The following is a 57,671-nucleotide window of genomic DNA, read 5'->3' as shown; positions in this document are numbered from 1 at the left end:
AGCTCCAATCTTACCCTGAACAATTGCTGCAGTCGCCGGTGTTAGATAATCCGGCGACATGGTAGCCACAATAATAAAATCAATTTTTTCAGCTGGGCAATTAGCCTTCTCAAGCAATTGCTGCGCTACTTTTATAGCCAAAGTTGAGGTTTGTTCATCTTGGGCAATATGACGCTGTTTAATTCCAGTTCGCGAAGAAATCCACTCATCTGAAGTGTCCATCATCGTTGTTAGATCATCATTAGTTACCACTTTAGGAGGAACATAATGCGCGGTCTGTTTTATTGTTAGACCCATTTAGTCTTACTCCTTTTTATCATCAATCTGAGATGGAAATTCAAGAAAGGCACGCAAGTTAAGCAACGCCCGTTCAATAATTGCAATTTGAGCAGCATTAAAACCGCTCAAGAATTTTTTAACCATATAGCGATGAAATGAATCATGAGCCCGATAAACTAGTCGCCCCCGATGAGTTAACCCTAGCCGAACAATCCGCCGATCATCATCGCCATGTATTCTCACAACATACCCTTTACGTACCAAGTTATTAACCATGGTAGTAACTGTACCAGCTGTAATCATCAATTCTTTTGCCAGCTGCGAACTCGTCTTGTGATCGTACATTGTCATTGCATCAATTGCATGAACTTCTTTAATCGAAATATCTTTAAACTCACTTTTGTGTAATTCCCGCTCTTCAACATGCATGATATCGGTATAAACAACCATCAGTAAATCATTGATTTCTTTTAAATTTGCTTCCACTTGTAGCACCCCCCTTCTAGCAAATATTAAATTACATATTTTACTAACTAAACTTAATTATTTTCAGTTAATAAAGCTTTTCAAAAATACTTTAGACATCAAAGTATTTTATGGCAGTATGATATTGCAATCTGATAAAATTGTCAAATTTATCCCCAAAAATGTCGTAGTTTTGCTAAAATGATTTTAAGGACTTAATAATTTACTTTGATTATCAAATCTTTTTTAGCTTTAAAATATCTGTGTACATATCATGAATAACAAAATTAACATTATCAAAGAGCAAAAAATTAAGCATTTATTAGTAGATTTACCAATAAAAATTTATTGGTATCAGCAAGTTGGTTCCACCAATATGGTTGCTCAAAAACTTTACCAACAAACTAAACTTTCCCAGTCCCTGTTAGTCGGCAGTGATTGTCAAACCGCCGGTTATGGTAAACGGCAGCGCCACTTTATTTCTAATACCGGTGGCGTTTATTTGTCACTGGTTACACATGTGCCGCAGCTAACCTCGCAAAATCAAGGCTTGCTTACAACCGGTATTGCTTGGTGTTTACACAAAACTATTCGGCAGCAATTCGGTATTAGCACTGATATCAAGTGGGTCAACGATTTGCTTTTGTACGGCCGTAAAATTGCTGGCATTCTAACTGAACAAGTGGCTGCGCAAACAGTCATTATCGGTATCGGTTGTAATCTATTCCAGCCTAACCTCGAACAGCAATTAGCCAGCAGTACCAACTTACTATCTTCTACGCCAACTAATGAGCAATTCTGCCATTTTGTCGCTGGACTAATTAAGCAGATTTGGACATTTTTACCCAATTTTGCTCAAGGCCAATTCTTACCCGAATATCAAAAATATCTACCAATGCTCGGCCAACAAGTAACTGTCCAACTAGGTAAGAAAGTCATTACAGGAACCGCATTAAAGCTCGACTCTCAAGCCAATCTTATCCTTAACTGTAACGGTCACGCACTAACTATCAACAGTGGTGAGGTTATCAAAATTAGATCAAACTAAAAAGACTGCAAAAATATTTGCAGTCTTTTAATTTTATAATTCTTTTGTCAATACAATTCGTTCATACAATTTAACGGTCAACCAGTAATACAAAAGGTACAACACAATAAAGATAGTAAACGGCAGCCAAATATTAGCATAGGGATTAGGCAATAATGCCTTGAAGAACTTTAAGCCAAACAAAACATCAATTATACCCAAAAGTCCTGGTAATAAGAACAACACACCAATTTCACTGCTAATTGAATGGCGTAGTACTTTTTGCCGAACGCCAATCTTAAAGAGCATCTTGTAGCGTAATTTATCACTAGCTGCTCCACTTAAAACTTTAAACATTAAGGTTGAAGCCAGCATTGTCAAAAAGGCAATACCCAAGAAGAAGCCCATGAATTCAAAGCCACTTGCCATATTCAACATCAGTTGGTAACTATACGGCTTACTAATACTATAAACATCTGCAAAACTTTTATCTTCTTTAACTTGTTGTTGTTCAATTTTTAGTAGCAGCGGATAATCTTGGTCAAAATTCTGAACATTAATAAAGTTTACAAATTTTTTCTTACCAGCTAATGTCTGCCATTTTGCAGGAGAAACTAAATGAATAATCTTCGGCATCCCGTTAGGAACCATCCCCCCAAAAGTATTATTAGCATCCGTTCCTGCCTTAGCCAATTGTGTTGTTGGTAAATTAACTTGATGGTATGTTTGCTGACCCTTGTTGAGCTTAAATTTCATTGTTTTAATCGGATTATTCTTAAATTCAGCCTGGTTAAAATAAAGGTCCTTAGATGTTTCTTTATAATGATAGATTTGCTCATATTTTATATTTAGTTTAGCCTTTTCACGCGCAACTTGCGGCGAATCGCTGACAATTATCGCATCGTAATAATTACTAATCTTAGCTTGGTCCTTCAGTGTATTAAAGTTTAAACCAACAGTAATGGCTCCTAAGGCTAAAGCAAATAAAAGTGAAACAACTGTCAAAATTCTTGTATAGTCATGAAGTCTAAACTTAAGTTGACCTAAGGTAAACAACCGTATACCGCGATAAGAAAAGCCCTTCTTCTTAAGTAATAAATTGATAATTCCCGTACACAACGCACTAAAGACAAAGTAAGAACCAACAACAATTGTGACTAACGCAAGTGGCAGTGTCATGAAGATTTGAGTTGCAGGTAAGCCCATTACGTAGTAGCCCAGACCCAGCAATATTAACCCTAACACAGCCTCAATTACACGCCACAGTGGATGATGTCCTAATTTAGCTGGCTCTTGTTCTTCATGCAATAGCTCAATAATCTTGCTATGTGTTAGTTTATGAACATTATGTAAAGCACCAATAAAGAAGGCAGCAATAAAGAAAATCAGCGTCCAAATAATCGCAGCAGGCAAAATAACGGCAAAATGAGTAATATGCAATCCTAAATTGCCAATAATTAGTTGCGAAACGAGTGCTGTTAAGCCAAAACCAATCACAATTCCTAAAATAGCAGCCAATAACCCTGTAATCAGAGTTTCACAAAAAATCAGCAGCCCAATTCGTGAACTTTTTGCTCCGAGCATCATAAACATTCCATAGTCATGTTTACGCATTTTTAACAAAAAAGAATTCGCATACAACAAATAAACTAACGTAATGATTGCCAAGAGCACTATTCCCAAACCAAAAATAAAGGTCAAATAATTGCTGGGAGCATTAACATTATGACTCAAAAAAGCGGGATTTATTGCAATTGTCAAAAACATGTAAAAGATCATGCTGGCAACAACTAAACCCGAGAACAACACCATATAATCTTTTAGCCGGCTCTTAATCCCCGTTAAAGATAATTTCCAGATCATGCTTAACTCCTTAATCTTCAGTTCCTAAATGATCAATCAGCACATGATAAAAGTCCTGACGTGACATTTCACCTTTAAGTAATTGCTCACCGATTTTACCGTCTTTAATGAACAAAATTCGGTTGGCAAAACTAGCTGAAAACGGATCATGCGTTACCATCAAGGTTGTTACACCATCTTTTTGATTTAAGTCTTCCATTGTTGCAAGCAATTCACGGGCGCTTTTAGAATCAAGGGCACCTGTGGGTTCATCGGCCAGTAAAATTGCTGGTTCGTGAACCAATGCGCGCGCTGAAGCGACCCGTTGTTTTTGTCCTCCAGATAACTGCGCCGGATATTTATCTAAAACCTGATCAATCTCTAAACGCTGCGCAATTTTATCAATTAGCGGGTTAATCTTACGTGGTGCTTGCCCCCGCAAGGTTAACGGCAAAGCAATATTTTCCCGATTAGTCAAATTCTCCAACAAATTAAAATCTTGAAAAATAAAACCAATTTGCTTACTTCTAAAATCTGCCATCTGGTTAGCATTCAAGGTGCTAATATCTTCATGATTAATAAAAACATGTCCTGTTGTCGGCTTATCTAAAGTTGATAAAATGTTAAGCAATGTCGTTTTACCAGATCCAGAAGCACCCATAATTGCCACAAATTCTCCAGCATCAACTGCAAAATTAACTCCCTTAAGAGCCTGATATTGCTTTTCACCATGTTTACCATAAGTCTTGGTAGCTTGGTCTACCCGTAAAATTTCAGTCATCATTCATCCTCTTTAAAAATTATCTGTACTGTTTACCTAATACACTAATATGTCTTATATTAATTTGTCAAACAATTTAATAAAAAAAGATAAATCCTTCCTGCTTCTTTAGAAAGACTTATCTTTTTTAGTTATTATTTAATCATCGTCATCTTCGCCGGACTTATCAGTCTTATCACTGGTTATTGTACCGCCACCGATAGACTTAATCTTTTGCCTATCGCCATCATCTTGCAAAATTGCTCCCTTATACAGCATTACTTGCGTATGTTCATCACCATTATCCTTTTCAAAGGTATAGGTAATCTTATAAACAACACTACTTGAATCATTTGGTGCTGGATTAATTGCCACAATGTCACAAGCCATATCATAAGAAACCGTTGAATCATTACGATCAAATTCTTTAATCATTTTGTGCAATTCTTGATAACTGCTGTTATCACTGCCGCCAATAAAATCATCACTGTCAGGATCATTAAATGCTTCTTTTAGTAAGTCCTGGGCCTCAGTATCGCTGATCAAACCTTTCCATTGCGGCTTTAAGACAACGTTATTATCATCATCAAAGTCAACATCATCGCTGATATTATCATCGCTGGCACCGTTATCAACCGCTTCCGGTAAATCAGTCAATAGCTCAGACTTAAGCACCTGACCATTAAAGGTTGTTGTTACATATACTTCCATATTATTAGTAATCGGATAATTCTTAAAGATCTTCGTCCCATTTTGGTCTAAGATGCCGGCCTTTTGGTCATTAATATAAATCACACCACCTGCAATGCTTTTAACAGAAAAAGTCGCCGTCTTAATATTCATATTAATCGTCTTATTGGACCAAACATTAACTGTTGAATTGGCTTTAAGCTCACGACCCGATACAATTGAATCAACCTCAATATGATACTTGCCAGGGAAAAGTGGCTGCAGTTTCTCATGATAATTGCCTGCTGCGCCCTTGACTTTACCTGCTGACTGGCCATTAATCACTACCTTAGTGTTCGCATGATTAGCCTCAATCTTGGGCGTATAAGTGTTCAAATGTAAGGTGTACTTCGGAAATAGCAATAAGTAACGTCCTGACTGCGTTAAGCTAACCTGACTACTGCCACCGCCATTTTTTAAATTAACTCCCAAATTATTGGCAGCTGTCTGGTGAGCCTGATAATACTTCTGCAATGGTTTAAGTGCCGCATCATTAACAATCATATTATGATCATCAGTTGTCACAAGTTGTGCCATTTTCATTTGTGGATTCTTCAAGCAAACTATTATTTGGTCAACTTGGTTATTTCGACTGTAATAATTGGCTCCCCAAGCATAAAAAACGCCTAAACAAACAACAGCAAATGCAGCTATTATCAGAATGAGTTTAGTTTTCTTCTTCATTGGCTGTGGCTTAGGACCAACTGGCTGTTGCCGTGTTTGCTTAGCCTGCATCCGACTGTTATTTGATGTGGGTTCCTTAGAAGCAAGATTAGCACTAATTTTAGTTAAATTAGCACCACAATGAGGACAAAACTTAACATTTGCATTTACCTGATTGCCGCATTGCGGACAAAATATTTTCTCGTTCATTTTTTACCTCATAATCTTCCAAAGTATGATAGCACTTGCAAAACAATTGTATTGTAAACAATTGTTCCCCAAATTGCACTGACAATAAAACTGGCGACGACTGCAATCATAAAGCCATACATTTTATCACGCACCGGATTAGGATCTCCAAGCAACACAACTACGAACGCACCAACAAAAATATTAAAGCACACGGCACAAAGCATTATCGCAAAAACTTTGCCCCCAATTCCCAACATCATAAAAATAAAAGCTGCCAACATTAAAATAATATTCAGATTAGATGCCTGAAGTGCGTGATTAAAAACCGAAATAAAACTTCTTCTCTGCCCATAAATAAATAAGTAGACGAGATATATTGTTCCAGCAAAAGCCGCTTCAAACAATAGAACAAAGAAGAAAATTTCAAATGTTGTCCCCAAAGAAATTCCTGTAAACACTGGTAATTGTTGCCCATTAATATATTGATTGGAAATATTACTCGTGCCAATATATAAACCCAATGCCAGCAAAAAATCTTCAATTAACAGTGTAACCAGACCATACCAACTAACACTGACCTGTTCTTTAAAAGGATGCTGCCACGAGATAACTAGCCACTGCCAATATTGCTGCAACTGATCTGAAGAATCTTGGTTATCAGCATTCTCTTGTATCCGTTTAATTTCAGTTTGAATATCTGAGCGATTAACTTCTACTTGCAAAACTTGTCTAACATCTGCACCACAATTAGTACAAAAGTTAACGTCGACATTGAGCATCGCTCCACATTCGGGACATTTCTTCATTATTTACTCCTATTTATCCACTTATTTTTTAATAATTGTCATGAATCTACTTAATTTTAATATAATCTTGCCCATAAAAAAAGAGCAGCTTCCTGCTCTAAAAATTAATTCATATTAAATAACTTTAACGTAATTTTTTCATTGCCTTCTGCAATGGTGTTTCAATTAGCGGCGTTACAACCGCCGTAAAAACAGTTTCAATTACACCATTCAGTCCCAAGGCCACAATTAAAATCATAATTAATGGCGTACTTGGCGCAAAATTCCCTAAATGTGCGACCAATTTAGCATTACCCGCAAAAATAACACTAGTCAATAAAATCACCATGACGGTATTAGTTAACGAAGTAACTGCCCCAGCTAAGAAATAACCAAACTCGCGTGTCTTGCCTGACTTATTCTGAAACGCACGACCAAGAAGACCAGAAAATAATCCAGCTAAGATACTTGGCACAAGCGAAATAAACACATTCTGAAACAGCATCAAACTAACAATGTCACCCGGCTGAGTATATGCTTGAAATAAGCGTAGCAATCCCCAAAAGAGGCCAAATAATGTCCCCGCCTTTGGTCCCATTAACAAGGAATAAACAGCAACCGTCAATGGAACTGTTGTAATTGCAGGTAATGTCGGTAGAATTCGAATGTAGCCAATATTGGGTACAAATGTTTGCAGTAAAAAGATGGCTACGAATAAAGCCGTAATCGCCATCTTTTGCGTTTGTTTTCTGTGCATAATTTTCTCCTTAAGTAGATTATTGAATAATTGTATTGCTAAACAGCGATACTTACAAATATTAATTTTGCTAATAATTAAGCAGTAACAATTTCAACAACTTGATTCAAGACTAATCGTGCTTCCGGAATTGGATACAAAACAAAATCATGCGCCATTTTGGGATAAGTAAAAACTTGCAGCGGCAACTTTTGAATTAATGCTCGGTGCTGCAGCCTTTGAGCATCAACATGGAGAATGTCATGTGTCCCACTAAAAACGTAAAGCGGTGCTAAGCCGGTTAAATTACCATAGAGTGGGCTAACTAACGGATTATCTGTTTTTAACTTGCCAGCATACAGACGGCCGCGCAACTGCAAATCCGCCGCTGTTAGCAAATGATCATAGCGCTGAATCATCGTCATCTTCGGATTGTTAGTTTGAACATCAAGCCACGGTGAAAACAGAATTGCCTGCCGTGGTTGTTGATAGTGCAGTTTTTGCAGCTGCTCAAGTAAAACTAGACTTAACCCGCCGCCAGCAGAATCACCCATTAATACAATTTGATTAGGTTTAACTCCCGTTTCTAGCAGCTGTTGGTAAGTATGCAATACCATAGGTTCAGTTTCAAAAACATTATATGTCGGAATTTTAGGATAAATCGGCATAATAATTTGTGCTTGCAAATGGCGAGCTAGCTTAACCAAAAAAGCATAATGAAAGTAAGTCGGTTGCTGCCAAAAACCACCACCATGTAAATAAAAGACAACTCGTCCCCGCGCTGTTGCATACTTATTCAAGCAATAAGTATCGCTATACTTTGACCACAACCGAAAGCCCATCTTGGCAGCAAAATCTGGCAGTTTAAATGGTGCTTTGTTTTCTATTAATGCTTGCTGATACTTAGCTGCAGTTACCTCTGGGAAAGGCTTAATTACTCGTAACGCTTGTTCAATCACTGCACTCGAAAGACTGTAACCCCACTTATGCTGCAGCCACTCGCCACCAATTAATCCTATGCCCAATTGGAGTAAGTTTTTTCTTTTCATTATTCTAATTTTGATCCTTTCGCAAAAAAATGGCGCAAGCGTGTTGCTTCATCCTGCAGTGTTTTTTCATCATTAACTTGCGATAGCTTATATCCCACAAAATATGCAGGTGCCGCAATTCGAGCAATCAACTTGGCACAAATTCCACCATCTTGTCGCGGATAAAAAAACAAATTATAGGAATCACAGTGACCATTAAACATCACATTAAGCAGATACCTAACACCACTCCGAATCCAATCAGCCCACAAATCAATTGCCGTTAATTCTAACAGATTAATATTTATTTCTTCATAACCCTGTACGGGAAAAGTTGCAATATTAACCTCGACAACCTTTTGATTAAAGACAGTAATTCCTGTAAAATTTTGTGCAGTAATATTTTGATAACCGTCTATCTGATTTAAACCAACAATCTGCATGTGCGGATGCATCAACGAACCACCAGAATTTGGACCGTAATTTTTATACCATAATACTGAGCGAAAATCGCCACTAGTCTGCATTCGCCTAAAGCAGGCCAAAGCAAAACGTAATAACGTTCGGTTATAACTGACAGTGTAATTAGCAAGGTCGCCATAGTGGTTGTCTGACTCAATTAAGACCGTCTGCTTTGTATCGCGCAATGTTGGAAATTTATTGCGTAGCCAAATCATAGCCCCGCGTTTCTGATAAATGTTGGTTAATTTATCAGGCGCACAAAAAGGGCAGCTAGGTTTCAAATCTGTTTTTCGATATGAGTGCGGCTTGCCTTTAGCTACACTTAATTCAAAAACAAGCGGCTCATTTTCCATCTAAAATCTCCCTCAAGCATTTCTACCTATTAATGGTATTTATTATAAATTATTATTTTCCAAACAACAAAATTATTTTTATACTAATAGTAAAAAAGCAAATTAGTCGCCGCAGTTTTTTACCAGCAGCGATCTTTTATTTCGAAAATTTTACTAACCTTACAATAGATGATAAACTAGAGCAGCTAATGTTTGTGTAATAATTTTATTTAATAGTAGGTAAAACTATGCAATCAAGAAAAAATTTTAAAAAACACAATAATCGAAATACCATCTACTTGGTTATTATCGGTATTATTTTAATTTTGGCAATTATTTTCGGTGTGGTACTATACAATAACCATGTCGAATCAGAGCGCCGAGCACAAGAATTCGCAACCACTCACTTTAATCCAAATGTCAGTATTTATGGCGTTAAAGTTGGCAGCTTAACTGTTTCCAAAGCTACGAATAAAATTAACGCGCACGCCAATAATATTGTATCTTTAGAAAATGGCAAAGTTGCAGTTGAACGTGATCCTAGTCTTAATACAATTAATCAAGCAACTGTTGCAACTTATTTTAAAAAGCAGCACACAACAATGCCCAACAAGCATAACTACAATTACAATTTTCAAAAATTGGATGCTGCAAACAAAAAATTGGAAAGCATCAGTACGGCTGTAATTAATTACCGACTCAGCGGCAAAACTTATCGCTTATCTGCACGTAAGTTAATTAATGAACTGACCTACAAGCAAGGCAAATATTCGTTTACTAACGTTGAAAATTTGGTTACTAAATTAAATCAAATTAATACTTCAGCTGCTACCTTACACAAGAGTTACCAGTTCAAAGTGCCTGGCAGTAAAAAGAGTAACGGCAACAAAATTACAGTTAAAAACCAAAGTTATGGCTGGGGTGTCTATATCAAAAAAGCTCAAAATGCCGTAGAACAAGCTTTCTTAAATGGAACCAAAACACTTAATGGTAAAAATCATCTCTACGGTCTTGGCTACAGTACCTATGGCTTAGGTTACGGTAAGAGTAATCACGGAATTGGCAGTAATTACGTTGTTGTTTCGCTCAAAAATCAGGAATTATGGATTATTCGAAAAAACAAACTAGCCGTTCATTTAACTGATGTAGTTACTGGAACTAAAGATGGCGGTAAAGGCAATCGGACACCACAAGGCGTATGGTATATTCAGTATAAGCAATCACCTGCTACCTTGCGGGGCCGTAACGACGATGGTTCCAAATATGCATCTAAAGTTAAGTATTGGATGCCATTTACTTTAAGCGGGTGTGGGCTACACGATGCCAGCTGGCGAACTGACTGGAGCAAACATGCATACCTGCGCGGCGGTTCACACGGCTGCGTTAATATCAAGCCAAGTGAAATCAGCTTGGTTTGGCACAATGTTATTAAGAATGAACCTGTCATTGTTTATAATTAATTATCAAAAACTAATCGTTGCTTAACTCTATTAACCCTAGAAATTAGGATAAACTAATTTCTAGGGCTTTTATTATGCTCCAAATAATTGTAAAGCTAAATCTCGCATTATATATTCAATATTTACTACATCTAATCTCCTATTATTACTAGCAGCACTGCTACAATATCTTAATCAATTTAATAATTTAACCATAGTAAAACCCGAAATCAGATTATTCTAACTTCGGGTTTTATTATATATTTTAATTATTTGTAAACTAATGAACGCCAGCCATTAAGTCGTCAATTTTCTTAACTAAGAAGAACATCAAGAAGCCCAAGATAATACTTACACCACCAATAATTAAGAAATATTGAATTTCCGTTGCTGGTGAAAAGTACTTAACAATCTGTGAATTAACCGCCTGACCAGCAGCATCAGCTAAGAACCACATACTCATCATTTGTGAACTATAAGCAGCCGGAGCCAATTTAGTCGTTACTGATAAACCAATTGGTGAAATCAACATTTCCCCAATTTCAACGATAAACCATGAACCAACAAGCCAAAATGGACTAACGCGACCAGCTGTACCATAAAGCAGCCCTGGAATTGCCATTAAGACATAAGATAATCCCGCAAAAATTAATCCCCAAGAGAACTTACCAGCAGCACTTGGCTGCTTCTTCCAATGACTCCACAACCAAACAAAGAATGGCGTTAAAATCATAATAAACAATGGATTCAGTGTTTGAAAATTAGCTGCCGCAAAGTGCCAACTGCCAATATGCAATACAGTCCGTTCTTGAGCAAATAAGGCCAGAACAACTGATCCTGATTCTTCAATTCCCCAGAAAACTGCTGCTGCAATAAAGAGTGGTATATAAGCAAGTACCCGCGAATGTTCAATTTTTGTAACTTTTTTACTGCGCAACATTACTGCAAATAGATAAATTGGCAGCAAGATCGCTACAATTGTAATCAGCAAAATAATATTAGCCAAATTCAATTGCCCACAAGCTGCCATAATCACAAGCAAAACTGCTAAGACAATAATTGCTACAACTGACTTTTGCATAACTTTAATTAAGCTATCATGATCAATTGGATCAGTTGGCAGCAGACTATCATTTGACAGATATTTTTTCCCGCCAAAATAATACTGCATTAAGCCAAAGAACATCCCAATTGCGGCAAGTGAAAAGCCAGCATGGAAGTTCATTTCATTGCCAAATAAATTCATGCCAAAGCCATTAGCTGCCCATGGAACCAAAATTGGTGAAATTGCTGAACCTAAATTGATCCCAAAGACAAACATACTAAAGCCAGCATCACGCCGCCGATCTTTTTCTGAATAAAGGCCACCAACCATGTCAGATACATTTGGTTTCAACAAGCCAGTCCCAACAACAATTAAGGCGATTGACAAATACAAAGCCGCTAAACCCATTGGCAGCGACAAGACAATATGACCAAACATGATTAGAACGCCGCCGATAAAGACTGTCTTGCGTGGTCCCCACACACGGTCTGACAACCAACCGCCGACAATATTTGATAAATAAACAAGTGAACCATAAATTGACATTACCGAAGCTGCCAAAGTTTGGTTCATCCCGAGACCACCCTTAGTTACTGCATAATACATGTAGAACAATAAAATTGCCCGCATACCGTAATAACTAAATCGTTCCCACATTTCAGTAAAAAACAGAGTTGACAACCCTTTAGGTTGCCCAAAAAATGCTGTATCGTAATTTTTATTTTTCATTAATTAAAATTAAGCTCCTTTAATTAAATAACACATTACAATTATACTACTAATATTAATAATAATTAAATCTTATACTCAGGCAAAAATAAAAGAGCACTTTTTTAGCAAAATAATGCTCTTTTAATTTGGAGTTGATTTTTAAGCTTGTGCGATTGCTTGGTTAACAGCAGCCTTTTCAGCTGCAACTAAGTCAGCCTTAGTTGCAATCACCTTAGTATCCATCTTAATTTCACGACCCATTCCGGGTTGATTAACTTTCGGTGTGAAGAAAGTCTTAAATTCAGCTAAACGTTCTGGCGTATGGAAAACTCTAGCAGTTACCGTAATATAACTAGTAAATTCCATATCGCCACCAACCGTCTTTTCTAACCATGACCAATCAGTGCGTAACCAATCCCAAGCTGCCTGCTCACCTTGATGATTTGCCAAAATATTGTAATACCATGAACGTAAGTCCTGCGGCTTAATAACATCTGCATTCTCAAAGTCAGCAATAATTTGTTTAATCTCAGCCTCATCTTGGGTGCTCGTAACAGCAGACAGTAAATCATTTTTGTAATAGGGATCAACAACATTCTGATATTCTTTGATCAGACGTGCAACTAAACCAGGTTGATGATAATTTTTCACTTCATTACTCAAAATGTAAGGTCGAATTGATGCTTCAATTGCTGCTAAATTATTTTGGTGTTCTGCAAAAATCTGATGTCCAGCTTTGATTACAGCAGAATTTTCCGCATACAGTGCAGCAGATAATTCCATTGGCCGCATCTGCAAATCTTCAGCTGTATCATCTTTTTTAACTTTCCAGCCTAAACGCGCGATTTGCTTTTCTGACAGTCTATTAAAGAAGGACTTTAATTTCTTTTCTTCCACTGAATCGGGGGTAACAAATTTCCGTAATTGTCTTGCTGAATTATATAAAGCGTTAATTACAATATTTGACCGTGATGCAGCAAATTTTGGCAACAGTGGCACAATTTCAGCATAAGAAATCTGCTTGCCTTCTGCTAGTAAGCCCAAATCTTGCAATAGCTGTAATTCATCAACTGGCTGCAAGTCAGCTATTTCCTTCATAATATCAGCCATTAAAGTTTCATCATAATTAACAATGAAGTGTGAACTATTGCCGACATTCAAGCGTAAAGCATGACCAGCTGCAGTACGCAGTTTCTTATATTCGCCCAAATCAATTTCTTGTTCAGTCATAATTTGTGGTGCAGTAAAATTGGCATTCAACGGAATTGCCCATGTGCGACCGACATCTTTACCTGTACCAACGAAGAACTGCTTTTGACTTACCAATAAGTGACCATTGTTAGCAACGCGAGCATTAACAACTGGGTACCCTGGTTGATCAAGCCAAGTGTGCATAATCTTACCAATATCTAAATCAGTTACCGTTGATAGAGCAGCCCACAGGTCATCACCTGTCGCATTGCCAAATTGATGCTGGTCAAAGTAATACTTAAGGCCTTTACGCAAAGCATCGTCTCCCAACAATTTACGTACCATGACCAGCATTCTTGAACCCTTAGCATAAACAATCGCACTATCAAAAATAGCATCGATATCAGCCGGATGTTCCACATTAACGTGAACTGACTGAACACCATCAGTCGCATCACGATTCAAGGCTAGCGGAACTTCACCTACTTGATACATATTATCCCAAACATGCCAGCTAGGCTCCATGGCATCAACTGATAAATACATCATCATATTGGCAAAACTTTCATTGAGCCACAGATCATCCCACCATTTCATGGTAACTAAATCGCCAAACCATTGGTGAGCTAACTCATGAGTAATAACACTAGCAACGTAACCCTTTTGTTCAACAGTCGCATTATCTGGATCAAGCAAAATAGCAGCTTCACGGTAAGTAACTAAACCCCAGTTTTCCATTGCACCAGCAGAGAAGTCTGGCAAGGCTAATTGCCATGAATGTGGTAACGGATATTTAGTTTGATAAAATTCTTCATAAAATTCAATTGCACGCTTAGCAATATCCAAAGCAAAATCTAACTCTTTAGCCTTATGCGCCTTAGTAGCAAACACACCAACTTTAACGCCATCTTTAGTTTCAGTTAACTTAGATTGCAATTCACCAAAAGCAAAAGCAACTAGGTAACTAGACATTCTCACTGATTTTTCAAAGTAGTGGATACCATTTTCAACCTTAACTTCTGGCATATTAGCAATCGTAGTTTCGCCTTCATGCTCATCGTATTTAAGCGCCAAGGTAAATGTTGCTTTAGCCTCTGGCTCATCAACACACGGAAAGGCTTGTCTAGCAGCAGTTGTTTCAAATTGCGTCCCGATAATTTGCTTCTTCACGCCATCAAGCATGTAATATGATGGATAAATTCCCATCATAGTATCAGTTAGCGGTGCACTATATTTAATCGCAACCGTTATCGTGCCTACCTTACCTAAGTCAATTTCAATTGCTTCTTTTTCATCATCAACTGAAAACGGAACATCCTTTCCATTTTCTGTAACTGCTGCAATTGTCATATATTTTTGATTAACAAAAATTGTTTTTTCAAGTGCTTCACCAGTAATTGTTGCTATACCAGTAATTACTTTCTTTTCACGGTCAATATCAATGAATAAGTCATAATGTTCTGGGTGAAAAGTTTCATAAAAATGTTTTACTGACATAATTACCTCCTAAATTAATTATCATTATAAATTTTACCAAAAAATATATGGAAATAACATTAAAACTTTATTGTAAGGGCCATGTGTCATTTTTGTAACAACAATGAAATATTGCTAGTGTACTATGATTTATAGTACTTTAAAACTAGATTATAGGGAATGAATACATTGAAAGAAATTAAATCTTTTATATTAAAATTAATCGCAGCACTTACCCTTGCTTGTAGCTTCGCTACGATTATTCAAGTAACTACCACAAATACTTCAACTACAACAACCGTTCAAGCAGCTTATAAATTATCTAAGAAAGAACGCGCAGCTAGACATTGGATCGTAATGCATGAATCTGGCGGTAATTATTATGCACGTAATGGCGCTTGTTACGGCAAATACCAATTAAATCTTGGCTACCTACATGGTGACTACTCTAAAAAGAATCAAGATCAAACAGCTAACAATTATGTTTACGGGCGCTATGGTTCATGGGTTAACGCTAAGATCTTTTGGCAAGCTCATCATTGGTATTAAAAAAAGTATTTATTATTCCCATTAAAAAAACAGCTTAGTTAATTAACTAAGCTGTTTTTTAGATTTAATTATTTCTTGTTTAAATTTAATATTATTCTAAATTATGCAAATTGATAAACCTGCTCAACTGGATATCTAACAGACTTTACTTCCGGTTTGGCACCAGCTTCTCTTTTACCAATAGCAATTGCCATTACTGGAATAAACCTTTTAGAATCTAAGCCCCAGATTTCTGCGGCCTTTTTAGTATTATAGCCACCAATTGGATTTGTTTCATAACCATGACTGCGAGCAATTAGCATAAACTGCATTGCAGCTAGAGTTGTATCAACAGTTGCGTCCATTACTAGAGTTTCATAATTGGCACTTTCATATAACGGTAAAAATGTATTAAATACTTCATCTAATTTAGCTTTATCAATTTGTCCATTATGATATGCCTTAGTCCATAAATCACGATATGATTTATAGGCTTCTGTATCACCAAACAATAATACCATCGCTGAACAAGTCTCAACTTGCGGTAAATTAAACTTCATAAAATAGCTTTTTAGCTTTTCTTTACCTTCAGGCGTATCAACAATTACAAAATGCCATGCTTGCAAATTACATGCCGAAGGAGCACTGGTTGTTTCTTCAATCATTTTTGTGAATTCTTCATGGGTTATTTTAACTGTTGGATCAAATTTTCTAACTGATTGTCGATTAAAAACAACATCTTTAAAATCATTATTTACAACATTATCTTTCATCTTTATTATCTCCTTCAACTTCATGTGTTTCTGCCATAAATGGTGCTAAAGCTGCTAAGTCTGGCCCTTTACCACTAGGAATATTATTTGCTCTTGCAACAATAGCTGGATTCATTCCTGGATGAGTTAAAATATAGAATTTATCATCCTCAAGCGCTTTAAAAATAATTTTTGGTATATTATCGATTGGCATTCCAGTTGTAATATCAATCTTAGCCTGTTTTTGCCCTTCTTTAAAAGTCTCACTAGAATAATATGGATCACTATTATCAGTATACTTTTCAGGACGATGCTTTTCAGTATGATACAAATCTGTTTGAACAAATGCTGGACAAAAGACATGCAGACCAACATTTGCATGAGCGGCTTGTAAATCATATTCAACAGCTTCGGTCATTCCAACAACTGCAAATTTAGTTGCATAATATGCTGGCATTAGTGGACTTGTAATTAGTCCTGCCATTGAAGCGACATTCAAAATATCACCATGACCTTTTTGCTTGCGCATAATCGGAATTACTCGTTTTAAAGACCAAACTTGACTCATTAAGTCAGCATGCAAAATCCATTCCCAATCGCGAGTTGGTAATTCCCAAATTGGCCCTGGAATTGCTATACCTGCAGAATTAATTAGTAAATTAATCTCGTTGTATTTAGACATCGTTTGTTTAACCATCTTATCAACTGCAGCTTCATCAGTAACATCAGTTGGTATACTAATCGCTTCTGCACCAAGATTTTTAACATCATAAAATGTCTTTTCTAACCCTGATTCGTCTACATCTGCTAAAGCTAACTTCATTCCTCTATTAGCAGCCTCAATAGCTAATGAACGGCCAAATCCATGTGCCGCACCAGTAATTAAAGCTACTTTATCTTTAAAGCTTTTCATTTATAAGATCACCTTTCTAATACAAGTTCATAACTGAACTATCTTTATGTTCACTTATATATTAAGCGCTATCATAAAATTTAAAATAGATAATCTATCATTTTTATTAGATGTCTAACAATTATTTTTATTTGATATAAAAATATCTTTATTCTTAGCAGCCACTCTTAAAGAATGAACGATAACATTTTCTTGTGTCCGCCACAATTCTTCTCTAATTTTCTCAGGTGATTCTTTTTGACCATTTCCTAGCCAATCAAGAACAATTTCTGTAAAGCCCCCAGTAAAAATCTGTGCAATAAACTTGCGATCATCTTGTCTAACAGATAAATTTTCCTGCTTTATTATTTCATCAATATAGCCTAAAAGAATTTTAATTTGTGGTTCACGAAACACCCAATTAAACTGTTTAATATCTAAACAATTATAAAACGCTTGACCTAAACTTCGATTGGCACAAAAATATTGTAAAATCTTATAAAGATCTTGATCCCAGTGAGAATAACCTTTTGATTCGTTCAATAAAGCAATAATCTCGTCTTGAACTGTCCATTTAATTAAATCAGCAATATCCTTAAAATGATAATAAAACGTCGGTCTAGTTTTATTGGTTGCTATTAACAAACGTTTAACAGTTATTTTGTTTAATGATCGTCTTTGTAATTCCTGCTTTAATGCTTTTGAAAAAGCTCTTTTTGTTTCCAATGTAATTTCTGCATTTTTCATAATCTATTCCACTTTTCTTTAACTTGAATATAGCTTACAAAATATTAATATGACCTAAAATATTAATTAAGGTTAAACACTTTCATTTTTTATTATACTTTGTTTTTTAATGAGCATGCCTTAATTGTTGAACTGAATTTTAATATTATTTCTATTGATTACTACCCTTTTAAAAAATCAACACAAAAAATCCCTACAACTAATCAATTAGCTGCAGGGATAACATTAAAATATAACTATTTTAATCATTACGCTCTATGCGTTCTATGACGTAACAAATGAGCTTCAACTTTTCTTGTCTTAATCCAACTAGCAAAGAAAGCAAAGCCAAAAATCATCATGGCAATTACCGCCATACAAATGACTAAATCAGCGTTCTGGATAATTATTTCTTTACCAGCTAAAAAGCTGCCGGACTCATCAACTTGATTGCATAACCCAAAGAACAACATGATTAAACTGCTCACTGTCAGTAAGCCATTAATTGCTGTCAATAGTTTTATCTTTAATAACTTCAAAAAATCATGTCCTTTCTTTCGATATAAATATTTGCATTATATACCCTCTAGCAAAAATTGCAAGTCCTTTGCGTTAAATAATTACTAAAAATTTACTAAAATAATTTTATTTATCACCACTAACCAAATAAGAGCAGCTGATCAGCTGCTCTTATTCTAATTACCATTCACTTGTCAACCACTCTTGAGCGAGATCGAACCAATGACTTGCATGTGGATTTTCTTGCCATTCACGGCCATTAGTTACCATATCACCACGCGCAAGTGAAAAGCCATGACCACCGCGATTAAAGATATGAACTTCACACGGTACCTCCTTGTCATGTAACGCGGCGACGTATTCTAAAGTATTAGTCACTAACACAACCGGATCATCCCACGCATGAAAAATAAAAGTAGCTGGTGTTTCACGTGTAACACTTAAGGCGCTATCTTGAAGTTTTTTATCTTCAGGAACCATCTCCTCTTCATCCTCAGGAACAGTAAAGCCAATCTTATTTACATCAATTAACGGATAACCCAAAATTGTCTTATTTGGTACAACATCTTGCAAATTAAAATGATATTCTTTTTGGTACTCAGACGAGGTCGCAAAATCATTGGCAATACTAGCAACATGCCCGCCGGCAGAAAAGCCAATCGTCACAATTTTATCCGGATCAATCTGATATTCCGCAGCATGCTCGCGATAATACTTAACCGTTGTCAAAACATCAAGTCCAGCATCGGGATAGATATCGCCCTCATCTTGCACCAGATTATAATCCATTACAACACTATTAAAGCCGCGATTATTAAATGCCAAAGCAACCGGTTCACTTTCACGTTTAGATAAATGATCAAAACTACCACCCGGAATCACAATTGCCAATGGATGCTTAGGTGTTCGTAAGTCACCAATCTCGTCTAAAGTATAGGTATGAATTTTAAATTCACGACCATTAAAATTAGTAAGTGTTTTATTTTCTAACTTCATTTTTTCACCTCATGCTTAACCATTCCTCTTGCTAAAAAGGCCGTTGTCAACGGAACGGTTAACAATACACCAATCAATGAATACATAATGATTAAAGCTTCATTGACAAATAATTTTTCATTTACCACTTCGCCCAATGTGTAATGCAAACGAAAATACCATAGGAATAATGATAGAAAACTACCAAACATCCCAAACAAGATTGTATTCATTGCTGTTCCTAAAACATCATCACCAATTTTGCCACCACTTGCCAGCAGCTCTTCATGACTGATATCAGGATTGTGCTTTTTTATTTCTAACAAGCCTGAACTCATGGCCACCGCTGCCTCTGCAATTGCTCCTAATGTTGAAAAAATCGCTACTGCCACAGCAATCAGTGGGTAACTTAACCCCGGCATCTGCGATAAGCCAACCAGTACCTCACCAGCTTCAGGACCTAATCCCGCAGCTTGTGCCAACCATTCACAGCCTAAAATTAAGCAACTAACCAGCAGACAGACAAGCAAGGCTGAATAAAAAGAATTTTTTGCAACCTGATGGTCGTGTGTTCCCAAAAAAATAATGGTCACGAGCTTCAGTGGAATAAAAATCAAAATCAGTAGTGGGATACTAATTCCCCACGAAATAAAAATTGCTACCAAAATCAGCAGCAGTGTGTTAATTAGCACACTAAAGAAACTGCGAATGCCACTTTCACCACCAATTAAAGTCATCAAAATTGCCAGAACAATAATCAATGTCAGTAACGTACTCATTCTTTCTGCCCCGCTTTCCATCTTTTATCTTTCAAAAATAACAGACTACAGCCAGTTGCAAAGACAACTGTCAGCACAATTCCAATCGCCGAAATTACACTTTGTGTAACTCCTAGCGACAAGGTAAAGCCAAAAGCAGAGCTTAAACTATTATTATCACGCAAATAAATAATTGTCATGGGTAATGCCTCGGACATAAAAATTAATACCAAAACATTAATTAATGGTCCCATGATCTCTTGCCCCATTGTTCTGCCGCTATTAACTAGCTGCTTAACGGTTAAATCTCGCCTAGTCTGCACTAATTCGTATAAACTAGAAATAATGTCCGTAGCTTCATCCATCACTGCACCTAAAATTCCTAGCAAGGTTTGTGCTAAAAACAACCCCCGTGGATCTTGCGTGGCATAGTCACCTGTTTCATACTTAATTTCCGATTCACCGGTCAAATGCATAATTAGGTAACACAATGCAAAAGAAACAAAAACCCCAAGCAACGTCGCTAGCCATGTAGCCAGCATTTTACGATTAAAGCCCTGCACAATTAACAAACTGAAAAAGGAAAAGACGATATCCGCAGCCCCAAATAATAGGATAATACCTGAACCATTTAATTTTACGTCACAGATAATTACTAGGTAGAAAAGCAACCAGCTTAATGCCATTGACCCTATCAAGCCTAGGGACTTTTTGCCCGCAACAATAATCATTAAGACAATTGTCACTGTTAAAACTAATACCAGCACCCAATCACGCTTAGGATTTTGAATTGCTGGATCTCCGTTTTTAATATTTACAAAAATCCGTTGCCCTGCACGATATTTTTGCGTCACCATTTGTGACGGATAGTAAATATTCGGTGTCGTAAAAGTCTGCCCCTGATACTTACCAGATAAAACCCGTAAATGAAGCACTTGCTTACGTGTTTCATCATGATTATTATAAACATCGCGATTTTTCTGAACTAAAGTATCTTTAATCGAATGATCGGTAATTACAGCCACATCGTCCTTACTATAAATTCCGGTTGCAAAATAAGTGCAAATTGTTAATATTAGCCCTATAATTGCTGCAACTAACGCTACCCAATAGCGTCGTCTAATTCTTTTCAACTTAATCATCCTATCTTTTTGTCTACTGTAACGCAAAAATCATTCGACTAACACTATTTAATATGATAAAAAACGACTTTCCGCTAAAAAGTCGTTTTTTTGTATTACATATTAATAAATCGCTGCCACCAATGCTTTTTTTGCGGCTCTAGCTGCATGTCTTCCAAAGTTCGATGAATATTATCATTAACATGCTTTTCCGCATTTTCTTTGGCTTTAGTAAGAATTTCTTCATGAAGCTGCTCTGAAGGTTTAGCTTCATCCTGCCTAACCTGCGCCCGTTTTTCTTCTAACGTCAATTTGTCAGTAGACTGCTGGTCAGACTGACTAACAGCTTCCTCCGTAACAATTCCTGAAATATCAGGCAACGCACTAAAATCAGCTTCATCATCCTGCTTTTGGTGCAACTGATCTTGCTTAGCCAATAATTCCGAATTCTGCTTTTCAATCCGATCTAATTGCTCTTGCAAATTCTTAATCGCCGTATTTTGCTCACTAATGGTCTGCTGCAAAGCATTAAGTAACTTAACTGCTTGCGACGCTGTCATCATTTCTTGCTTTTTTGGTATCGGACTTTTTCTTTTTTTATCACTAACAGCAAAAACCTGCATTGCAGCTTCTTGCAAAGTCAAACCATTATTTTGTGCTAATTTATGAAAATCATTTAAATCTTGCACATCTTGTTTACTATAAAGTCGTGCTCGCTGCTTAGTTCTAGCATAATAATCAGGCTTACCCGTCACGTGCTCAACAATTAGCGAATATTTACGCAAAGTTGCGACACTAAGATGGAGCTGCTTAGCTGTGGCTGCTGGAGCTGTTAATTCCTCAAAGTTATGTTGATCTCCCATTGTTGTACGTTCTCCCATGCTGCTAATTAACCGATTTTGTGCAACAAGGTCTTCTTATGATTGTAACGTTCAATTCCTTTTTCAATTAAACGCGTAATTAATTCAGTATAAGGAATGCCTGCTTCTTCGAATAATTTTGGATACATACTAATATTAGTAAATCCCGGCAAAGCATTAACTTCTGTCAAAATCACCTTATTATCACCAGTCCGCAAGGTTGAATCAACTCGTGCCATACCACTACATTCAGTTACTTGGTAGACTTTCAGTGCATTTTCTCTAACCTTAGTAACAATGTCTTCTGGCAGGTCAGCCGGAATTTGCAGCTTAGAAGTTGAATTATCATCATACTTATTATCATAACTGTAAAAAGTACCAGCAGCATTGATAATCTGGCCAACGCCAGAAGCAATTGGGTGATCATTACCTAAAACAGCTGTTTCTACTTCAGTACCATGAATAGTTTCTTCAATTAAAACCTTGTCGTCATACTTGAAGGCATCAGCTAAAGCAGCTGCAAATTCAGCAGCATTAGTTACATGATGCACGCCAACAGATGAACCTTGATTAGATGGCTTAACAAATAAGTCATTGCCCAACTTAGCACTAACCTTAGCATAATCACGCTTAGGATTAGTTGCATCATCATATTCAAACCGTTTAATTGCAATCCAGTCAGCAACTGGTACCCCAGCACGCTGCGCTAAAATTTTGGTAAACTCCTTATCCATTGTTACTGCAGCAGCTAACACATCATCGCCGACAAATGGTTTATCCATAATCCGGAATAGCCCTTGCAAACTACCATCTTCACCTAAATTACCGTGAACAATGGGGAAGAAAACATCAATTTCTGGCAGATTAGCTAACTCACTCAAGTTAGAAAGATTAGCTACCTTGTGCGGATTAGCTACCGTATATTTAGGATCATCAAGCACCTTGAACGAATCCTCTTCGCTGGCAAGATAGCCATCATTAGTAATCCAGATTGGGTGAACATCAAACTTGTCCTTGTCAATGGCTTTATAAATATTATGCCCTGACATAATCGAAACTTCATATTCGGATGAATTACCACCAAAAATCAAACCAACTTGTGTTTTCTTAGTCATTATCATTACCTCTTAATTATCATTATTACTTGTTAATTATACGGCATTAGCTATAGAAATAACTTAAATTAAAGCAATTTTAGAAATATTTTTAGGGGATTTAAAAAGCAAACTAGATTTCACCTAATTTGCATTTAAAATACCATATTGATAACAAACAATTATCTTTGTATAATTACTTCAAAGATGAGTAAAGCTAAAGGGCGGTGGCTGTTCTATTCCCAAGGAGATGATGCTTATGGAAACATGGAGCACATTATTGAAAGGACTAACAGCTAATGAGTGTTCACAATGCATTAATGCTAATGTTTACATTCGGTATGTTTATTTTGGCGCTACTGTCGTATATCGACCAGCACCACAAAAAATAATCGTACTAAAAAAGCCGTCCGATACTTTAGCCAGTTATGTGACGACTTTTTTAGTTTAACGTAATTACGCCACCGCCTTTTACGCGGGACATCTTTTAAGAACCAAGTTAAAACTTGGCTCTTTTTCTTTATACAGATATTGTAACATATTCATAATTAAAATATCAATGAGCTTTGAGCTAACTAAAATACTTTTCTACCTTTATCAGCTTATATGCCATTTTTGCGCAAAGTAGCTTAATTAAATAACATAAGCACAAATAATCAAGTATACTATCGCTCCAATTACAGTATTAGTCAGTGCCACACCAGCTTTTAATTTGTTTTGTGCAATGCTTACTGCGGCGTTATTAACCAAATATTCATGCAAAAAAGAAATCAACATCACAAAAATAACAAAGCCAGCTCCTACTAGTCTTGTTCGCTTAGAAGCTAAAAAGATGGGATTAAGGCTAGTAATCAAAGCAATTAAAGCAAAGGTTACAGTCACTTGATAATTTGAAATGACTTTTTTCATACTAAAACATCTCCTTATAGAAATTATTACTACATATTTTAAAAACCACTCAAAAACCAAAGCATTTTCTTGTAGTCCAAATAATTATTAAGCAAATTAATGCACTTACCAGTGCAGTTAGGGGTTTTTTATTAGTGAACTGTAAATTAAACCCAAATTTATTAACAGCTGTTTCACATACAATAAAATAGTACTACAGACAGTTTATAAATACTATACTCCTCCTCAATTTCTTCTAGCAACGCAGTAATTATTTGAAAAGTAAAATAATCAAAAGTTACACCGTAATCTTCAAATATATTTTTTTAATTTTATCTAGTATACATAATTAGCAACTTCTTTTTAAGATTTATAAATAGTGTATCAATAAAATGATCCCCAAAAATAAAACTGGTAAATTTGCATAAGATGGAGAGTTCAGCCATTCTTGCAGCTGTCTAATTGATAAACTCAACATATGTAAAATTTTAATTAGAATACTTTTTAGTTAAAAAATGGGTAAGATCAGTACGTGTACGATCCATAATTACAATTTTTTTGTTATTTTTAATTTTCATTAGTGTAGGCACACCTGTTACTTTGAACTTTTTACGTGCCTTTTTTAAAGCGGAATTGCTGTCAGTCTTTGCTGTATCAATATAATAAATTTTAATATGCCGTTGATGACTGATTTTAGCCAATTTAGGTACAAAAGCTCGACAGAATGGACAACTTTTCTTACCCCAGAAAACAGTAATTTTCTTTTTACCAACTAGTTTATTTAATTTTTGAACAGAGATTTTCTTAAAATGCTTAACTGCATTGATATAAATTTGCTCTTGGTATTTCAGCAGATTATTATTAGTAGTTTGTGAGGTCGGATTATCATTAGTCGTACTTGCAGATACATTATTCATTGGCAAGACAAACAATGATAACATAAGTTGAATTGCGGCAATAAGTTTAATTAATTTATGCTTCATATCTAGTCTCTCCTTTAACATTCCTCTTGTATAACAGCATAAAGTAATTTTATAATAAAAGATGATAAATGACATATATGCTAGTTTGAGTAGAGGAAAACACAATGAAAATAGGAGAGTTATTGAAAGAATTTCGTGTTAGCCAATCAAAGACTAAAAAAGAATGGGCAGGTAATGTAATTAGCCCATCCTTTTATGCTCGCGTAGAAAAAGATGCAAACAGGATCTCTGCAGAAGACCTAATTAAGTTGCTGCAATATAACAAGATTTCACTAACTAAATTTTTTAATAGATTTGATCGTAGTATGCAATTACAAAGTAAAGCAACTAGAGAAATAGAATATAAAATAAAGCAAGCTTATTATATAGATTCTAAAGATAAATTATATCAAGTACGAAAATTGATTGAAACTAGTGAATTATCTAATAAAAAAGAAGAGCTATTATTAGTAGATATTGGAATAGCTTTAGTAGATAATGACTATAACAGTTTGGATTCAAAGACTAAAAAAATTTTGAAGGAAAAAATTTTTGAAGTTGAAAACTTTTCAAAGGAGAATATTAATCTTTACTGTAATTGTATGGCATGGTTTGACTTGACTACTAATTTGATGATTTCTAAAAAAATTGTTAATAATTTTATAGATGATGATCCTAAAGTACAAAATAAAATTTTAGCAGTAATTATTAATATTTTGCTTCTTTGTATTAAGCAACAACAATTTGATGAAGTAGCCTTTTTTATTAAAAAAGCTAATGAAGTTGATATTCTTCCCGAAAATTATTTTTACAAAAATATTTTAAATTTTTTAATTCATTTAATTAATTATTGTATTAATTCTAAAACTGAAGAGTTAAGTATCTGTAACGCAATAATTTCAAATTTTGCAACAAATGGTATGCAAAAATATAGTACCGAACTCAAAAACCTTTTGAAAGAAAACACATAAAGAAATGACGTATTTGTAACAAATTAGCAAATACGTCATTTTTAATTTTTGAAATTACTTTCTTGATATAGTAACTGTAGAAATTGAGAAGAAATAAGAAAGGAGGATATGAAATGATTAATTTTTTAAGAGGACTTTTTATGTTTTTAGTTGATTAATTATGTGTAACCAATATAAAAGTGTTATTTAGGAGGTATATTATTATGAAAAAGTTAGTAACATTAGTATCATCAGCTGCAATGGCAGTATCTATGTTTGCAGTACCAGTTAGTCAAGTATCAGCAGCAACTACAACTCAACAACCTGTTAAAGTTACACAAACAAGTAACCAACCTTCAAAAGCTGAGGTTAATAAAGTTGCAGCAGCAATGCAAGGTTCACTTATTGTTGTTAAGAATGCCAAAGGATTACCACAAGTAAAGATTGTTGACGAAGGGTATTTAGCAAGCTCTTTAAAGAAAACAAATGTTAGTGTAAGCATTAATGACGTAAAAAGCGCTTTAACTCAACTAAATAGTTATATCACTTCACATCCTTCTGAATTTACTAATGACGATACCGAAGACAGCCCATTATTAAGACATGTTACGCATTCAAAAGCATGTAAAAATACATTTAATGCAATTGGAACTATAGGCTCAGCAGCTTTTAAATATGGTTCATCAGTGGCAGGTGCCGGAATAGCTGGCTGGGCAATGGGCGAAGCTCTAGGATTAGGAATGCACGGCATAGCACATTTTGTTTGTTAATAAACTTAGAAACTTATTTGTTGAATATAATTCATCACTTTTTTATTTTGTTCTTACTTTAGGATATGGTTTTATTGATGGCATTTTTAAATTTAAAAGTATTTATAGAATTTTAATAGTCGTTATTCCTATAATTTTAATAGAATTTGTTTTTAATTTTAAGAATATAAATAATAAATTATCTGAATTAATTGTTGATTGCATAGGAGTTATACTTTTGCTATTTTGTAAATTTTATTTATAAAATCAAAGCATAAGGGAACCTGTGCAAAAGCTTTACAATTTATTGGGTATGTTCATTCCGGTATGTATGCAGCAGCTTTGCTAGGGATTTCTGGACCAGCAGCTGTTATTGTGCCACTCGTAATAGGACTGTTATACCAAGCAGGCTCTCTGTTATGCTAATAAGAACTTACTCTTAGACAAAAAGCTGAGATTTTCAACAATCGCAGCTTTTTGCAATCTTAATAAACAAGAGGTGCATTATGAAAAAAATGATTTCAAATTATCAAATAACCATGACCTTTGCTTTAATCGCATTAGTTACAAGCCTAAACCCAATTTTTTTGACCTCTAATAAAACTAAGCTAGTAGGAAGTTTCTTCTTTATCTTTGTAATGCTGATTTCATTTTTACATGAATATTTGGCTAATCATATAACGGTAAGATTCTCTCAAAACAAATTAAAAGCAATTGTAGCTTTAGCAAACACTATAATCGGAGCTGCAATGTATTTGTTTATTTGTTTCTATATTATTTAGGTTATTTTTAAAACAATTATCCAAACAAAATTTAAGATACAATACAATATCAAACATATTTAATTGTTCGCAACATTTGAAGACGATCCTGAAAGGATCGTTTTTTATTATTTTATTTTTAATTAATTAAAAATCAAAAGTCTTTCAAAGTTATGAATCAATCTCAAGTAAGTATTGAACAATTTTTAACCCAAAAATGCTAAATAACTTACTTAACCAAAAGTTAAATAAAACAGACTATCAAAATGGACTATAATAATTGCATAAGCAAAAAAAGGAGGTTCAACTTGTTACGTAAATTGTTAATCGCACTTGCGAGTGTGCCGTTAGTATTTTCAATTAGTAGCCCTGTTGCTGCTGACTTTACACCTGATGAAACTACTAAGGTTGAACACTTCCAACATAAATATGCAGCGCTAAATAAGATGCCCTTCAGTTTAAATAATCTTTATGCAACCAAGCCCTCTTTTAACCGCAAATTTAAGGAAGGTATCCTTGCACCTAACTATTTAAGCGCTCAGCTTAATTACATTAATTATTATCGCAGTCTTTTTAACTTAAAACCCGTTGTCGAAAATCCCGCCGACAATCTTAAATCACAAAAGACCGCGGCTGTCTTATCTACATTAAATGCTAACCCGTTAATTAATCAACATGGTCTGCCTTACGAAAAACGGCCAAAAGATATTACGCGCGCTACTTGGAAAGTGGCCCAAACTACTTCTAAAAACCGTCAACTTAAACTTTAACACGGGCAATCAATCAGCCGGCGATGTCATTACCGATCTCTTAACTGACCGCTATAACTTGTCAGGCCTCGACACGGGACACCACGCTTGGCTGTTATCTACCCGCTTATCTTCAGTTGGTACTGGTGCAGCCTACGACAGTAACGGCTATCGTTATTCTGTCCAAAAAATTCTCAATACTGACGATATTTTTCGGCCTGCTAGTCAAAAGTTAGTTACTTATCCTAGCAAAAATCTTTTCCCATTTGAATTAGTTAATAACCCGCAAATTGCTTGGTCACTTTACTTTTCCAATCGCGCAATCACAACTACACCGCAAATCACCATCACGGATGAAACCACCAAGCAGACTTATCAGGCAACTAGAGTAACTAATTATCAAGATGCCGGGTATGGTAATTTTCAAACAATTATTAGTTATCTGCCGGGAGCAACGCCGATAATTGCTGGTCATGAGTACAAAATTAACGTTCACGGCCTTTACCAGTATCAATTTAAATTATTTAAGCAAGAATAACCGCTGCTGTTTAATATGAATGTAAATAAAAAAGGAATTCCTAAACTAATAGAACTCCTTTGGGGCATGTATCGTTGCCTTTTTAAGCACTGAGTCAAAACAAAAATAGCTCAGACTGCAATATCACATTTTCATTAACTGATAACATACATTAGGCAAACTTTTTACCTAAAATATCTAAGTCAATTAGCTGACCAGCCATATCTGCAACTTGTGGTAAATGACCATAAACTTGATAACCCGCTGCTTTAAAGAGTGCCTGACTTGCCTTGTTACTACTAAAGACGTAAGCCAGAATAGTGTGGATATTCAGCCGTTGCGTTTGCACAGCCACGTATCGCAAAGCCTTAGTACCTAACCCACGGTGTTGAAATTTACGATCAAGATAAATACTAATTTCAACTGTTGCATGATATGCAGCTCGTCCATAAAAAGACTCAAGGCTTACCCAACCAGCAAGTTGTTCATTGACCATTATTACCCATAAGGGTCGCTGATTATTATGCTCATTAAACCAATTCTGCCTTTGAGCAACAGTCACTGACTTTAAATCCGCAGTCACGGTTTTACTAGCAATATTTTGATTATAAATAGCAACAATTAATGGTAAATCTGTTTTAGTTGCCTGTACAAAATTAACTGTCATTTAATTCTCCAATCAAAAAGGCTTTGTCAAATAGACAAAACCCTAATTATTAATTATTCGGTGATGTAATTTCCCACGGAATTGCACTTAAAATATATACTACTACTCCAACAATGACAAAATCTAAAAAGACACTACTGCCAATTTCAAATAAATAACCCAAAACAGCAAAACCGTCAACATTAAACACAACCGGAATTAAGGCAAGCAAACCAGCAAGTAAAATCAGCCAAAATCCTGCCCACATCCCTGCAGCTGTCACATCATGCACGAGTAGCTTAGTACCCATTACCGTTTTCATATCACTAATTAGCGATTGTAAGCTCATAACCGTCACAATAACCAAAATAATATTAACAATTAACAACATCAGTGCCAAATTAGCTCCAACCGTAATTGAATTTAAGTTAAATGCTGTGATTACATCATAAGGAGCATTTTGCTTCTGTTTTTTTAATTTTTCTTGTACCAATTGAGCATCACTCGATGCTCCCTGATCGATATTCAGTTCAATATCATGCAGGATTTGTTCAGCTAAATTAAAGTTACTAAATTTAAACCAATGAATTCCCAATGTGTAATCAATGACATGATCAGCAATTGGCTGCGTTTGCTTACTTGTCAGTAAATTTGCATTATCACTTTTATTAGCACCAATTGCTTCAGCCAAAGCATCAAAGTGACGATTAATCTGTCTAACAACAACAGCTTCATTATTGCTAGTTCTAATTTGTCCTTTCATAAAAAAAGGATTCAAAAAAGTTACGGTTACCATGCCTAACATCACAATTAAGAAGATAACAAAAGTTAACACCTTTTTATACTCAGTGTTTTGTTCCTGATTTACTTTACGCAAACCGCTTTGAGCGCCATTTGCCATATTTTCCCTCTCTAACACACAATATCTTTGCCTTCATCAAACATAGTATCGATTGCGTGGTGAATCTCTTTAATATCAGCCCCAGCAATAATCTTATGTCCATCAGCAAGCGCCTGGTCAATTTGTTTAGGTGTACAATGCAAAAAGCTATACATTAATGAGCCAGTAGCATAATCAGCCATCTGTTTTGCAGTTAAATTATGTCGTTCACGATCATGATAAAGCCGACCAACTCCAGTAACAACAAAGGCTAAGCCAGTTCGAACATCTTCAAGATTAAAATTATCGGTCGTAAACAACTGATTATTTTTAATCCAGCCATTAAGCATCCTGCTCCAATTATCTAAGGTCTTATTACTACTAAAAACTTCAGAAATAATCCGATCAAGTCCTTTATCATAGATTCCTAACATCGCAATTGTGTAAATAAAAGCTTCAGTTCTAGCGCAGATGCCACCTTTATTTTGATCATTAAGTTTCCCAACTTGCTCATCCAAAGTATTAAGAATATTACTAACGACATCATCTGTCAGTTTTGCTTTATGTGAATAATACGATTGCAGCAAAGACTTAGAAATGCCTGATTTTTCCGCAATCATCTGAAAAGAAACATTTTCCATTCCATTTTCTCGAATCAAATGAAACGTATTACTTAAAATTACTCTTCTTCTTTTCAAATTTTTCCGTCGTGCCATAAATTGCTTCTCCGTTTTCCTATACAGTTTGATTTCATTATATCAATGATACGGAATAAATAAACAAAAATGCACTGAAATTAATTATTAAAAAATAAAAATAACCTTCAATTGAGCATGTAATTTATTTTTTTACAAGGTTAAAATCGAAGATTATCGCTAGATATTATTTTAAATCGCTTTCACTAAGCATATGCATTGAACGGTCATTATAAACATAGTTTATTCCCCGCGCTAAAAGCAAATCAACTGAAATTCGCACCATCCGATCTGGATAATGCTTGTGTCTAATTGTGTCAGTTACCACGATTTGTTCAATCGGCAATTCATTTAACACTTCAGTCGCATCTTGCGATAACAATGCATGTGTAGCTGCAACGTAAACTTTTTTAGCACCTGCTGCTAATACTGATTTAGTTGAAGAAGAAATCCGTGAGCCTGTATCAATTAGGTCATCGACGATAATACACTTCTTATTTTTGACATCACCAATCATATCATGCACATCTGCATCATAACGAGCCCGACGCTGATCAACAATTGCAATTGGAGCATTGAAAATCTGCCCAAAGTTCCGCGCCAGCTTGGCTCCAGAATGATCAGGTGAAACAATTACTAAATCGTCATCATCCTTAGTAGCAATGCCATTGTCAAGGAAATATTGTCCCAAAAGCGGCATTGCATGCAAATGATCAACTGGTACATTATAGAAACCTTGGATTTGTGAAGCATGCAAATCCAAAGCAATCACGTGATCCATTCCCGTAATTTGCAACAGGTTAGCAACTAACTTAGCAGTAATCGGTTCACGTGAACGTGTCTTAGTATCTGAACGCGAGTAAGCTAAATAAGGCACAACCACATTAATTCGATGAGCTGATGCTCGGTGCAGTGCATCAAGCGTAATTTCCAACTCCATAAAATTTTCGTTAACTGGATCTTGAATTGACTGAATAACAAAGACATCGCAGCCTCTGACACTTTCACCAATGTTAACTTGAATTTCGCCATCACTAAAATGTTGCACAGCAGTTTCAATTAACGGCTTCTTTAAAATCGCAGCAATCTTTTCGTTTAAAGCAGGATTTCCACCCAAACCAATTAATTTCATTGGGTGCATTAACTGCAAGATCTCTTCCTTATTCATAGCTACCTCTTCATTAAAAATACTATCTTTTTCATCTATTATAACCAAAAAACCAGCCACTTGACTAGAAAAGAAAAAACAATGACCAAACTACTTTTTATTTAAAAAAATCTTCCATCAAACTGAGTAACTTAAAACTTTTGACTGCATAACTATCATGGGTCTGCCGCGGCATAACCATTAACTGTCCCTGTGGAATAAGCTGACTGTACCAACGAACATGCTCAACTTTAACCCAATCTTTTTCACCAACTACACAATATGTTGGAATTGTAATCGCCTTTAAACTATCAACCGTCATAAAACTTTCGGTTAATTCAACTTGACTATCGCGATCAAAGTGTAAGAAGCCCAAAATTCCTTCAGTCAGATAATGATATGAGCGGATACCATTGCCATTAACAAAAACGCCAGCAATCATCAACTTTTTAAAAATTTGACGCTGCTGACTAGCTAGCATCATTGCCACAAGACCACCAGCATCAAAGCCAAAACAATAGCAGCCTTCAATTCCAACTTGCTTAACAAAGGCCGCAACATCTTCAACTTCCGTCTGATAATGCTCCGCAATTTCACCCTGACTAAGTCCATGACCACGCATATCAAGAACATAAACAGTATAATACAACGATAGCGGTGCTAACACCTGATCAAACATCCCACCATCCAAATGGTGTCCATGTAATAGTAAAAGTGGTGTACCTTGCCCTAACTTATTATAGTAGAGCTCATTACCGTTAACTTTTTCTTTCATCGCTGTTCCCTTTCACTGGCCTCAACCAAATTTTGCTTATTACTATTGATTTTTTTGTGTTCATGAACCAAACTCCGCACAACAACCCGTGCAACCATATAGTTAGCTTTAAAATCATCAGGAATCATTTTTAAGTTAAAATTATGCACCATACTATCCTTGCGCTGCCAATAATGATATAGTGGCTGGTTAGCACAATAAAAGCCCGTGGTTAAGGCCACATATTGCACATTAAAAATCTGGTCTTCCATAAAGGTAAGATTCCGAACAAACCGTAAATGATATCGGCGCACAACAGAAATCTTATAACCCTTATTCCAAGTATAGCCTTTAACTGGCGTCGCGAAAATTCGATTACAAAATAGTGATCCTAATGGATTGGTAATCAATTGATAAGTTCTAAATTTGTTCTTCATTCCTTGAAGCTGTTTTTTCGTTGCTGAAATAGAACCCGGCCTACTTTCATAATCCAGCCAAAAGCCACAAGAAACCATTGCTGCATCTGGATGTGCGTGAAAAGCCCGCACAAAAAAGGCGGTATAATCAGGATCAACCCAATCATCACCATCATGAAAAGTAAAATATGGCGTATCAACATTCTCAAGCCCGACATTACGAGCATCAGATAAACCGCCATTAACTTTATTAATTATTCTAAAATAACGAAATTGATTACGATAACTTTCTGCTATTTTTCTTGTATTATCAGTTGAACCATCATTGACAATTAATAACTTAAAATTAGTATCATTTTGGTTAGCCAAATGATCTAAAGCCCGTCCAATATACCCTTCAACATTGTACACAGGCATAATAATAGTTAATTCAGGTTGCTCAATCATAAAGAATCCACTCCTTAGTACTGTACCTATTATAACATTAAAAATAATAAATATACGTGCAAATAAATAACACGATTTTTAAACTTGACCTTTTCTCATAAGCGTTTAGTATAATTAAGTCAGTAAAAAGGAGTTAATTATTTTGATAAAAAAGACAATTTCTATTTTAACTATTATAACGGTATCACTGATTACAGTTTGCGGACTTACTAGTCTTCGTCAAGTACAAGCCGATGAATTACCGATAGTTTGCTTAGGCACATCACTAACTGATCCACAACAAAACGGTACTCTGAAAACCTTAACTGCACCCTTAAATGGTGCAAGTTATCAAACAATCACGATTACTGGTGCTGATTTAGTTAAATATCTCAATCCGTCCGGTGATAACTTCACCACTGGATCTGGTGTTTGGTCTAGCGCCATGATTCAAAAAACAGCAGCGGGCAGTGGGATCAACATCCAAATTTTAGATTATAAGGGCCACGATAATATCACTAAGATCACCACTAATCAATACAAAAATGCTGCCTTAACTGCAGGAATTGCTGATGCCAACATTTATGTTACTAGTGCTACACCAATTGACGGTTCCGGTGCCTTAGCTGGCGTTTATGCTGCTTACGCTAAGACCGGCGCAAGTTTAAACCAAAATCAGGTCAACGCTGCACAAGACGAAATGGGCACTTTAAGCAATATCACTAAAGAAAATGAACATAAAGCTGGTTACACTGATGCCCAACTAAACAACGCAGTAGCTGGTGCTAAACAGGAAATGGGCAAAGTAGGTAACAACATTTCTAACAGTCAAATACACGATATTGTTGAACATCAAATTAACATTAATCACCTTGGCGACACTATTAATAACAACCAAAAACAGCAGATTGTCAATGTCTTAATCGAAGTACGTGATTCTGGTGCTTTAAAGCACCAGAATTTTAAAGAACAGGCTGCTGATTTATCAAAGGGTATCAAGAAGCATGCTAAAAGTGTTTTTGACAAGTTAGATACCCCAGAAAACCGAAATTGGTTTGAACAAATTTGGCAAAAAATCACTAATTTTTTTGGTCATTTATTCGGCGGTACAATTATCTTAACTAAATAATTACATCTGATCCATAAACTTATTTAAAGTGTGGTCGACAAATTCATTACCACGGTTATTTGCGTGACCTTTCGTCCAAGCAAACTGCGGCTGTGTAAATTGACCAAGCAGATTATCCAATTCCTGCCAGCCAGCTAAATTAGCAATTTCTCCCTTAGAACTTTTATGCCAACCTCGCTTTTTCCAATTTTCAAGCCAACCCTCAGTAATTGGCTTTAGAACATATTGCGAATCAAGTACGAATAATAATTTTTGCTTATTAAAACCTAATTTGAGCAATTTTTTCAGGGCTTCAATTAAGGCTGTTAATTCCATCTTGTTATTAGTTGCCCCGAACTCACCATTGGTACCGTAAGTTGACTGCAGCTGGCCTTCTTCTTGCCACTCAATTAAATAAGCCCAAGCAGCCTTATCTGTCGGCCTAACATGACCGCCCCTATAATTACCAGTATTCCGGGTACCGCCATCCGTATAAATGGTCGCAAATTGTGAACCAGTTTTAGACACGGGCTTACTCTGAGAAGGCTTATGCACCAGTTGTTTATGAGGTTGGGGGCTAGGCTTAATTTGCTCAGGTTTAATATTGCGACTAGCTCGCTGAATTTTAGCAATTGTCCGCTGCAGCGTGTCTTCCCCTGGCTGTAAAATTTCTTGCACCGTTTCCTGATTCCAATTTAAATATTCTGTTGCATCGGTTATCTTAGTAAAAGATTTATATTCCGCACCAGAAAACCCAGTTATTTGCTTTTCAGCCGCAGCCCACGTACGATAAATACCGGGAGTGCGGCCTTTTTTTACTGCATAAAATTTCATATGTACCTCAATCACTAAAAAGTCGCTAGCAATGTTAAAATATAATTAATTATCATTTTAAAGGTGAGTGCCATGTTCTTCAATACTAAAAAATATAAGGAAGAAGCGGAAAAAAACCGTAAACATAATTTATCTGAAGAACCCAGCCGTTTCAATATGCTCGCACTAGCAATTATTGCTAGTATCATACCTCTACGGCCTTTTTTGCGCCTGCATAAGAAGCACATTGATGATCATGCGGTCATTGAAAAAAGCAACAGCACGATTCAACAAATACCAATTCTCTACTTTCATGGTTTTCGCGGTGGTGATTATACTACCAACGTTATGGTTGAGCAGGCATTAAAAGACAAGAGTAATGGTCATTATCTTAAGATAACAGCTGACCTGCTTGGTAATTTCAAGCTTGAAGGCACTTGGACTAATGACAAGCATCCTATAGTCCAAGTTGTCTTTCGCCAAAGATTAATTGGCATCTATGCCATTGACTACTATTTGCAGCTTATCTTGCCATTTTTAAGTCAAAAATACCACTTTAAAAATTACATTGCCGTAGCTCACTCGCTGGCTTGTCCTTGTATTGTGCGGACAGAAATGCGGGCCTCCCGCAAGAAAAACTTCCCGCGGCTGACCAAATGCGTCTTTATTGCTGGGCCATTTGATGGGGTAATCTTCTTGAGTGACATTCCTAATATCAATGCCCTCAAGCAAAACGGTCGCCCCAGGGTTATCTATCCGCACTACCTTTATCTCATACTGCGGCGTAAACGCTTCAATCCGGATATTTCCGTTTTAAACATTTATGGTAACGTCCTCGACAATACCAACAGCGACAAATTCATTTCTGTTACTTCCGCTAAAAGTATTCGCTACATTCTAGCCCCTGGCGCACATTCATACCACGAAGTTGAAATTCGCGGACAAAAATACGCTGAACACAGCTGGATGCACGATAATCCTTTTGTCATTAACATCATTGACAAATTTATCGGCCTAAAAAAGTAACCTACTTTAATATTTTGGAGGATTTCTGTGACCCTGCTTCGTGATATCATACATATTATCATTATTACTAATACTATCTTAGCTTTTTATATTGTCTTTCATCGGCGACGTTCAGTTTCAACTACATGGGCTTGGCTAATTATTTTACTGGTCTTTCCTGTTATTGGGATGATTCTCTACGGCTTTTTTGGCCGCGGAATTTCACAAGAAAACATTTTTGCTATTAATAAGCAGCACCATATTGGTCTGCGCAATGTGCAAAAATCAATCACCAAAGCACCAAAAAAAATCAGCGCTTCCGATACTTCCAATAAGGCCAAGATGATTATTCACTTTTTTGACCGCCAAGGAGAATCACCTCTTAGTAAAAACAATCAGGTTAAGCTCTATACTGATGGCGAAGCAATGTTTGCCGATCTTATTCGTGATATTAAGAACGCACACGAAACAATTAACATCGAATTCTATACTTTTTATAATGATGAAATTGGCAATGAGATTCTCAATTTATTGATTAAAAAGGCGCAAGCAGGAGTGGCTGTCCGCGTTCTCTACGATGCTTGGGGGTCAATGGGAGCAACTAAGTCTTGGTTCAATCAATTATGTCAAGTCGGCGGCCAAGTTCTGCCTTTTGTAACCTCACGCAACATGATCACTCGTTACCGGATTAACTATCATTTACACCGCAAAATTGTTGTTATTGATGGCAAAATTTCATGGACTGGCGGCTTTAATATTGGCGATCAATATTTAAATCGTAAAAAGAAATTCGGTTACTGGCGCGACAGTCAGGTTCGAATTGTTGGTTCTGCATCACTGCTATTACAGGAACGTTTTGTGATGGATTGGAATGCTTCGATTCAAAAAGAAGAGCAAGTAATTACCTTTAATCACCTACTTTTCCCTGATTTAGACGAAAATGAAATTCATCCCGGTGACGTGGCCACACAAATTGTGTCCGACGGTCCTGATCAATACAATGCTAATATGCGCAATGGTGTTATGCGCCTAATGTCACTTGCCAAAAAACGCCTTTGGCTGCAAACACCTTACTTAATTCCCGACGACGCGATGTTCGCCACCTTACAAACAATCGCCATGTCAGGTGTTGACTTACGAATTATGATTCCATGTAAACCAGATCATCCCTTTATCTACCGGGCAACCCAATGGTATGCTAACGAATTATCGCGTTATGGTGTTAAGATTTACATTTACAATCATGGTTTTATTCACGCTAAAACAATCGTCGTTGACGATGACTTCGCAACTGTTGGTTCAATGAATCAAGACTATCGTTCTTATGACCTTAATTTCGAAGATATCGCAATTTTTTATGATAAGAACTTTACCCGTGAAGTTGCCCAAACTTTTGAACAAGACATGCAAAATTCCACTTTACTCACACCAAAGATGATTGCTCAAGAAGGACGTTGGCTGCGGACTTTACAAGCTTTTTCACGAATGTTATCGCCGATTTTATAACAAATAAAAGGCTGCTAGAATTTAATTCTTAGCAGCCTTTATTTATTCACTTTACAAAATATCTTGTACTTCAATCCGCACATTATGGTGTATTCGTTCTTTCAACGTCTCAACTATTTGAGTCACACTTTTGGAAAAGCGCAGATAATACTGCCGGTGCTTATTCGTAGTTAAAATACAAATAACCGTCTTTTTCTTCGGATTGGGAACTTTAATTAAAGTAACCATTGCAACATCAGAATAAGCTATCGTGCGCCTAAAGTAGCCTGAAACAACTGCTCTTTTCGGCGCTAATCCTGTAGCACCATCAATGATGCCAATAATTAAAAAGATTGCGAGAAACAAGCTCAAACCCGTGTCTCCTTTTTCAATTAGTTCCCAACTAAAACCAATCCAAATAATAACGATTGACCAAATAATTGAAGAGATCCGGTAATGTCCTTTCAAATCAATGCTTGCCTGCCAATACCAACTATAACAAGTATAACTAAGCAAAACAGCATCCAAAATAAGATATGAAAATAATGAATCTGCCATAAAAATTCTCCTCGCTAGCTATTCTTTATTATTATAACAGAGTAGCCCTTTTTCGTGAGCTAAATAGAATATAATTAATTTTTACTTGCAATTTTATGAAAATTGTTGTTAAATATCATTAATTTAAATGCAATGATAAAGACGAGTAAATAATTTAACTCTTACAAGTGAGCCGCAGCTAGTGGAAATGCGGTAAAACCCTGAATTATTGAAAAACACTTTTAGCACCGCACTGAAATTTTAAAAGTAGGTCGCGGCGTCCCCAGTACGTTACCACGCTGGTGAAGCATGTTAGTGTTTCATGAGTTGGCTCAATTTTGAGCAATTTAGGTGGTACCGCGGAAAAAGCCTTTCGTCCTATAAATAATAGTAGGACAAAGGGCTTTTTCTTTGCCAGAAATTTTAGAGGTTACAATTATGACTTTGATTTTACCAGAAAAATATCACCCAACTTTAACAATTCGCGATACCGAAGCTGCAATTGTTTTTATTCGCGAACGTTTCCAAGAAATTTTGGCGCAAAAGCTCAACCTGCAACGGATGTCTGCACCAATGTTTGTCGAAAAAGACACTGGTCTTAATGACAACCTGAATGGTGTTGAACGTCCTGTTGCCTTTGACGCTAAAGACATGCCGAAGGATGACACCATTGAAATCGTTCATTCCCTTGCCAAGTGGAAACGACTGGCCTTGAAGAGATATGGTTTTGGCATGCACGAAGGGCTTTATACCAATATGAATGCTATTCGCCGCGACGAAGACATGGATAACTTCCATTCAATCTACGTTGACCAATGGGATTGGGAAAAGGTTATTAGTAAAGAAGATCGCACCATTGATACGTTGGAAATTACTGTTAACAAGATTTATGCCGCCATCAAACAAATTGAAGCTGAATGTGCTGCACGTTACCCAGCCTCTACTTATCGCTTGCCCGACGAAGTACATTTTATTACTACCCAAGAATTAGAAGATCGTTGGCCCGACATTAGTCCTGAAGAGCGGGAAAATAAGATTGCTCAAGAAGAAAAAGCCGTCTTTATTATGAAAATCGGCGACAAATTAAATCGCAGTGGTAAGCCACACGATGGTCGTGCCCCTGACTACGATGATTGGCAATTAAACGGTGACCTGATTTTCTGGTATGAACCGCTTAAACAAAAAATCGAAATTTCTTCAATGGGGATCCGGGTTAGCCCTGAAAGTCTGCACGAGCAACTAACAAAGGCTGATTGCCGCGACCGTGAACAATTACCATTCCACCAAATGCTGCTCAAGGGTGAACTACCTTATTCAATCGGCGGCGGCATTGGTCAATCCCGGCTCTGCATGTTGCTGCTAGGTAAGGCACATATTGGTGAAGTCCAAGCCAGCATCTGGCCTAAAGATATGGTCACTGAATGTGCCAAACACGATATTCCGTTATTATAAAAACTGCTAATACATGATCCCGATAGTTTACCGGGGTCGTGTATTTTAATTTGCTTAATTCTACTAATAAAAACAAACTTGAATATATATCGCCTCTTTTATATACTATTAAAATATAAAAAATGTATGCAGTATATACATGACTGGAGTTAGCGATGGTAAAAGACAAATACAAGGGCACTATGCGTGAAGCAATTTTAAATCCCAAAGGATATAAATTCGCGTGGTTAATCACGATAATTGTATTACTTGGAATTTTAGTTATTCCATGGTTCAAATTGTTTGATTTTAGCGTATCTTTGATTGGAACTTATTTGATACTTTTAGTAGACCCACTGGCTACTTTCTTTCAAAAGCATCGAATTATTGGTCCTATTGCTATTTTGCTTGCATTCGCTTTAGGAATGATAACTTCAGCTATCCTATTTTTCTATGCCATGTGGGCCTCAGGTAGAGTTGAATTTGTTAAATAAATTTAGACATCGGAGTTAACAATGATTAAAGATAAAGAAACTAAGTACGAATTATTATCCCCTAAGGTATATAAATGGGTAAAGATTTTTTCAGTAGTAGAGTTACTTCTAATTTTGATTTGCCCGTGGTTTAAACTATTTAATTTTTCTACGGTAGTTTTGGGACTTTATTTATTAGATATAATGGACACATTAACTACGTTCTTTCAAAGAAAGAACATCAACTCCTTCATTGCTATAATTTTAGGACTAGTTATTTCAGCAATAATTTGTATAATCCTGTTTTTCTACACCATGTGGGCCTCAGGTAGAGTTGAATTTGTTAAATAATATTTGTCTGGTTTAAAAACTCAAAAGCTTTAATCTACCTTACTAAACTCGTTCATTGGAACCACATTGTAGTAAACTACAGATAGTAAATTATTTTTAAGAAAGCTGTGAAAACATGATTGACCCAAAACAAATAACTGAATTAAAAAACGACATTGACCAAGCCCAGCACATTACCTTTTTAACAGGTGCCGGCGTTTCTACTCATTCTGGCATCCCTGACTATCGTTCAAAAAACGGAATCTATGACGGCGTGTCTGAAAGCCCTGAAACGATCTTAAGTGACACTACCCTTTATAATCGGCCCGACTTTTTCTACAAATTCGTTATGGACAACATGTACTTTCCTGATGCCAAGCCTAACGCCATTCACCAAAAAATCGCTGAGCTTTGCAACGAAAAAGGTGATTTAATTACCCAAAACGTTGACCATCTTGACACCAAAGCCGGCAATCAGCACGTGACGGAATTTCATGGCAGTCTTTATGACATCTACTGCACCAAATGCCACCAACCTGTTTCTTACGCCGAATACGCTAAAAGTTTCCGCCACGAAAACTGCGGCGGCATCATTCGTCCCGGCATCGTACTTTATGGTGAAGCCATCAACGGCGATAATTTATCTAAGTCCGTTAACGCAATGCAAAATTCTGATTTAGTAATTATTTCTGGAACCAGCTTCGTCGTTTATCCGTTCGCTCAGTTATTATCATACCGGCAAAATGGCGCTAAAGTTTGGGCAATTAATAAGACTGAAATTCCAGCTGCTGGTATTTCTGCAATCATTGCGGATGCACTGGACGTTTTTGAACAAATCTAATGCTTTACTATGCCGATTTGACCATTGACCATGTAACTTTTGAGTTAATGGCAAATAAAGACGGCTTAACCTATGTTGGGCAAAAAGGCTGGCCCACTTTACCAATCAGTCATTTTTATCCAACAGAAAAGTTGCTCTATGCTCCAGCAAGACTTGCTCCCTATATTCGAGAATTAGCTGAATTTTTAACTGGAAATCAGCAAGAATTTGATTTACCGTTAAGTATCAGCCCAATAGTTACTCCTTGGCAGCAAAAAGTGCTTAACCAAGTAAGGCAAATTCCTTATGGTCAAACCATTAGTTATCAAGACTTGGCCAAAGCAATTAACCAGCCCAGTGCTATACGGCCAGTTGCTCATGCCGTAGCTTTGAATCCAGTATTATTTTTCATTCCTTGTCATCGAGTAATTCACGCTGATGGCACTTGCGGGCAATATCGTTTGGGTATGGACTACAAAAAGCACCTGATTAATTTAGAAAAGAGTTTTTAGATGTCGATTATTAAAATGTATGCGCCGTTTTTCAGTGCTAGCAATTGGCTGCACGTTCTAACCAGTGGCAAAGATTGGATGATAATTCTCACATTAATCTTAATGGAATGTTTATTATCCGTTGACAATGCTGTGGTTTTAGCGGCTCAAACCAAAATCTTGCCCGATAAAAAGCAACAGGAAAAGTCCCTATTTTACGGTCTGTGGGGCGCATATCTTTTTCGCTTTATTGTCATTGGTATCGGCACTTACTTAATCAACTTTTGGGAAATTAAATTAGCCGGCAGTATCTATCTGTTCTACTTAGCGTTTAAATTTTTTTACGATCAACGGCACCCACAAAAAGCAGCAGCCAAAGAAAAGGCTGAAGAAGCTAAACTCAGTAAACACAAGGCAAAAAAAGGCAAACACGTTTTATCCCTTTTCTGGCGCACTGTGATTTCAATTGAAGCAATGGATATCGTCTTTTCAATTGATTCTGTTCTTGCAGCTTTAGCTGTTTCCAATAATCCAGTTATCGTCCTCATCGGCGGCATGATTGGTATCCTCTGCATGCGGGGCGTAGCCGAAGTTATTATCAAATTAATGGATATTATCCCGGAACTGCAGCCAATGGCCTATGTGTTAATTGGCATTATTGCACTAAAACTGCTGCTATCACTGCCACCACTTAATTATGAACTGCCAAATACTGTGTTTGCATCAATCGTCTTTGGTATTTTAATCTTAACTATTATCTTTCACTTTTGGCGGATTAAAAAGCACGGCCACAAATTATAATTGGCGTTCAAGATATTCCTTGAGTACAACTGCTTGGTTGTGCTCTTTATTTTTAGCACCATATAAAAATAAGACGTCTTGCTTAGATAATTGCGTCTTCACTAATGCTAAAAATTGCGGCATCGCAGGATTTTGTTCTAACTCAGCAAGGTATTTATCTTTAAAAGACGCAAACTTGTTATCATCATGATTAAACCATTTGCGTAAGTTAGTACTTGGACCTATTTCCTTTGCCCATTCATCAAGATTAGCCTTAACTTTACTGATCCCGCGCGGCCACAAACGATCAACTAAAATCCGGTAACCTTCAGGTTGCTCATGAGCATAAATTCGGATTAGTTTAATTTCTGTCATTATTATTTCCTCTTTATTTTTAATATCTTATTCTAGAAAGAAACATGGATTATTCAACTTATTTTACTAACAATTCTACCGCCAAAATCACCGCTGACCTAATCGGTCGTCCGTTAACTTACAATGACGGCAACCACCTAATGGGCGGCTACATCGTTGAAGCTGAAGCCTATTTAGGTGTTCGTGATCGCGCTGCACATTCCTATGGCGGTCGCCGCAGCCCAGCTAACGAAGGTCTATATCGTGCTGGCAGTACTATTTATATTTACAGCCAACGACAATATTTTTTCTTTGACGTTGCCACCCAAGAACTGGACGAGCCACAAGGGATTTTAATCAGAGCCATCGAGCCCAGATGGGGCATTGACCAGATGATTACTAATCGCAATGGCAAAGACGGCATTTTACTAACCAATGGACCTGCCAAAATGATGCAGGCCTTCGGCATTCATGATAAACATTGGAACCTGCACTTTTTAGCTGATTCGCCGTTTAGCATTGACCTCGATAATACTCATAAAAGGCATGCCGCTAAAATTATTGCTGGTCCGCGAATCGGAATTAACCAATCTGACCAAGAGTGGGCACAGAAGCCTTTGCGTTATTACGTCAGCGGCAATCCTTACGTTTCCCGAATGAAAAAGCGCGATCTATCGACAGATAACGGCTGGCAATAAGTAGACTAAAAAATGAAAAAACACCAATTATTAAGAATTAATGTAATTTACATCTTTGCTTAACCCTGTCCCTATTATTAATTAATTTATTAAAAAGCATTTGACAAACATTAAAAATTGTTATAATATTCTCATCAAGTTAATAATTTCCAATGCAATAGAGGTCGCGATAATTACAAACCTAATCAGAGCACGCGTGATGCCATGACGATTAGCTCAAGAATTACCGCCGAAACTGCGAATTTGTCCAACGTAAATTCGCAGTTGGGCTGCAAGAACATATCTTGCAGACTGTCTCGGTTAGTCCCCGGGGAGCGCTATATGATTTGTTTAAGTATGATCAAATATCACCTCATTGTTTTGTACAACAATGAGGTTTTTATTTACGCTTTTATTGTATTGGCTTTATTTAAAACATTTTGGAGGTTTTAAAATGAAGTCAAAAAACAGATGGTTAATTGCAATTTTGGCAGTTTTATTTGTACTAGTTGGTAGTATTAGCCTGACTAATACCACAACTAGTGCTGCCAAAAAAGACAGTAGTGTCTTAAAAGTGGCAATGGAGGCGAACTACTCGCCGAATAATTGGACGCAAACTACTAATGCAAATGGGGCGGTACCAATTGATGGTTCTCACACCTACGCCAATGGTTATGACGTTAAAATTGCTAAGATTATTGGGCAAAAATTACACAAAAAAGTAGTAGTTATGAAGACCGAATGGGACGGACTTTTACCAGCTTTGACCAGTGGCAAGGCCGACTTGATTATTGCCGGGATGAGCCCAACACCTGAAAGGGCACGTGCCATCAATTTTACTAATCCTTATTGGAGCGGCGTTTTTGTTGTCGTCACCAAGGCTGGCAGCAAGTATCTTAATGCTAAAAAACTAACTGACTTTAAGGGTGCACGCCTTACTGCCCAACAAGGAACTTTCCATTACCAATTAATTAACCAGTTGCCCGGAGCTAAAAAAGAGCCTAATATGAAGGACTTTTCAGCTATGCGGCAAAGTTTAATTTCCGGCACGATTGATGGTTATATTGCCGACTCAACCGAAGCGATTTCCTTCAAGATGGTTGACCCCGACATTAGAGCTGTACCGCTTAACCCAATGAAAGGTTTCCACGTCACTAAGGCACAGATGGTTTCCTCAATTGGTGTTGCCAAGACTAACCCGAAGCTTCTCAAAGAAGTCAATCAAGTCCTAGCTACAATTCCGAAATCTAAGAGAACTAAGCTAATGACTGAAGCCATCAAGGAGCAGCCAAAAACTGATTCTAAGAAAGGCAAAAATGGTAAAAAGCAAAGCTGGCTCGTTTCCATGCTTAAGCAATATGGCGGCATGATTATGAGCGGGATCGGCATGACCCTACTGCTTGCAGCTGTCGGTACCATTGCCGGCTTCTTTATCGGCTTGTTTGTCGGCATTATTCGCACCATCCCAACCCCAACTACTCGCGGCAAGAGATGGGGATTAAAATTTATTGATTGGTTGCTGGCCGTTTATATTGAAATCTTCCGCGGCACGCCAATGATGGTTCAAGCTGCCGTTATCTATTACGGTATCGCCCAATTCTGGCACCTAAACATTGACCGCACTGTAGCCGCTTTAATCATTGTTTCCATTAATACTGGTGCTTACTTAGCCGAAATTATCCGCGGTGGAATTATTTCAACTCCTGAAGGACAATTTGAAGCCGCTAGTGCGTTGGGAATGACTCATAATCAAAGAATGTGGCACATTATTCTGCCACAAGCTATCAGAAACTGTCTGCCGTCAATTACCAATGAATTTATTGTTAACATTAAGGATACGTCAGTATTGAGCATCATTTCTGTTTCTGAACTGTTCTTTGTCGGGTCAACTATTGCCAGTCAAACATTCAAGTTCTTCCCAACTTATTTGACGATTTCCGCAATTTACCTAATTTTGACGTTCACAATTACCAGAATTTTCAATTTAATTGAAAAGCATCTTGACGGTAGTAAAAACTATAATTTAATGGCCAACCAGGTTCAGGTTGGCACCCAAGACAAATAATTATCTGTAAAGTAAAGGAATAATATGTTAGATAGAGATAGACAAATCAAGTTATTGCAAGATTTAATTCAAATTGAAACCATTGATGACCATGAAAAACAAGTCGTTGATTACGTGACTAAGTTATTTGCACCTTTTGGTGATCGGGTACGGATTACACGTGTGCCCTATCAAGGCGACCGTGAAAGTGCGGTAATCTCAATTGGTCCAACTAATGGCAACTTCAAGCTCGGCTTTTCCGGTCACATGGATGTCGTCAACCTTGGCAACGTTAAAGCTTGGCGTGATGAGCCATTTTCTGGAAAATTATACGACCATGACACTAAAATGTATGGCCGTGGGACAACCGATATGAAGAGTGGCCTTGCGGGAATGATTGGTACCCTATTATCTTTATTAGAAGAAAACATTCCCCTATCTGGTGAGTTACGCTTGTTACTGTCCGTTGGTGAAGAGACTGGTCAATGGGGAGCTGAAGAATTAACCAAAGAAGGTTTTGTTGATGACTTAGATGTTTTAGTCATCGGTGAAGATTCTAACCTCGACATTTCTTATTCTAGTAACGGCGACATTGATTACACAATCACTGCTTACGGCAAAGTTGCCCACTCAGCTCAATTAGGTGTCCTCAATGCTATCGACAACATGGCCGATTTTATTCAATTAGCCAATCAAAAATTGCGCCACTTACCACGGGTTGATCCCAAACTTGGACCTGTACTACATAATATTACGATGATCTCAGGCGGTGATCAGATTAACAGTATGCCTGACAAGGTCGTTGCTCGCGGTAATATTCGCATTAATCCGCTCTATACAGTTGCCGAAATTCAAAAAGTGTTGGAAAGTGCTGTTACTGAAGTTAGTAAATTGCCGCAACACCGGTTTGAATTGCAATATGATTATTTAGGTGAAGCTGTTTCTGGTGATACTTCTAATCAATACGTCCAATCAGCTCAACAAATGTTAACTAATATTTTGCACAGACCAGCAAAATTAGTCACCGAATCTGGAACTACTGATGCTTCCAAATTTGTTAACAGTCCAACACCGCCAACTATCTTTACTTTAGGACCTGGCAATGATAGCTGTCACCAAGTTGACGAATACGTTGACATTCCTGATTATTTACAAGCAACTGAATTTTATGAACAATTTGCTAAAAAATATTTGACTAAATAATGGTAGAAAAGCAGTTGACAAACCCCTGCTTTTAGCCTATCATTCTCACTAAGTTAAATAATTTCCAATGCAATAGAGGTCGCGACAATTACAAACTCAATGGGAGCGCGCAAACGCTAAGAAAGTTGAGCTAAGAATTACCGCCGAAATGAAATCTTGATTTGCGTCATTTTTTCGTTGGGCTGCAAGAACAGATCTTGCAGACTGTCCCGGTTCGTCCCCGGGGAGCGCTATATGATTTGTCTAAATATGATCAATTATAACCTCGTTGTCTTGCAAGATAGCGAGGCTTTTTATTTACGCTTTATTGTATTGGCTTTATTTAAAACAATTTGGAGGTTTTAAAATGAAGTCAAAAAGTAAATGGTTCACCGCATTGATTGCGGTTTTGCTTGGTTTAACAGTAGGATTAAGTTTTCATTCTAATACTGCTTACGCCAAAAACAACAACGTCTTAAAAGTTGCCATGGAGGCCAACTATCAGCCGTATAACTGGACGCAAACCAACAGTGCTAACGGGGCAGTTCCAATCGACGGTTCACACACTTATGCTAATGGTTATGATGTCAAAATTGCCAAGATCATTGGCCAAAAATTACACAAAAAAGTAGTTGTTTTCAAAACTGAATGGGACGGACTGCTTCCGGCCTTAACCAGCGGCAAAGCTGATCTAATCATCGCTGGGATGAGCCCAACAGCAGAACGTGAAAAGGCAATTAACTTCTCACAGCCATATCGGCGCAGTACATTTGTAGTCATTACTAAGATGAACAGTAAATATGCTAATGCTAAAAGCCTAACTGGCTTTAAGGGTGCCAAATTAACTGCTCAACAAGGGACTTTTCATTACCAATTAATCAATCAATTAACTGGCGCTAAAAAGCAACCTGCTATGCGTGACTTTGCGGCGATGCGGCAAAGTTTGATTTCCGGAACTATTGACGGTTATGTTGCTGAAGATACTGAAGCAACTTCATTCAAAATGGTTGATCCTGATATTAAAGCTATTCCCGTTAGCAAAATGCCTGGTTTTCACGCCACTAAAGATGAATCCGTTACTTCCATCGGGATTGCAAAACCTAACAAAAAGCTACTTAAGGAAGTTAACCAAATTTTAGCAACTGTTCCTAATTCAAAACGAACTAAGTTGATGAACGAAGCTGTTAAAGAGCAGCCCAAAACTGATAATTCTAAAAAGGGTAAACAAGAAAACTGGTTTGTTTCTATGTGGAAGCAATATGGTGGCATGATTCTCAGCGGAATTGGCATGACCTTGCTGCTTGCTTCAGTCGGTACTATCGCTGGTTTCTTTATCGGTTTAGCTGTCGGTGTTATCCGGACAATTCCGACGCCAACTACCCGCGGCAAGAGATGGCTGTTAAAATTCATTGATTGGCTGTTATCTGTTTATATTGAAATCTTCCGGGGTACACCAATGATGGTGCAAGCTGCCGTAATCTACTACGGTATCGCCCAGTTCTGGCACCTAAACATCGACCGGACAATTGCCGCTTTAGTAATTGTTTCTATTAATACTGGGGCTTACTTGGCTGAAATTATCCGCGGCGGCATCATTTCAACCCCTGAAGGTCAATTCGAAGCTGCCAGTGCCTTAGGAATGACCCACAATCAACGGATGTGGCATATTATCTTACCGCAAGCAATCAGAAATTGTCTGCCATCAATTACTAATGAATTTATCGTTAATATCAAGGATACTTCTGTATTAAGTATCATTTCTGTTTCCGAATTGTTCTTTGTTGGGACTACAATTGCCAGTCAAACATTTAAGTTCTTCCCAACCTACCTAACAATTTCGGTTATCTACCTAATCCTCACCTTCACGATTACTAGAATTTTCAACTTGATTGAAAAGCACCTTGAAGGCAGTAAAAACTATAATTTAATGGCCAACCAAGTTCAAGTAGTTGGGTCAAAGAAGACGGAGGTTAATAACTAATGACTGAAGTAAATAATACTATTTTAAGTTTAAAGCATATTCAAAAATCCTTTGGTAATCACCAAGTATTAAAGGATATCTCATTTGATATTAAAAAAGGTGAAATCGCCACTATCATTGGTCCTTCTGGTGGTGGTAAATCAACTACTTTGCGCTGCATTAACATGCTTGAAGAACCTAGTGCTGGTGAAATTGATTTTCACGGTGAAAATGTCTTAGCACCCGGATATAACCGCAACATCTACCGCGCTAAAGTTGGCATGGTGTTCCAACAATTCGACTTATTTGAAAATAAAGATGTGCTTGCTAACTGTATGGTTGGTCAAGAACTTGTCTTAAAGCGATCAAAAGAAGAAGCGCGTAAGGTAGCTCTTACTAACCTCAAGAAGGTCGGCATGGCTGAATACATTAACGCACGACCAAAACAACTATCTGGCGGTCAGCAGCAACGGGTTGCTATTGCCCGAGCCATCTCAATGGATCCTGAAATCTTGTTATTTGATGAACCAACTAGTGCCCTTGACCCCGAAATGGTTGGTGAAGTTCTCAGTGTAATGAAAGACCTCGCCACAACTGGTTTAACGATGATTATCGTTACTCACGAAATGGCTTTTGCCCGCGATGTTTCTGATCAGGTGTTCTTTATCAGCGATGGTGTTATTGCCGAACAAGGTAGTCCTGACCAGCTGCTTAACCACCCACAAAATGAAAAAACAGCGAAGTTCTTACGTAATTTCCAAAATAGTTAATTTAAAAACCTGTCTATTAACAGACAGGTTTTTTATTTTTGCTTTAATCATTCTTTCTTATTTATTAATTAAATGTCCATCATGGAAAATTTTTATTCAATCTAGATGCAGGTGCTCCGTCTTTATACGACATATAGTTCCACATATTTGTAGTAATACCTCTCTCTTCTTAACTAAGCCTTCTCTAGACATAAAACCAAATGAACCACTAGCTGATTCAATCTGATAGTCTAGCAAATCTTCCCAAGCCAAGACATTATCAATTTGGAAGTTATTATCTTCTGTAAGTTTCATTTTAACGATATTACCGGTCCCATTAATCAATGATTTACCTGTTCCTTTGGTATGTAAAATTAAAAAGCCACCAGTTTTGCCAGCCACAGCTTTCGAAAGACCCTTTTGTCTGATCGCTTCATAGCTATTTAACTTCTTTACAATGTCTTACCAAAGAATTATGCTAGCTATAATCAAAATTAAAATATGAGGATAAATTATGAAAAAAAGGAATTTTCACTTTTCAATAAAAATCATTGCTGGATTAGCTTTAATAATTATTGGTTATCAATCTACTCAACAAATCACAGCCGCTGATGAATTGAGTATTGCTGACGAAATTAGTGCTGCTAATCCTATCGCACAAAAACCAGGTCAAGAAGTTACTATTCCTACAAATACAACCTTAGCTGGCGATACTAATTATGCCAAATTAAGCATTGCCAATTGGCAGTCAATGCCAAATGGGACAGAATTTTCATGGTACCAAAAGCCTTCTACTTTATATAATGGCTTAAGTAAGGGCACAGTCACAGTAACCTTGCCAGACGGAACAACTAAATCTGTTAACGTTACTGTTAACATTGCCGGTACTAAGCAAGTTAAGCTGTATCATGACAGCTATCTTTACGATAAAAAAGGTCGGCGAATTAACGATTTACAGCTTAAAAAGGGATCAATTGCTAATATACTTCAGACGAAGAAAATTAATAGCCATGACTACTATGAGCTTGATGACAATCACTTTTTGCCTGTTGCTCCTCTTAAAAAAGTTACCAAGCAAATTAAAATTACCAAAACTAACAAGCGCGTGATGCACAGCACATATCTCTATGATGAAAAGGGGCATCGCACAAATGGACTAATTTTAAAAGCCGGTTCCCGTGTTAAAATTCACAAAACTGACGAAGATAACAACATTCACGTTGCATCAGGACGCTACTTTTATTTAGTTGGACAAAAACTCTACGTTCCTGTTCGCAACGTTACTGGTTTAGAAACTGAATGGCAAGATAAGCCAATTCCAGTTTATAATTATCGTGGTAAACGAGTAGGCCAAATTAAGGCACATACGCCCTACCACACATACGGTGATCCTATTAAAGTCAAAGGCAAGCCTTATTACATCGTCGGCAAAGGAAAATTAATTAAAGACTCTATCTAAAGATAATCCGTGAGGCATAATAATGAAATTAATCAGAAAATTAACCATAGTACTACTGACCGCTTTACTTTGCATTAGTCCGATATTTACGATTGTTCCAACACAAATCACTAGTGCCGCACATGTAGAAAAAGATAAATTAGGTTTTATCGGTAGTCCCTACATTTATAAAAAAAGCGGCAAACGTTACCGTTATTATGACCAAATTGCCAAGAATCTGTTTACTGATACTGACGTGAATGGCTATAACTATTTCGATGGCAACGACACTACGCCAACAACTTCTTTTACTGGCAAAACGATTACCATTAAAGGTCAAAAATATTACGAGATTGCCAAGAACGCCTATATTAAGGCAGCTAATGTTCTTACCCTGAACGGTAAAAACATTAAAAAAGGTAAGCTAACTCTGAATCATAAATCAAAGCTCTACACTAAAAATGGTCATCAAACTAAAAAAGAACTAGCTGCTGACTCAATTATCAGTTATGCTGGCAAAGTTAAAAAGAAGAAGACTTGTCCTAAATATTTTTATTATACAGGTACTAATAAATATGCTTATCTGCCAACCAAAAGAATTAAAGGTCACGACTATTATTCTTTGAAAAATCATCTTTATGTCAATGCGCAAAATGTCGGTACTATTAACGGTGAAATTGCCCGCCTTAACGGTGTTACCTATGCCACTGTCATCAAAAGCAGCCGTACACAAACCATTTCTAACGGACTAACAAATCATAAATTAGTTAAGGGGCAAAAAGTCAAAATTGACATGGCAGTCGCTCCTTGGGCAGAAGATTTTGATGGCTATATTTATCATTTACATAACTATCCTAAGGAATATATTGATGAAGGATATATCAAGATTAGAAATGACCTGCCAATTACTAATTACAATGACATGGCTTATACTTATTTTAAACCCATTAACGGTAACCAAATTACAACTTACAAAGTAGATGGGTCTCCAACAGCTCAAGCCCTTATAATTAAAGATAATAATCAGCCCACAGTCGACGCTAAACTCTATCTTTGGGTAGAACACGATCATCAAGCTGAATTGTTCTACCACATACTGCACTCAGATTCAGATCAAACCGCAGATGAAACAGTTCCTGATTACAGCAACAGCTTTGTCAAAGCAAGCGACATAAAAATTACTGGTGGTGTTAAACTAACGAGCCTCAATAATGCTAAGGATGCTAAAGCTGATAATGTCATTGCAACAGATACAAATAAACAAGAGCTCCGGCAACTATTTGCAGATAATTTAGCAAACGCATATACTGATGCTAGCTTAAGGCAAAATTACAATAATGCTCTAGCAATTGCCGCAAGCGTTATTAGATCAACTACAGCTAGCCGTGGTGAAGTTAAAGAAGCAACTTGGCTACTTAAAACAACTGAAGATCAATTAAGTGAATTATACTTTGAACCATGGAGTTAAAAAACAAAACACTAGTAATCAACGAGATTACTAGTGTTTTTATCTACCTTAATATCTTAGTTATGACTTACAACCAGTGAAATATTTTTAGGCGCTTGGCGTTTAGGCCCCTTTTTCATCACATATGTTTCTACTGGCCGATGCTTATTAGACTTACGATATAATCGCAATATTTGCTTAACCGTGTATTTTTTCCCGCGAGGATGATTGATTGTACCCTTGCCAACAGCTTGAATAGTCTTGTATCCTTGACCAAATCCCGAATATTTGCTCAACTGGTAATTGCCCAATTTTACTGCAAATCTAGTAGTAGAACCTGCATCAGTCAATATACTATTATTATTCTTGTTAAAATGACTTAAATCTAACTGCTTCAACTTATAATCATATTGAAACATTCCTGCGGTGACATTTACTTTAGGTAATCTAAAATCACTAAGATCTAGCTTAGTTAAACTACTACAATTAGTAAACATGTTTTCAGTTGTTGTAACGTTTTTAGTATTCCAATGATGTAAATTAAGTCGCTTTAACTTAGTATCATTATTAAACATTCTACCCATGCCAACCACTTGACTGGTATTTAAATTACTTAAATCTAAACTTGTAATATTTTTATTTTCAGCAAACATCCCTGACATATTAGTGACATTGCTAGTATCAAATTTGCCAAAGTCCAATTGACTTAAGTTGGCAAAATTAGCAAACATGCGAGACATATTTGTAACATAGCTGGTATTTAATTGCCTTAAGTCTAAATTGGCAATTTTTGCACTTTCAAACATCCTCGACATATCCAGAACATGACTAGCATCAAAATGTTCTAAGTCTAACTGAGCAATATCAGCATTAGCAAACATTCCTGACATGTTTGTAACATGATTGGTATTCAAATGTTCTAAGTCTAACTTAGTAAACGTTGCTTTATTAAACATATTGCTCATGTTAACAACATGGCTAGTATTTAAATTATGCAAATTGATTTCTGCAGGTTTAACCCCTGCAAACATACTAGACATATTTGTAACACTACCTGTATCAAATTTAACTAAATCTAGTTGTGACAGTTGACTATCGCCATTAAACATATTAGACATATCTGTCACGTGACTAGTATCTATATTAGACATATCGAGTTTAACCAAATTATGGTCGCCATTAAACATGCCAGCCATATTTGTCACTCGACTAGTATTAAGGCCAGATAAATTAATATTCACTGTTTTAGCATTCGCAAACATTCCGGCCATACTAGTAACATTACTGGTATTCAGGTAACTAAGATTCAGATCTGCCACACCAATTCCGGCAAACATCATCTGCATATTAGTTACACGCTTAGTATCAAATTTACTTAGATCAAGTTGCGCTAATTTACTATCGCCATTAAACATATTAGACATGTTTGTTACCTGATCAGTCTTAATATTTGCCAAGTTTAGATTAGCCAGACTTGAATCTTGAGTAAACATCCCCGCCATATTAACTACACGCCCTGTATCCCAACTACTCAAATCTAGACTCTGCAAATTCTGATCTTGAGCAAACATATTAGACATGTTAACCACTTGGCTTGTATCAATTTGATTCAGACCCGTAATTGTTTGCAGCTTACCTAAGCCGCTAAATTTATTTCCTGAATTAATCGCCAATTTAACTGGTCCTGCAAATACAAGATGTTTTACGTCACTGATTCCTGACAGCTTTTTTGTAAGAGGTGTGCTTGAAAGCTGAGCACCATTTTGACCGGGACTAATTGTTAAAGTCTTAGAAACAATATCGTAACTCCAAGTGCAATCACCATCCGTCCCTGTCCACATAGCATTATTCCAAGCCCATGAATTGGCAGGCGTTGGAGTAGTTTCAACCGCAGACACAGGCAAACTGTTTGCTAATCCCAACAAGCCTAGGCATGTTACTGCCAAGCAAAGTTCTAATTTTCTTATTTTTAGCTTCATTATTGTTGCCTCTTTTACCTATGATTATAAGTATTTTACCAGCTAATCGGCATAAATTTACTAAATAATATCAGGGGTTTTCTGTTCTTCAGCCAATTTCCATCCGGTCATAAAATGCTGCTCACGCAACAAGCGAAGTTCGCGATAATCGCTGGCTAAGCTATCAATTGCGTCTTGCAATTTCTTATTCTGCTTGCGCAGCGCATTTAATTCTGGATCATTAACAACCCCCTTTAAATGAGCTGTAGCTGCCAACTTACGTCGACGTTCTTCAAATTCACCTTGAAGCGTTGCCAATGCATTCTCATACTTAACTAACTTTTGATTAATTGGCTTGATCTGCTCATTTAACTTAGTAAACAAGTCATACGGCATATTGGATTTAATTTTATTACATTCTTGACACGACAAAATCAAATTAGCAAAATCATTGTTGTGCGACAGTGACACCGGATCTTTATGATCCACACTGCGTCCGCGGCGACCGCAGTACTGGCAGCGATAATGATACTTCGCCCGAATGCGTTCACGGTCAATGTAGTCCACTTCATTTAATTGAAAGTTAACTTGCAAGCCCAGTCGCTCTAAGTTTTCAGCAAAAGTTAAATCAATCTGCGGCACAAAATCAGTTTGCCCGCTTTCACTAGCAATCACAGCTGCATTAAAATCATGACGGGATAATTGCTGCTGAGCTAAACTATTGCCGTCATAATCCTGAATAAAGGCTTCATAACGCTTGCGATGCTCCTTTTTATTTACTAGAAAATCATGCTCACTATCAGCCATCGACTTACCCACAAAGGTATACAACAACCCTTGAGCAAAAGTCTGTACCGCCAAATTAGCAAAGTCATTGGCATCTTGCCCTCTTTGCAAGCAAATATCACAAATACTCGTCAATTTAGGGTTCATCAAGCCTTGTTGTTTAAAATGTACTGAATTTATGCGTAAGCCGCAGCTGCTGCACTGAAATTTCACTTTCCTACTCCTTCAACTCATTTATTAATTCCATTTTACTCAACTTAAGACAAGAAAAAAAGGCAGATTACAATTCGTAATCTGCCTTTTAATTTTATTTTGATCAGACTATTTGTTTTCGTCTGCTTTGGCCTTGTTCAAGAAAGCAACAACAGCTGCAACGTGGGCAACACGCTTCTTACCGTTTCTCTTGTTCTTAGGTCTTTGGTTTGGTTCACAACCAGTGTTGTAATTTTCACCTTTACGCATAGTACTATACTTCCTTTCAGATTTTCGAAAATCTTATTTAGTTTACCACGTTAAGGCTAATGAAGCAAGGTCTGATACTACCAGCAACTGATTATAACCTAATAAAAAACAACCTACTTCTTAGCAGATTGCTTCCTAAAATAGCTTTAATTAATGATTAGCAAGTTTTGCCTTCTTGCATATCTTTTTTTGTAACTTTTGCTGGTTCATAGACATTAATCGTAACCGCGCCATCAATCACACCACTATCATCAGCTAAACTCATTATTGCATTCTTTTCTGCAACAACTAAATTTTCATCCAAATATTGCATTTCAGCTGGACTAGTGAATAGATCTATGTCGGCATTGTTCTTAATTGTAATTGTGAACTTCGGGTCTACTTGATCCAAAATTACAAATTGAAAGTTGGCACCAATAGTACAAGTACCACCAATCTTTGAATATTGATTAGAGCCATCATTTAATGCTAGCAAGACGACTTGACCATGTTTAATGTGACTCTTAATCTTATTTGCAGCTTCGGGTTTAATATTCATTTTTACATTTTTGGTATTACTCATTGTAAATCCCCCTTGTTCTTACTACTTACTAAAGTATAGTATATTAATGATGAAGAAAGCAAAAGTTCTGTTTATCACTGATGCTTTCTTCATGTTCCAAAATTTTTCGTTGCACACAACGAAAAAAAAGCTCAAAATAGAGGTATAGCTATAGATGATTGTAACTTGCGAAAGGGGACATTTTATGACCGTCTTCAAGAAAATTTTCAATGACAGAATCTTACAGATTACTGCTGTAGTAACAATTATAAGCCTTTTTTTTGCTAGGCCGCGGCTTGGAGATATTAATTTACATACCATATTTTCAGTCGCCGCGATGCTAATTATTATTCAAATCTACGCTTATTTACACGTCCTCGACGTTTTGGCGTACAAATTAACCAGTATCGCTGACAATACACGCAAGCTGAACATTTTGTTTACACTACTAGCGATAATTGCTGGGATGTTTCTCGGCAACGATATAACAGCGCTTACATTAATTCCACTTTATTTGAATATTGCTAAAAAATACGACCTACCACAAATTTTACCCGTTACCCTAATCGGCATGGGAGCAAATATTGGTGCTGCTTTTACACCTTGGGGTAACCCACACAATATTTTTTTAGTTAGTAAATACTCTGTCAGCGCTTTGCAATTCTTCTCATGGTCGCTGCCTTATCTACTTAGCTCACTAGTCATTACTTTCGTTATCTTTCACTTTATTCCACGCAAGCAAATTCCGGTACAAGAAAGTAAACAAATTACAATTAGTGTCAGACCAACAATTATTACAACCGTTGTCTTCGGCTTCTTCTTTTTGGGTGTCTTCAAAGTAGTTAATATTGTATGGCCGATGCTTGCTGCAAT

61 protein-coding genes and 1 other annotated feature (2 of these 62 running past the window's edge) are annotated in these 57,671 nt (G+C 36.7%); of the genes, 25 read left to right on the top strand and 36 right to left on the bottom strand.

From position 1 onward, the window contains the following. Both OZY43_RS00860 and OZY43_RS00855 read right to left on the bottom strand, forming a co-directional pair. Positions 1-297, bottom strand: the 5' end (the start) of a protein-coding gene (locus OZY43_RS00860) for a beta-ketoacyl-ACP synthase III (protein ID WP_277165076.1). It extends 669 nt beyond the left edge of the window; 297 of the gene's 966 nt are visible here — the first part of the coding sequence; the start codon lies at positions 295-297; the stop codon falls past the left edge of the window. A gap of 6 nt (positions 298-303) precedes the next feature. Beyond that, positions 304-765, bottom strand: a complete 462-nt coding sequence (locus OZY43_RS00855) for a MarR family transcriptional regulator (RefSeq protein WP_277165074.1) — start codon at positions 763-765, stop codon at positions 304-306. Between the two features lie 253 nt (positions 766-1,018). Between OZY43_RS00855 and OZY43_RS00850 the strand changes: the two genes are divergently transcribed. Continuing rightward, positions 1,019-1,792 (top strand): biotin--[acetyl-CoA-carboxylase] ligase, encoded by a 774-nt coding sequence (locus OZY43_RS00850; protein ID WP_277165072.1) that lies wholly within the window; start codon positions 1,019-1,021, stop codon positions 1,790-1,792. A 33-nt stretch (positions 1,793-1,825) separates the two neighbouring features. On the opposite strand, the gene OZY43_RS00845 is transcribed toward OZY43_RS00850, so the two are convergent. The 7 genes from OZY43_RS00845 to OZY43_RS00815 form a co-directional block, all read right to left on the bottom strand. Further along, positions 1,826-3,634 (bottom strand): ABC transporter permease, encoded by a 1,809-nt coding sequence (locus tag OZY43_RS00845; RefSeq protein ID WP_277165070.1) that lies wholly within the window; start codon positions 3,632-3,634, stop codon positions 1,826-1,828. A gap of 10 nt (positions 3,635-3,644) precedes the next feature. Then, a complete protein-coding gene (locus tag OZY43_RS00840; RefSeq protein WP_277166296.1) occupies positions 3,645-4,394 on the bottom strand; it encodes an ABC transporter ATP-binding protein in 750 nt (249 codons plus the stop codon). A 138-nt stretch (positions 4,395-4,532) separates the two neighbouring features. Then, positions 4,533-5,975 carry a zinc-ribbon domain-containing protein gene (locus tag OZY43_RS00835; protein ID WP_277165068.1) on the bottom strand — a complete coding sequence of 481 codons (1,443 nt, stop codon included), beginning with the start codon at positions 5,973-5,975 and terminating at the stop codon, positions 4,533-4,535. An 8-nt stretch (positions 5,976-5,983) separates the two neighbouring features. Further along, positions 5,984-6,763 carry a DUF6574 domain-containing protein gene (locus tag OZY43_RS00830; protein WP_277165066.1) on the bottom strand — a complete coding sequence of 260 codons (780 nt, stop codon included), beginning with the start codon at positions 6,761-6,763 and terminating at the stop codon, positions 5,984-5,986. Between the two features lie 124 nt (positions 6,764-6,887). Beyond that, positions 6,888-7,499, bottom strand: a complete 612-nt coding sequence (locus OZY43_RS00825; RefSeq protein ID WP_277165064.1) for an ECF transporter S component — start codon at positions 7,497-7,499, stop codon at positions 6,888-6,890. Between the two features lie 77 nt (positions 7,500-7,576). Beyond that, complete coding sequence (locus tag OZY43_RS00820) at positions 7,577-8,527, bottom strand: alpha/beta hydrolase (protein ID WP_277165061.1); 951 nt, start codon at positions 8,525-8,527, stop codon at positions 7,577-7,579. After that, on the bottom strand, positions 8,527-9,321 hold the full coding sequence (locus tag OZY43_RS00815) for a DUF4931 domain-containing protein (protein WP_277165059.1): 795 nt from the start codon (positions 9,319-9,321) through the stop codon (positions 8,527-8,529). The genes OZY43_RS00820 and OZY43_RS00815 overlap by 1 nt, the downstream gene beginning before the upstream one ends. Before the next feature lie 227 nt (positions 9,322-9,548). Between OZY43_RS00815 and OZY43_RS00810 the strand changes: the two genes are divergently transcribed. Beyond that, entirely contained in the window at positions 9,549-10,760 is a 1,212-nt protein-coding gene (locus OZY43_RS00810) for a L,D-transpeptidase family protein (RefSeq protein WP_277165057.1), read from the top strand. 259 nt (positions 10,761-11,019) lie between these two features. On the opposite strand, the gene OZY43_RS00805 is transcribed toward OZY43_RS00810, so the two are convergent. Then, positions 11,020-12,513: a peptide MFS transporter gene (locus tag OZY43_RS00805; RefSeq protein WP_277165055.1), complete on the bottom strand. Its 1,494-nt coding sequence runs from the start codon at positions 12,511-12,513 to the stop codon at positions 11,020-11,022. Positions 12,514-12,654: 141 nt separating this feature from the next. After that, entirely contained in the window at positions 12,655-15,183 is a 2,529-nt protein-coding gene (locus OZY43_RS00800; protein WP_277165053.1) for a M1 family metallopeptidase, read from the bottom strand. A 159-nt stretch (positions 15,184-15,342) separates the two neighbouring features. On the opposite strand from OZY43_RS00800, the gene OZY43_RS00795 reads away from it, so the two are divergent. Further along, positions 15,343-15,711 (top strand): aggregation promoting factor surface protein, encoded by a 369-nt coding sequence (locus OZY43_RS00795; RefSeq protein ID WP_277165051.1) that lies wholly within the window; start codon positions 15,343-15,345, stop codon positions 15,709-15,711. A 101-nt stretch (positions 15,712-15,812) separates the two neighbouring features. Here the strand turns inward: OZY43_RS00795 and OZY43_RS00790 are convergent, their stop codons facing one another. From OZY43_RS00790 to OZY43_RS00750, 9 genes are all read right to left on the bottom strand, one after another. Continuing rightward, complete coding sequence (locus tag OZY43_RS00790; RefSeq protein WP_277165049.1) at positions 15,813-16,463, bottom strand: nitroreductase family protein; 651 nt, start codon at positions 16,461-16,463, stop codon at positions 15,813-15,815. Beyond that, positions 16,453-17,355 (bottom strand): SDR family NAD(P)-dependent oxidoreductase, encoded by a 903-nt coding sequence (locus tag OZY43_RS00785; protein WP_277165047.1) that lies wholly within the window; start codon positions 17,353-17,355, stop codon positions 16,453-16,455. Before OZY43_RS00785 ends, OZY43_RS00790 begins: the two co-directional genes overlap by 11 nt. A gap of 114 nt (positions 17,356-17,469) precedes the next feature. Continuing rightward, entirely contained in the window at positions 17,470-18,081 is a 612-nt protein-coding gene (locus OZY43_RS00780) for a TetR-like C-terminal domain-containing protein (protein ID WP_277165045.1), read from the bottom strand. Between the two features lie 248 nt (positions 18,082-18,329). Next, positions 18,330-18,599, bottom strand: a complete 270-nt coding sequence (locus OZY43_RS00775) for a hypothetical protein (protein WP_277165043.1) — start codon at positions 18,597-18,599, stop codon at positions 18,330-18,332. Positions 18,600-18,759: 160 nt separating this feature from the next. Next, a complete protein-coding gene (locus OZY43_RS00770) occupies positions 18,760-19,575 on the bottom strand; it encodes an alpha/beta hydrolase (protein WP_277165041.1) in 816 nt (271 codons plus the stop codon). Continuing rightward, the gene (locus tag OZY43_RS00765; RefSeq protein WP_277165039.1) at positions 19,572-20,333 is read right to left on the bottom strand and encodes a YibE/F family protein; all 762 of its coding nucleotides are present in this window, start codon (positions 20,331-20,333) and stop codon (positions 19,572-19,574) included. Before OZY43_RS00765 ends, OZY43_RS00770 begins: the two co-directional genes overlap by 4 nt. After that, positions 20,330-21,454 (bottom strand): YibE/F family protein, encoded by a 1,125-nt coding sequence (locus OZY43_RS00760; protein ID WP_277165037.1) that lies wholly within the window; start codon positions 21,452-21,454, stop codon positions 20,330-20,332. Before OZY43_RS00760 ends, OZY43_RS00765 begins: the two co-directional genes overlap by 4 nt. Positions 21,455-21,549: 95 nt before the next feature. After that, on the bottom strand, positions 21,550-22,296 hold the full coding sequence (locus OZY43_RS00755; protein ID WP_277165035.1) for a DUF948 domain-containing protein: 747 nt from the start codon (positions 22,294-22,296) through the stop codon (positions 21,550-21,552). A gap of 26 nt (positions 22,297-22,322) precedes the next feature. Further along, positions 22,323-23,408, bottom strand: a complete 1,086-nt coding sequence (locus tag OZY43_RS00750; RefSeq protein WP_277165033.1) for a D-alanine--D-alanine ligase family protein — start codon at positions 23,406-23,408, stop codon at positions 22,323-22,325. Positions 23,409-23,646: 238 nt separating this feature from the next. Between OZY43_RS00750 and OZY43_RS00745 the strand changes: the two genes are divergently transcribed. After that, positions 23,647-23,838: a hypothetical protein gene (locus tag OZY43_RS00745; RefSeq protein ID WP_277165031.1), complete on the top strand. Its 192-nt coding sequence runs from the start codon at positions 23,647-23,649 to the stop codon at positions 23,836-23,838. 182 nt (positions 23,839-24,020) lie between these two features. On the opposite strand, the gene OZY43_RS00740 is transcribed toward OZY43_RS00745, so the two are convergent. Next, positions 24,021-24,296: a hypothetical protein gene (locus OZY43_RS00740; protein WP_277165029.1), complete on the bottom strand. Its 276-nt coding sequence runs from the start codon at positions 24,294-24,296 to the stop codon at positions 24,021-24,023. Positions 24,297-24,763: 467 nt separating this feature from the next. Then, positions 24,764-25,258 carry a thioredoxin family protein gene (locus tag OZY43_RS00735; protein ID WP_277165027.1) on the bottom strand — a complete coding sequence of 165 codons (495 nt, stop codon included), beginning with the start codon at positions 25,256-25,258 and terminating at the stop codon, positions 24,764-24,766. A gap of 104 nt (positions 25,259-25,362) precedes the next feature. Between OZY43_RS00735 and OZY43_RS00730 the strand changes: the two genes are divergently transcribed. From OZY43_RS00730 to OZY43_RS00710, 5 genes are all read left to right on the top strand, one after another. Continuing rightward, complete coding sequence (locus OZY43_RS00730; RefSeq protein ID WP_277165025.1) at positions 25,363-26,208, top strand: hypothetical protein; 846 nt, start codon at positions 25,363-25,365, stop codon at positions 26,206-26,208. 203 nt (positions 26,209-26,411) lie between these two features. After that, complete coding sequence (locus OZY43_RS00725; RefSeq protein WP_277165023.1) at positions 26,412-26,957, top strand: hypothetical protein; 546 nt, start codon at positions 26,412-26,414, stop codon at positions 26,955-26,957. A 485-nt stretch (positions 26,958-27,442) separates the two neighbouring features. Continuing rightward, positions 27,443-27,718: a hypothetical protein gene (locus OZY43_RS00720; protein ID WP_277165022.1), complete on the top strand. Its 276-nt coding sequence runs from the start codon at positions 27,443-27,445 to the stop codon at positions 27,716-27,718. Between the two features lie 287 nt (positions 27,719-28,005). Continuing rightward, on the top strand, positions 28,006-28,467 hold the full coding sequence (locus OZY43_RS00715; RefSeq protein WP_277165020.1) for a hypothetical protein: 462 nt from the start codon (positions 28,006-28,008) through the stop codon (positions 28,465-28,467). A 58-nt stretch (positions 28,468-28,525) separates the two neighbouring features. Beyond that, positions 28,526-28,984, top strand: coding sequence for a hypothetical protein (locus OZY43_RS00710; RefSeq protein ID WP_277165018.1), 459 nt, complete (start codon positions 28,526-28,528; stop codon positions 28,982-28,984). Positions 28,985-29,135: 151 nt separating this feature from the next. Here OZY43_RS00710 and OZY43_RS00705 read toward each other — a convergent pair whose 3' ends face one another. From OZY43_RS00705 to OZY43_RS00680, 6 genes are all read right to left on the bottom strand, one after another. Continuing rightward, a complete protein-coding gene (locus OZY43_RS00705) occupies positions 29,136-29,630 on the bottom strand; it encodes a GNAT family N-acetyltransferase (RefSeq protein ID WP_277165016.1) in 495 nt (164 codons plus the stop codon). Positions 29,631-29,679: 49 nt separating this feature from the next. After that, positions 29,680-30,510 (bottom strand): hypothetical protein, encoded by an 831-nt coding sequence (locus OZY43_RS00700; protein ID WP_277165014.1) that lies wholly within the window; start codon positions 30,508-30,510, stop codon positions 29,680-29,682. A gap of 11 nt (positions 30,511-30,521) precedes the next feature. Continuing rightward, positions 30,522-31,205 carry a TetR/AcrR family transcriptional regulator gene (locus tag OZY43_RS00695; protein ID WP_277165012.1) on the bottom strand — a complete coding sequence of 228 codons (684 nt, stop codon included), beginning with the start codon at positions 31,203-31,205 and terminating at the stop codon, positions 30,522-30,524. Positions 31,206-31,371: 166 nt separating this feature from the next. Further along, positions 31,372-32,352: a ribose-phosphate diphosphokinase gene (locus tag OZY43_RS00690; protein ID WP_277165010.1), complete on the bottom strand. Its 981-nt coding sequence runs from the start codon at positions 32,350-32,352 to the stop codon at positions 31,372-31,374. Between the two features lie 97 nt (positions 32,353-32,449). Further along, positions 32,450-33,106 carry an alpha/beta hydrolase gene (locus OZY43_RS00685; protein ID WP_277165008.1) on the bottom strand — a complete coding sequence of 219 codons (657 nt, stop codon included), beginning with the start codon at positions 33,104-33,106 and terminating at the stop codon, positions 32,450-32,452. Then, positions 33,103-33,948 carry a glycosyltransferase family 2 protein gene (locus OZY43_RS00680; RefSeq protein WP_277165006.1) on the bottom strand — a complete coding sequence of 282 codons (846 nt, stop codon included), beginning with the start codon at positions 33,946-33,948 and terminating at the stop codon, positions 33,103-33,105. Before OZY43_RS00680 ends, OZY43_RS00685 begins: the two co-directional genes overlap by 4 nt. 145 nt (positions 33,949-34,093) lie before the next feature. On the opposite strand from OZY43_RS00680, the gene OZY43_RS00675 reads away from it, so the two are divergent. Further along, the gene (locus OZY43_RS00675) at positions 34,094-35,056 is read left to right on the top strand and encodes a DUF1002 domain-containing protein (protein WP_277166293.1); all 963 of its coding nucleotides are present in this window, start codon (positions 34,094-34,096) and stop codon (positions 35,054-35,056) included. On the opposite strand, the gene OZY43_RS00670 is transcribed toward OZY43_RS00675, so the two are convergent. Beyond that, a complete protein-coding gene (locus OZY43_RS00670) occupies positions 35,057-35,869 on the bottom strand; it encodes a ribonuclease H family protein (protein WP_277165004.1) in 813 nt (270 codons plus the stop codon). A 72-nt stretch (positions 35,870-35,941) separates the two neighbouring features. Between OZY43_RS00670 and OZY43_RS00665 the strand changes: the two genes are divergently transcribed. Both OZY43_RS00665 and cls read left to right on the top strand, forming a co-directional pair. Continuing rightward, positions 35,942-36,874: an alpha/beta hydrolase gene (locus OZY43_RS00665; protein WP_277165002.1), complete on the top strand. Its 933-nt coding sequence runs from the start codon at positions 35,942-35,944 to the stop codon at positions 36,872-36,874. Between the two features lie 27 nt (positions 36,875-36,901). Next, entirely contained in the window at positions 36,902-38,359 is a 1,458-nt protein-coding gene (cls, locus tag OZY43_RS00660; protein ID WP_277165000.1) for a cardiolipin synthase, read from the top strand. Positions 38,360-38,410: 51 nt separating this feature from the next. Here cls and OZY43_RS00655 read toward each other — a convergent pair whose 3' ends face one another. Further along, entirely contained in the window at positions 38,411-38,896 is a 486-nt protein-coding gene (locus OZY43_RS00655; protein ID WP_277164998.1) for a hypothetical protein, read from the bottom strand. A gap of 123 nt (positions 38,897-39,019) precedes the next feature. Further along, positions 39,020-39,259, top strand: a binding site (T-box leader). Between the two features lie 54 nt (positions 39,260-39,313). On the opposite strand from OZY43_RS00655, the gene asnA reads away from it, so the two are divergent. The 5 genes from asnA to OZY43_RS00630 all read left to right on the top strand — a co-directional run bounded on the left by asnA (position 39,314) and on the right by OZY43_RS00630 (position 43,221). Further along, the gene (asnA, locus tag OZY43_RS00650) at positions 39,314-40,327 is read left to right on the top strand and encodes an aspartate--ammonia ligase (RefSeq protein ID WP_277164996.1); all 1,014 of its coding nucleotides are present in this window, start codon (positions 39,314-39,316) and stop codon (positions 40,325-40,327) included. A gap of 155 nt (positions 40,328-40,482) precedes the next feature. After that, the gene (locus tag OZY43_RS00645) at positions 40,483-40,800 is read left to right on the top strand and encodes a hypothetical protein (RefSeq protein ID WP_277164994.1); all 318 of its coding nucleotides are present in this window, start codon (positions 40,483-40,485) and stop codon (positions 40,798-40,800) included. Positions 40,801-41,245: 445 nt separating this feature from the next. Beyond that, positions 41,246-41,950 (top strand): NAD-dependent protein deacylase, encoded by a 705-nt coding sequence (locus OZY43_RS00640; protein WP_277164992.1) that lies wholly within the window; start codon positions 41,246-41,248, stop codon positions 41,948-41,950. After that, entirely contained in the window at positions 41,950-42,441 is a 492-nt protein-coding gene (locus OZY43_RS00635; protein ID WP_277164990.1) for a methylated-DNA--[protein]-cysteine S-methyltransferase, read from the top strand. The genes OZY43_RS00640 and OZY43_RS00635 overlap by 1 nt, the downstream gene beginning before the upstream one ends. After that, entirely contained in the window at positions 42,442-43,221 is a 780-nt protein-coding gene (locus OZY43_RS00630; protein WP_277164988.1) for a TerC family protein, read from the top strand. Here OZY43_RS00630 and OZY43_RS00625 read toward each other — a convergent pair. Beyond that, positions 43,216-43,575 (bottom strand): DUF488 family protein, encoded by a 360-nt coding sequence (locus OZY43_RS00625; protein WP_277164987.1) that lies wholly within the window; start codon positions 43,573-43,575, stop codon positions 43,216-43,218. The genes OZY43_RS00630 and OZY43_RS00625 overlap by 6 nt on opposite strands. 44 nt (positions 43,576-43,619) lie before the next feature. Between OZY43_RS00625 and OZY43_RS00620 the strand changes: the two genes are divergently transcribed. The 5 genes from OZY43_RS00620 to OZY43_RS00600 all read left to right on the top strand — a co-directional run bounded on the left by OZY43_RS00620 (position 43,620) and on the right by OZY43_RS00600 (position 50,187). Beyond that, positions 43,620-44,252: a DNA-3-methyladenine glycosylase gene (locus OZY43_RS00620; RefSeq protein ID WP_277164985.1), complete on the top strand. Its 633-nt coding sequence runs from the start codon at positions 43,620-43,622 to the stop codon at positions 44,250-44,252. Positions 44,253-44,685: 433 nt separating this feature from the next. Beyond that, a complete protein-coding gene (locus OZY43_RS00615) occupies positions 44,686-46,296 on the top strand; it encodes an ABC transporter substrate-binding protein/permease (protein ID WP_277164983.1) in 1,611 nt (536 codons plus the stop codon). Positions 46,297-46,320: 24 nt separating this feature from the next. After that, complete coding sequence (locus tag OZY43_RS00610; protein WP_277164981.1) at positions 46,321-47,478, top strand: ArgE/DapE family deacylase; 1,158 nt, start codon at positions 46,321-46,323, stop codon at positions 47,476-47,478. A 346-nt stretch (positions 47,479-47,824) separates the two neighbouring features. Next, a complete protein-coding gene (locus OZY43_RS00605; RefSeq protein ID WP_277164979.1) occupies positions 47,825-49,438 on the top strand; it encodes an ABC transporter substrate-binding protein/permease in 1,614 nt (537 codons plus the stop codon). After that, positions 49,438-50,187: an amino acid ABC transporter ATP-binding protein gene (locus tag OZY43_RS00600; RefSeq protein ID WP_277164977.1), complete on the top strand. Its 750-nt coding sequence runs from the start codon at positions 49,438-49,440 to the stop codon at positions 50,185-50,187. The genes OZY43_RS00605 and OZY43_RS00600 overlap by 1 nt, the downstream gene beginning before the upstream one ends. Positions 50,188-50,283: 96 nt before the next feature. Here the strand turns inward: OZY43_RS00600 and OZY43_RS00595 are convergent, their stop codons facing one another. After that, the gene (locus tag OZY43_RS00595) at positions 50,284-50,568 is read right to left on the bottom strand and encodes an AIM24 family protein (protein WP_277164975.1); all 285 of its coding nucleotides are present in this window, start codon (positions 50,566-50,568) and stop codon (positions 50,284-50,286) included. A 112-nt stretch (positions 50,569-50,680) separates the two neighbouring features. On the opposite strand from OZY43_RS00595, the gene OZY43_RS00590 reads away from it, so the two are divergent. Then, the gene (locus tag OZY43_RS00590) at positions 50,681-51,625 is read left to right on the top strand and encodes an SLAP domain-containing protein (protein WP_277164973.1); all 945 of its coding nucleotides are present in this window, start codon (positions 50,681-50,683) and stop codon (positions 51,623-51,625) included. Between the two features lie 22 nt (positions 51,626-51,647). Beyond that, positions 51,648-53,072 carry an SLAP domain-containing protein gene (locus OZY43_RS00585; protein WP_277164971.1) on the top strand — a complete coding sequence of 475 codons (1,425 nt, stop codon included), beginning with the start codon at positions 51,648-51,650 and terminating at the stop codon, positions 53,070-53,072. 56 nt (positions 53,073-53,128) lie between these two features. Here OZY43_RS00585 and OZY43_RS00580 read toward each other — a convergent pair whose 3' ends face one another. The 4 genes from OZY43_RS00580 to OZY43_RS00565 form a co-directional block, all read right to left on the bottom strand. Further along, the gene (locus OZY43_RS00580; RefSeq protein WP_277164969.1) at positions 53,129-55,030 is read right to left on the bottom strand and encodes a BspA family leucine-rich repeat surface protein; all 1,902 of its coding nucleotides are present in this window, start codon (positions 55,028-55,030) and stop codon (positions 53,129-53,131) included. Positions 55,031-55,090: 60 nt separating this feature from the next. After that, complete coding sequence (locus tag OZY43_RS00575) at positions 55,091-56,008, bottom strand: HNH endonuclease signature motif containing protein (protein WP_277164967.1); 918 nt, start codon at positions 56,006-56,008, stop codon at positions 55,091-55,093. A 108-nt stretch (positions 56,009-56,116) separates the two neighbouring features. After that, the gene (locus tag OZY43_RS00570; protein WP_109917899.1) at positions 56,117-56,257 is read right to left on the bottom strand and encodes a hypothetical protein; all 141 of its coding nucleotides are present in this window, start codon (positions 56,255-56,257) and stop codon (positions 56,117-56,119) included. Positions 56,258-56,414: 157 nt separating this feature from the next. Continuing rightward, positions 56,415-56,819 (bottom strand): iron-sulfur cluster biosynthesis family protein, encoded by a 405-nt coding sequence (locus OZY43_RS00565; RefSeq protein WP_277164963.1) that lies wholly within the window; start codon positions 56,817-56,819, stop codon positions 56,415-56,417. A 184-nt stretch (positions 56,820-57,003) separates the two neighbouring features. Between OZY43_RS00565 and OZY43_RS00560 the strand changes: the two genes are divergently transcribed. Then, positions 57,004-57,671, top strand: the 5' portion of a protein-coding gene (locus OZY43_RS00560; protein WP_277164961.1) for an SLC13 family permease. Its footprint extends 433 nt past the window's final position; the window shows 668 of its 1,101 coding nt (coding positions 1-668); it begins with the start codon at positions 57,004-57,006; the stop codon falls past the right edge of the window.

It is taken from the genome of Lactobacillus sp. ESL0785 (assembly GCF_029395455.1).
Taxonomy (GTDB): domain Bacteria; phylum Bacillota; class Bacilli; order Lactobacillales; family Lactobacillaceae; genus Lactobacillus.
Note: the sequence above shows the minus strand (reverse complement) of the source record. Positions and strands in the feature narration are given on the sequence as shown.

Coding starts and splice junctions, on each gene's coding strand:
- OZY43_RS00760 (WP_277165037.1), bottom strand. CDS start 21,454: ATGATTAAGTTGAAAAGAATTAGACGACGCTATTGGGTAGCGTTAGTT.
- OZY43_RS00790 (WP_277165049.1), bottom strand. CDS start 16,463: ATGAAAGATAATGTTGTAAATAATGATTTTAAAGATGTTGTTTTTAAT.
- OZY43_RS00830 (WP_277165066.1), bottom strand. CDS start 6,763: ATGAAGAAATGTCCCGAATGTGGAGCGATGCTCAATGTCGACGTTAAC.
- OZY43_RS00605 (WP_277164979.1), top strand. CDS start 47,825: ATGAAGTCAAAAAGTAAATGGTTCACCGCATTGATTGCGGTTTTGCTT.
- OZY43_RS00615 (WP_277164983.1), top strand. CDS start 44,686: ATGAAGTCAAAAAACAGATGGTTAATTGCAATTTTGGCAGTTTTATTT.
- OZY43_RS00820 (WP_277165061.1), bottom strand. CDS start 8,527: ATGAAAAGAAAAAACTTACTCCAATTGGGCATAGGATTAATTGGTGGC.
- OZY43_RS00755 (WP_277165035.1), bottom strand. CDS start 22,296: ATGGGAGATCAACATAACTTTGAGGAATTAACAGCTCCAGCAGCCACA.
- OZY43_RS00685 (WP_277165008.1), bottom strand. CDS start 33,106: ATGAAAGAAAAAGTTAACGGTAATGAGCTCTACTATAATAAGTTAGGG.
- OZY43_RS00800 (WP_277165053.1), bottom strand. CDS start 15,183: ATGTCAGTAAAACATTTTTATGAAACTTTTCACCCAGAACATTATGAC.
- OZY43_RS00765 (WP_277165039.1), bottom strand. CDS start 20,333: ATGAGTACGTTACTGACATTGATTATTGTTCTGGCAATTTTGATGACT.
- OZY43_RS00695 (WP_277165012.1), bottom strand. CDS start 31,205: ATGGCACGACGGAAAAATTTGAAAAGAAGAAGAGTAATTTTAAGTAAT.
- OZY43_RS00625 (WP_277164987.1), bottom strand. CDS start 43,575: ATGACAGAAATTAAACTAATCCGAATTTATGCTCATGAGCAACCTGAA.
- OZY43_RS00585 (WP_277164971.1), top strand. CDS start 51,648: ATGAAATTAATCAGAAAATTAACCATAGTACTACTGACCGCTTTACTT.
- OZY43_RS00810 (WP_277165057.1), top strand. CDS start 9,549: ATGCAATCAAGAAAAAATTTTAAAAAACACAATAATCGAAATACCATC.
- OZY43_RS00850 (WP_277165072.1), top strand. CDS start 1,019: ATGAATAACAAAATTAACATTATCAAAGAGCAAAAAATTAAGCATTTA.
- OZY43_RS00665 (WP_277165002.1), top strand. CDS start 35,942: ATGTTCTTCAATACTAAAAAATATAAGGAAGAAGCGGAAAAAAACCGT.
- OZY43_RS00770 (WP_277165041.1), bottom strand. CDS start 19,575: ATGAAGTTAGAAAATAAAACACTTACTAATTTTAATGGTCGTGAATTT.
- OZY43_RS00700 (WP_277165014.1), bottom strand. CDS start 30,510: ATGGCAAATGGCGCTCAAAGCGGTTTGCGTAAAGTAAATCAGGAACAA.
- OZY43_RS00805 (WP_277165055.1), bottom strand. CDS start 12,513: ATGAAAAATAAAAATTACGATACAGCATTTTTTGGGCAACCTAAAGGG.
- OZY43_RS00590 (WP_277164973.1), top strand. CDS start 50,681: ATGAAAAAAAGGAATTTTCACTTTTCAATAAAAATCATTGCTGGATTA.
- OZY43_RS00835 (WP_277165068.1), bottom strand. CDS start 5,975: ATGAACGAGAAAATATTTTGTCCGCAATGCGGCAATCAGGTAAATGCA.
- OZY43_RS00640 (WP_277164992.1), top strand. CDS start 41,246: ATGATTGACCCAAAACAAATAACTGAATTAAAAAACGACATTGACCAA.
- OZY43_RS00840 (WP_277166296.1), bottom strand. CDS start 4,394: ATGACTGAAATTTTACGGGTAGACCAAGCTACCAAGACTTATGGTAAA.
- OZY43_RS00670 (WP_277165004.1), bottom strand. CDS start 35,869: ATGAAATTTTATGCAGTAAAAAAAGGCCGCACTCCCGGTATTTATCGT.
- OZY43_RS00655 (WP_277164998.1), bottom strand. CDS start 38,896: ATGGCAGATTCATTATTTTCATATCTTATTTTGGATGCTGTTTTGCTT.
- OZY43_RS00645 (WP_277164994.1), top strand. CDS start 40,483: ATGGTAAAAGACAAATACAAGGGCACTATGCGTGAAGCAATTTTAAAT.
- OZY43_RS00785 (WP_277165047.1), bottom strand. CDS start 17,355: ATGAAAAGCTTTAAAGATAAAGTAGCTTTAATTACTGGTGCGGCACAT.
- OZY43_RS00630 (WP_277164988.1), top strand. CDS start 42,442: ATGTCGATTATTAAAATGTATGCGCCGTTTTTCAGTGCTAGCAATTGG.
- OZY43_RS00780 (WP_277165045.1), bottom strand. CDS start 18,081: ATGAAAAATGCAGAAATTACATTGGAAACAAAAAGAGCTTTTTCAAAA.
- OZY43_RS00680 (WP_277165006.1), bottom strand. CDS start 33,948: ATGATTGAGCAACCTGAATTAACTATTATTATGCCTGTGTACAATGTT.
- OZY43_RS00600 (WP_277164977.1), top strand. CDS start 49,438: ATGACTGAAGTAAATAATACTATTTTAAGTTTAAAGCATATTCAAAAA.
- OZY43_RS00725 (WP_277165023.1), top strand. CDS start 26,412: ATGAAAAAGTTAGTAACATTAGTATCATCAGCTGCAATGGCAGTATCT.
- OZY43_RS00690 (WP_277165010.1), bottom strand. CDS start 32,352: ATGAATAAGGAAGAGATCTTGCAGTTAATGCACCCAATGAAATTAATT.
- OZY43_RS00740 (WP_277165029.1), bottom strand. CDS start 24,296: ATGAAAAAAGTCATTTCAAATTATCAAGTGACTGTAACCTTTGCTTTA.
- OZY43_RS00735 (WP_277165027.1), bottom strand. CDS start 25,258: ATGAAGCATAAATTAATTAAACTTATTGCCGCAATTCAACTTATGTTA.
- OZY43_RS00815 (WP_277165059.1), bottom strand. CDS start 9,321: ATGGAAAATGAGCCGCTTGTTTTTGAATTAAGTGTAGCTAAAGGCAAG.
- OZY43_RS00730 (WP_277165025.1), top strand. CDS start 25,363: ATGAAAATAGGAGAGTTATTGAAAGAATTTCGTGTTAGCCAATCAAAG.
- OZY43_RS00565 (WP_277164963.1), bottom strand. CDS start 56,819: ATGAGTAATACCAAAAATGTAAAAATGAATATTAAACCCGAAGCTGCA.
- OZY43_RS00795 (WP_277165051.1), top strand. CDS start 15,343: ATGAATACATTGAAAGAAATTAAATCTTTTATATTAAAATTAATCGCA.
- OZY43_RS00750 (WP_277165033.1), bottom strand. CDS start 23,408: ATGACTAAGAAAACACAAGTTGGTTTGATTTTTGGTGGTAATTCATCC.
- OZY43_RS00745 (WP_277165031.1), top strand. CDS start 23,647: ATGGAAACATGGAGCACATTATTGAAAGGACTAACAGCTAATGAGTGT.
- OZY43_RS00570 (WP_109917899.1), bottom strand. CDS start 56,257: ATGCGTAAAGGTGAAAATTACAACACTGGTTGTGAACCAAACCAAAGA.
- OZY43_RS00825 (WP_277165064.1), bottom strand. CDS start 7,499: ATGCACAGAAAACAAACGCAAAAGATGGCGATTACGGCTTTATTCGTA.
- OZY43_RS00705 (WP_277165016.1), bottom strand. CDS start 29,630: ATGACAGTTAATTTTGTACAGGCAACTAAAACAGATTTACCATTAATT.
- OZY43_RS00845 (WP_277165070.1), bottom strand. CDS start 3,634: ATGATCTGGAAATTATCTTTAACGGGGATTAAGAGCCGGCTAAAAGAT.
- OZY43_RS00610 (WP_277164981.1), top strand. CDS start 46,321: ATGTTAGATAGAGATAGACAAATCAAGTTATTGCAAGATTTAATTCAA.
- OZY43_RS00620 (WP_277164985.1), top strand. CDS start 43,620: ATGGATTATTCAACTTATTTTACTAACAATTCTACCGCCAAAATCACC.
- OZY43_RS00580 (WP_277164969.1), bottom strand. CDS start 55,030: ATGAAGCTAAAAATAAGAAAATTAGAACTTTGCTTGGCAGTAACATGC.
- OZY43_RS00635 (WP_277164990.1), top strand. CDS start 41,950: ATGCTTTACTATGCCGATTTGACCATTGACCATGTAACTTTTGAGTTA.
- OZY43_RS00720 (WP_277165022.1), top strand. CDS start 27,443: ATGAAAAAAATGATTTCAAATTATCAAATAACCATGACCTTTGCTTTA.
- asnA (WP_277164996.1), top strand. CDS start 39,314: ATGACTTTGATTTTACCAGAAAAATATCACCCAACTTTAACAATTCGC.